This window comes from Chryseolinea soli (assembly GCF_003589925.1).
Classification (GTDB): Bacteria; Bacteroidota; Bacteroidia; order Cytophagales; family Cyclobacteriaceae; genus Chryseolinea; species Chryseolinea soli.
In genome coordinates, this window is record NZ_CP032382.1 from 7,954,758 (window position 1) to 8,012,428 (window position 57,671).

Genomic DNA, 57,671 nt, shown 5'->3' on the forward strand with positions numbered 1-57,671 from the left:
TGGCCCACCAGGGTGGGAGTATATCAAAAGACACCGATGCTTCATTGGATGAATACACGCCTGTAAAATCACGCGCTTTTACTTTGAACGTATAGTGCCCTGGTGGGAGGTTATTATATCGCACATGGTTCGTGTGGTCACCGGCAATCCAGTTTTTATGCATTCCGTCCAAAGCATATTCATACACCGTTCCGGAAGGGTTACCATACGCAAGCGCAGCAAAACGAAATTCGACGTCATTGCTCGTATGTGCCAGCTGCAACCCGCCGGTGGCAAAATTTCTTTTTACCGCCGTGTCGTTTATGCTGATCGAGGTGATCGCCACCGGGAAAGGCGGCGATTGGTAACGGACCCTATCGGGATGAAAGCGTATGAACCCGTTGCCCGCGCCCGTCAGGATCTCGCCATCGCTGGTCATGGTAAACGGGCTGTAAAAATTGATCAACCCCAATCCTTTTGAACGATCAAAATTTTCAATCGCTCCGTCCGGGCTTATTCTCGAAATCCCATGATAACTCGTGGTCCATATCGCGCCCGACCGATCTGCCAGCAATGAAAAGACATTGTTTTCCGGCAATCCTTCGCTAGCCGTAATTTGAGTGAATTTAGTTCGATCCGTATTGGTGGAAGCACAGCGGGCAATGCCTCCGGCATAGGTAGCAATCCAGATCGTGTTCGCTTTATCTTTTACAACATCCGTGATAAGTGCCGAAGGCATAAAGCCTTGAACTTTCTTTGAAACCGGGAAGCGGGTGAAACGCTCATCTTTCAGATCGCAAACGAAGAGACCATGGTCGAACGTACCGATCCAGAGCTTATTTAAATCCTTGTCGAAATAAAGACAGGTGGGAAGCGAAGAATTGAACTGGGCGTTGGCCAGCTTCTTTTGCGAGCGGTCGTGCTCATTGTATCGATACAGCCCATCGTTGAGACAGGCAAACCAGTAGTTGCCCTGTCCATCTTCCGCCATGTCGGTAAAGAGTATATTGCTGGATTGTGATTGAAATGAGGATAGGGCAAATTGTTGTGTGCGGCGATCAAGTATAAAAGCATGCGGCAGTGCCAAGATCCACAACCGGCCTTTGCTGTCTTCAAAAATGACGGAACATTTCTTCAACGGCTTGCCCAGGATCTCCGTGAGCACCTTCGACTTGCCGGTTGCCCGGTCTTTGATGATCAAACGGTTTGTCGCGGGGGAACTGATATAGTATTTGTCGTCTGTCTGGCTGTAAAAAACAGTATGCACCGGGTGATTCAGTCGGTACAGATCATTTTCAGTTACGTCGCCCGGTGGCGATGGAGAAATAACTTCGGTAAACAAGAAAGGCGTCCGGGCAGGATTGAACCGGCTCAGCCCTCCACTGGTGCCAACCCAAACCAGCCCCTCGTCGTCCTGGTACACGGTGCGGACGTTGCCGGGCAACAGCGAATACGGATTGTCCGTGATGTGCTGTATCCTGATCGCTTCCTGCGTGGTCGTATTAATTTCCAAAATATCATTTCCTGCCGGTAACCATTTCAGGTCTCCGACCTGGCGGGCATCGCCGGGCAAATACTTTGTGAGCGGAATCTCATCCCAGGCCAGATCCTTCCGGGCATTGTCGGCGACAGAAAGTATCTCCAGTTTGGGGTAAGGATTTTGGACAAAGTAAACCGTTTTCCCATCCGGTGATGATTCCAATTGGATAAAGTGATCCACATTTTTACTGCTGTAATACCGGAACGTTCCGGTGCTCATAGAAAAACTAAAGAGCCCGACGCTGGTGCCCAGCCACAATTCATCGTCCGATTTCTTATAGATCTTTCGTATGGTGAGGTAGGAATGTTGCAGTTGGGGAAATAACGCGACGGCAAACTGCTTCCATGGAAAATAGGTGAACTTCTTTGTCTGGACATCGTAATAACACAGATCCTTCACATCGGCCGCGAGCCAGACCTTGTTCGTTTTATCGATCCAGACATCCCAGATCAGATCGCTGGGCAACCTCTCTTCTTTCTTCGACGCATCGGCAGAAAAAATAAAGATACTGTCCGACACGGTGTTGATAACATTCAGGCCGCTTTGTGTGGCCACCCAAAGCGAACCGTCGGCATCCTGTTCAACGTCGTTGATATAGGGATTGGAAATATCTCTTTTGCCGATGCCGGTATTATACCAGAGGAACGAATGTCCATCGTAGCGGTTCAGCCCGTTTTCCGTACCCACCCACACGAACCCGGTCGCGTCCTTCGTGATGCAGGTAATACGATTATCCGACAAGCCATCGGCTGTGGTCAGGTTTTCAAACTGGTACCGCTGTTGCGCCTGCGCCACGAGCGGCACTCCCGTTCCCATGAGCACGATCAGAAAATACAGCAACGGGTATGACCGGGTATCCACACGTAAAAATTACAAACAAAAACAGAGGTAAAAAAAACCAGGCAAGCGTTTTACCGCTTTCTCAGGAAAAACCACCGTTCCCTCATTCGGGCGAAAGGATAACAACCATTGTATAATTCATGTCGACCACTCTCTTTTTTAAGAGTGACCGCTGTCGTTTTCTGCCGTAATTTTCATTCGCCATGCCTATCTATCCTGCTTACCGGGATGCATGCCGCGTGTAGTTTCTTCGTCGACGGCAGTATTATCCATGCCGGCTCAAAGGATTGATGTTAACTAAAGAAAGACATTCCACTATGAGAATTTTATCGATCATGTTCATTGCCGGCCTTGCCGCCTTTTCTTTTTCGCAATGCAAAAAGGACGACGACGACCATAAATTAGAAAACCCTTTTGGCCTCCTGCTCCTGGGCTCCGATACCAGCCTGGCCGACGGGCGCTACGTCATACGCACGCCCCATGGTTGCGCCGGCTATGCCCACATGTTGACCTGCGACAATGAAGACGAAGTGTTGCGTATAAGCGCGACACTTTATCCCACCGATCACTTGTTCGACATGGACACCCTGGCTGTTTGGTATGTGAAAAAAGTGCGCTACGTTTCTCCGGACCCCGACTATGCGCTGGCCTTCGGATACCGTATTTACCAATACAGGCCCAACGGAACCGGCTACCGTTTTCTTTCCTTCTCTGCCAAGGCTTCTCCCGATGCGAATACGAACGATGAAGTAGGCGACGGCGGTGGTCCAAGCGCGACGGTCAGGGTATTGCAACGGGAAAACTATCCCCGCGACCCGAATGTACCGACATCCTTCGCCACCAGCACCTCACCGGAGGAAGCGGATACGCGGTACATCTTTCAGTTTTATGAGTCAAAAGACACGCCCGGCCAGTGGCAATTGAAGGCGGGAGGAAGAAAAGAGACTTCCGGCAGCCAGCCAGAAGACCGATGGAAATTTTGCACGGGCTATTGGGATGAATCCACGTGCGACGCCACATTGCCTCCCCATTTCAGAAGCGAGTATGCAGATTGCGAGTGGGTCGATGACGACACCGACGAAGACCAGCGGTGCTACATCGATGAATTCGTTTTTCAAAAAGTGTATTAAAATTTACGGACGTGGGTGCTGACGTCATTCAAAAAAACTATTAACACCCTCATACAAAATCCGCACGCTTCATGACAATGGCTTGTGAGCAAGATTCTTTTTAGTGAGATGCTGACGAACATTGTTCATCAGTTCATCCTTGAATCGCTGTGCTGCTGCCTCTACCCTATTCTTATCCGGTACAAACAGCCGTATTTCTTTTTCGAACGCTTCGCTCTGCTGCTTGATGATTTCCATTAATTCAGTTTGCACATCAGGATCCGTGATCACCGGCGCTTCGGCTGTCGCAATTTTATTTCTTATTTCATTGAGCTTATCCGGATTGGCGGGCTGTTCCGGTGGAGCTACGGGAGGGGCTTCGGGTGGTGGATTTTTGTAGGCATCGCCATAAGTATGGGGAGCCTTTTCCACTACAGGCTCACGAAGCCCGGCGCGGATCGATTCATCGATTTGCTCCATAGACTCCTCCATGTATTTTATATGCAATTCGAGGATCAGATTTTTATTTTTACGAAGCATCCGCGTGGAGTTATGGCAAGTCTTAAGATCACGGCTGATCCGAATCCATAATGTTCGTCAATAAGAACGTCGCCACCGTCCCAGAGACCATTCCCTCCGTCCAGACCGCAAAGGTGGCCATGTACACCGTCAGGTAGGTACGTAAGGGTTCGTCTCTGATAATAGACTCGAAGAGTGGTTTATCGATTTGAAAAAGGATAAACAGGAACATGGCGAATAGAGTCGTTCCTATGGTTGACGTGATGAAACCAATGGCCATCGCGCGGAAATAGTTTATGGAACCGGCATGCAGCTGTCTGAATTGTTTGCAAGCCAGGTAGATCCCTGCCGTTTGGATGACCACGTTAAATAATCTGAATTCCGGGATATTGATGAATCCGAGGATCTTGGCCAGCCAAAAGTAGGCGATAAGACCCAAGGCGATGAGGGCACCGTAGATCTGTGTCAGTCGATCGGGATAATCTGATACTTTAAATTTCATTGTCATAAAAAAAATCGTTGCATCGACATGCGGTGATACCTGAAAATCAGACGCACGTCGCCTAAAAAAGATAAAAGAGGTCGCCCTGCTCGTATTCGAACAAAACAACCTCTTTCATGGATTAACCTCTTTTCTTTCGCCGGCATGACCCGGTTCAAGTACAAAGGATCTGTTCCCGGGTTTGGATCAAATGAATGTTCTCCTAAGCTACTTTACCCATTTGCGCAAACCACTCCTAAGAGATTAACACATCGTCAAGTAAAAATATCATGCCAATCCAAAAAAGGTTGCCGCAAAGTACGTTAATGAAAGCGCGACACCGCCCGTTGTGGAATCTTTACAGATACTGTAGGTATTCCTCCTCAGCAATGCAATGTCGCACTTTCCATACTGCGTGTTATTTAAGGATCACAATCGATCTCAACTGGCTCCCTCGTTCACGCTCCAACCGGAGCCAATACATTCCATTGGTCACGTCGTCCACATCCAGTGTCAGCGTGTTGATGCCTTCCTGAAGTCCCGAAAAAATCTGTGACTTCACCACCTTGCCGGTTGTGTTCATCAGGCTTAATTTTGCCACTGCGCTATTTCCGTTCACTTCGACAAAGACCTGTCGTGTCGCCGGGTTGGGATACAGGGAGAGACTGCTCTCTGCGTCATCCGTTGTCGTAGACGCTAAGGTCATGGCGACAGCACCGGAGACACCTTGTATGGTGAGGTTATCAACATTCGGACCGCTGCTGCCGATTGCCGTCGTGCGGATCGTGTTCGTGCCCGCATTCAGATTTGCCGTCGTTGAAACCGTCGACCACGTCGTCCAGCTTCCGGTTTGTGGGAAACCAAGCGACGCGTTTATGATCGCGCCGTTCACACTCACCGACAGCGGGCGTGCGCCGCTGACCAGCGCATAGCGGAAGGTGAGCGTATAGCTGCCTGCAGCAGGCACTGAGGCCGACCATTGAATGTAATCGCCAGACGCATTCTGATAATCGGCAAAACCGGTACCCACAAAGCCGGCGTGATCGTTCATCACCGTTGGCCCCACCAACGTGGCATTCTCGGCTTCCAGGGTTTGTGTGCCACTCACAGTTGCTGCGCGATAGAATGCACTCGCCGGAATGAGTTGTTTCGCGATGCCCGGTCCCGAATAGCTCGTCGTCAGCGCGGCGCCTCCCAGGTGTTCAAAGAACATGATCGTGATGGCGTGTTTGCCGGTCCGGAGACCAATCGCCCCGCTGGCTTCCTGGGTCGAATGCAGGCCATCGTTGTTCACCACGGTAGTCGTGCCGATTTGCAACCGGCTGCCATCGTCGGAACTCGTGTAGAATGTGTAGGTGCCGTCGGCCGGCACATTGATATAGCCGGTAAACCGGAACGCATAGTCATCCTCGCGGCGGCGCGGCGTCAGGTCAACGTTGGCAACATTTCCCGACGCGACAGGTGTGAGTGCCGTAAAATTGGGCAACGCCGTAAATGTGCCCTCATAGTAAGCATAGTTCAACCCGTTCACGGTACTCGCCGGGTTGTCCGGATTCCGGAGGGTTGACAGGCGATACACGGCGGTGTAGGTAACATCGTTCACCGGCGTGGAGATCGTTTGGGTTGCCGCTCCGCCGTGCAGCCAGTGATCGAACTCATACGTCTGTCCACCGGCGGTCTGGGGAGAAACCACACCGATCGTGCGCTGAATACCTTCCACGCTCAGGTCAGACAACGGTGTGGCCATTGGCTGTCCATCCAAGGTCACCTGGAGACCTGCCGGTTGTGTTGCCAGACTGATCGTCGACTTCTGGGGAAGGATGTCGCGGTACACGGTGTCGCGTAATCCGGCGGCGTCTGTCACGATGAGGATGAGCCGGTACCAAACATTGTCCGACACTTCACCGCTGGTGGGAATAACAAAGGATCCCGACTTCACGCCGTCGGCAACCGGCGGGCCGTCATGACGATGTGTGTCGTGATGGAAGTCTACCAGCCACGTGAAGGCGCTGGCCGGCAAGGTGCCGTCTTCCTGGTCCGTGGCATCGCCTGAAAAATTGATGGTGTCGCCCCCGCGATACAGTGTGCCCGCGGCGGGTGTCAGGATCTGTGCAACCGGCGGCGCATTGAACGCATTGACCACCAACGTCGCTGCCGCGCTGGTAACGCTTCCCGCCGCATTCGACACGATGACACGATACGCACCGGCATCCGAAGATTGTGTGCTGGCAATGGTGTAGGATGAGCCCGTAGCGCCGGCGATCGATACGTTGTTCTTTTGCCATTGATACGAGAGCGGCGTGGTTCCCGTGGCCGTGACGGAGAAGGTTACCGGTTGACCTGCCGTCACCGTCCGGCTTGTCGGCTGGGTCACGATGGCGGGCGCCGTATTGGTCGTGTAGATGATCTTGAACAAGGCGCCGGTGCTGCGTTCGAGATAATATAAATTTCCATCATTCCCCACGTCGATGCTCAGGGCATCGCCACCCAATCCTGTAGCAAATGGAAGACGGGTGGTTGTGCTGGTCAGATCCAGCATGTTGATCCACCGGTTACAGAGATCCTGAAAGAAATATCTTCCCCTGTATGCCGCCGGGTAATTCGTTGTTGCCGGGTTAAAAAATACACCGCCGGTGATCGCGCAGCCGGCACCATCGCCGGAGCCATGCGGATACTGGAACACCGGATTGGTAAACGCTGTGTTGGTGCTGGTGCCTTCGGCCGTGGGCCAGCCAAAGTTCAGTCCTCCCGTGGTAGCGTCATTGATCTCCTCCCATGTATTTTGGCCGACGTCGTTAATAAAGATCCGTCCGGTCCCGGGTTGAATGCTAAAGGTGTACGGGTTCCGCAAGCCATAGGCCCAAACACGACGACGCTGCTCAGTCCCTGTGGTAAAAGGATTCCCGGCGGGAACCGAGCCATCGGGATTGATCCTTAGGATCTTGCCGAGGTAGGTATCGAGGTTTTGAGCATTGGCACCATTGGCATTCTCGCCAACGGCAACATACAGCAGTCCGTTCTTGAAATGCATCGCCCCGCCATTGTGGTTGGTCGCACTGCTCAGTGGATCAAGATTCAACAGCACCACCTCGCTGCCCGGCACGGCCACATCGCCATTGCCCGTGAAGCGGCTGATGCGATTTCGCGAGCCATCGGGCAATGTGTAGTAGAGGTAAATAAATTGATTGGTCGCAAAGTTGGGGTCCAGGACGATGCCGATAAGGCCGCGTTCACCGCTGGAGTTTACGTTGAGCTGGATGAACGGCGTGGTCAGCAACGCTCCATTTTTAATCACCCGCAAAGCTCCGTTTTGCTGTGCCACAAAAATTCTTCCATCCGGAGCAAATGCCATGACGGTGGGATTACTGATGCCGCTGGCGACCTGAACCCGGCTAAAGCCGGTGGGAAATACTTGTGCAAAAGCCTGGACGCTGAAAAGCCAGGCAAGACCTAGCACCACACAACTGTTGCGTCGTGCTGATAGCATTGCGTTGAAACCTGTCATTGAAATTGGGGGTAAAATTGTTCAACATGTTTTGGTTGTTTTTGAAAAAAAGATGCACCAGGAAATTGCGTTGAATCCGCCCCGTTGAAAAGAACAGATTGTTCTGGCGAATGTTTAGCGGTTGAAAAAAATTCACAGTAGGATAATGTTTATCCGATTGAACTGCCGAGGTGAGCACCCCGGCATAGGGTCGTCGTTTAAGTTTCTTTCGCTTTTAGAGTTGGATGTTTAGGGTCGAGTTGTTTGCCATTGTGTTTGGGGTTCGCGTTGGGGACTGAACGGTTTGTGAGATAGGATATTTTTTGCGGGGCATGTTCTGTGGCTTTTCATAGCCCCGCTCAGGGGCCGCGGGGGCCCCGCATGTTTCACCAGGGCTTAACCCTATCCGCACATGCCCATGCCAGGCCGAAGATAGGCTTAGGCCCTGGTGAAACATGCTGGAGGAGGTGTGGGGTTGGGGTGTGGGTGTGAAGGTGAGTGTGAGTGTGGGTTTGGGTTTGAGCGTGGGATTGGGTTTGGGGTTTGGGTGTGAGGGTTGGGGAGTTGGGTTGGGGGGAGTGGTGGTTCAGTGGGGGGTTGCTTTGTAGTTCATTAGGGTTACGCCTGATGGGTAGCCTTTTGCTTCGATCAGGGTCAGGTTGTGTTGGGTTTCGATGTTCGTGAAAAGGGGTTTGCCTTTTCCGAGGATGACGGGGTGGACGGCTAGGCGGTATTCGTCGATGAGGTTTAGGTTGAGGAATGTGGTGATGAGGTTGGCGCCGCCGTAAAGCCAAATGTTTTTTCCGGGTTGTGCTTTTATTTCCGCTACCCGCTCTTTGATGTTTGCGTTGATGAAAATTGCGCTGGTGGGGTCATCTTTTTTTGTTTTGGAGAAAACATACTTTTGTTTGCGCTGTAACAATTTGTATGCATCTCTTATTTTTTGAGTTGCCTTTTCGTCGGGTTGATAGTTCCCCCACTTGTCATAGCTTATCCGGCCATAAAAGATGATGTCTTTGTCGCTCAGGATGTCCTGGAGGATATCGCCAAAATCTACTTTCTCATCTCTGACAAGCCAATCCAGTTCTCCGTTGGGGCCTTCAATATAGCCGTCGAGGGTTATGGCCAGGTTTAAGATTATTTTTCGCATGTGCGGTTTGTTTAGATTATCGCATTCACGACACGGAGGATGTTCACTATCGGTCACGTGTCCTTTTTATAAAACTCAATTTGGCAAATTCGGTTTTAAGAATTGTCGATGGGGCTGTCGGTTTTGTTCTATTGGTCCTTTTTTCGATGAAGTACTTTTGTCAAAAAATGACCGGCTAAACAATTTTTAACATGGCCTTGTCGCGGATAACCATTATCTTCCTCTGAAAATGGAAAACAACGCAACCCCCTACCAGGTTATACCTCACGCCGGCAATCTTGAACTTGAACGGATCGAGAGCAAGTCCCGTTGGTTTGATATATACAAGCTCAACGCCATGACCTATGCGCTTGCAGAGTCGAATCATTTTGAAGAAGTTATTTCGTACCTGATTCTCGGCGAGACTAAGGCCATACTCTTTGACACCGGAATGGGGATCGGCGACATTCGTGCCGAAGTGACGTCCCTCACCCCGCTGCCCATCGTGGTCATCAACAGTCATTCTCATTATGATCACATCGGGGGAAATCGTCAATTCGATGAGATCTGGAGTTTTAAGAATACATTCGAAAATGATCGCATTCAAAGCGGCTATTCGCACAGCGAATGCATGACCTACATGACGGATGGATGTTATGTGAATCTTCCGGCAGCCTTTGAGCTCTCCACTTTTTCCGTGCCTGGCGTCCGCATCACCAAATACCTTCACCACAAAGAAACGATCGATATCGGCGGCAGAATTCTGACGGTGCACAGCACACCCGGCGAAACCCCTGGAGCCATCTCGTTATCCGACGATTTGTACAATACCCTATTCGTGGGCGATCTGCTGTATCCCGGTCCCCTGTGGTTGCATCTGGATGAATCGGACTGGCCGGGATTTGCGCGTTCCATAGAGTATCTGAGCGGACTACCAGGCATTCAGTACATCTGCCCCGCGCATAATGAGGCCCGGATAAATCCGGACTTTGTTCGCCAGGTGAAGCAGGGAATAGCTTCCATAAACCAGAAGGCCATCAAAGGCGTTAAGAAAGATGAAGCCTTGCAGTTTAGTTTTGACGGATTTTCAATTTTGACAAAAAACATGAGCACTCCTTAAGATGTCCAGGCTTTGCATTTGAAGAAATGTATCTCCGGGAGCATTTTCTAAAAATTCAAATAGTTAATTTCCAAAACAATGACCCCTCAACTATTCACTCCGCCGGAAATATTAAAGCCCGTCATAAAATACTTTTGGGCATTAGACAATCCGATCGACAGTCCGCCAACGACGTTGAGTGCATTCCCCGATGGCTGCCCGGGGATCATTATGGTCCAATCGAATGGAGGAGCGATCTGTGACAACCTCAATAAAAAATTGCCCGGGATCTATTTACATGGTCAAACCATTGCGCCCTCCAAGATCTCCTGCCAGGGTAAATTCTCGGCGGTGGGCGTTAGTTTTCAGCCGCATGCCTTACGGTCCATTTTTGGCATCGATGCCAATGCATTTACGCACACGGGCTTCGACTTCAATGTTGTTCAGAACCGAAATCACATCAACCTCTCCGAGCAAATTGCCCACGAGCAAAGCATCGAGGGAAAAATCAGCCTGCTGTCAAACTATTTGTTGTATCAGCATCAAAACAACGCCCGGCAGACGGAGGAGATCATCAAATATGCCGTCGCGCAAGTCATCCAATCCAAAGGGAATCTATCGTTAAAGGAATTGCAGAAAAAATTGCAAATGTCGGAGCGAAGCCTGGAGCGGAAGTTCAATCAAGCCATTGGAATTTCTCCAAAACTGTTCTCCCGGATCTGTCGCTTTCAGGAATCCTTAAATCAATTGCAAACGAGCAGCTATGATAAGCTCTCCGACATTGCCTACGAGAATCAATACGCAGATCAATCGCACCTGATCCGGGCCTTCAAAGAATTCACGGGGCTTTCCCCGCTGGAATTTAAAAGGCAATCCCGCGACGTGATTGAGAATGTGCAGCCGGCAAAGCAATAAACCGGGCATTGTCTTGTAAAATTTTTTGATTGATCATGCTTTAAATTCCGCCGTGTCGGTTTTGTTCAATTTTTCGGTTTAGGGTGCGCTTAGTTTTGATAAAAAAAACAAAACTATGAGCAACACAAAATCAAACACCGAAAAGAAAATCCTGGTATTGGGTTCCACCGGAAAAACGGGACGCCGGGTCATGCAACGGCTTGTTAAACTTGACCAGTCCGTACTGGGTGTCACGCACTCCTCCACTCCGAAATTTGACTGGAACGACAGCGCCTCCTGGGAAAAGGTGCTCGACAACATCAAATCCGTTTACATTTCTTTTTATCCCGATCTGGCTATACCCGGCGCCGTGAAAGCGATGGAGGCCTTCAGCAAAGTGGCGGTGAAGAAAGGCGTTCAGCAACTTGTATTGCTATCGGGACGCGGAGAAGAAGAAGCCCAGCAATGCGAAAAAATAGTCATGAAGGCCGGGGTCGATTGGACCATCGTGCGCGCCAGTTGGTTCTTTCAAAATTTTAGTGAGGGCAGTTTTTTGGAGCCTGTTTTGTCGGGGCACATCGCGCTTCCCGCCGGCGATGTTGGTGAACCGTTCGTTGATGCCGACGACATTGCCGATGTGGCCGTTGCCGCCCTCACCCAGGAAGGACACAACGGAAAAGTGTATGAAGTGACCGGCCCACGTCTTTTGACTTTCAAACAAGCTGTGGAGGAAATTGCAAACGCCACAGGCAAGCCCATTCAATTTGAAAAAGTACCCATGAAGGATTACGAGTCGGTGCTGAAAGAATATGGACTACCCAAGGACATGATCTGGCTGATCACCTACTTGTTTACCGAAGTGCTGGACGGCAGAAATGAAAACCTCACGGATGGCGTATACCAAGCCTTGGGCAGAAAGCCAACCGACTTTAGCGAATTTGCAAAGAAGACTGCCGCCGCCGGGGTATGGAACAAATAAAAGAACTATTTTGACCACCTGGATTTTGACACTTAAGAATTGACATGCCTATGGAAACAAAATTTGAAGGGGGATTGAATATTGCCATCAAAATACCGAAAAGCAAATACAGTCAAACCGTTGCTTTTTATCGGGACATTTTAAAACTGGAAGTTGTAGAAAAAGCAATCGACAACCCCACCGTCTCAAAAACGCATCGGGTAAAATTTGGAAATAATGTAGTCTGGTTGGATTGCGTCGACAACTATACGCACTCAGAAACCTGGCTTGAATTGAATACTCCGGACGTTGACAAGGCAACAAACTACTTAAAATCAAACGGCGTCGACACCTGTGACGAACTCGAGCAGCTACCCGAAAATATGCATTGGATCACGGATCCTGCAGGCACGGTGCTGATTGTCAAAAAAAGGGACGAATAGTGGTCGCCCTGGCTCACCGGGCCGGTTCAAATAGTTCTATGAGATTTCCCGATGGATCTTGAAGTAAAATTTGCCTGCCGCCTTGTCCTTGCACAATGTCGTTTCGAAACCTGGCATTCTCCTGCTTGAGTTTTGCAACGAGGCCTTCCAGATTATCCACTTCAAGTTGAATCCGGTTCCAACCACCCGGCGACGGCACGGCGCCGTCGGGCATGGTCTGGCCGGCACCACCGGCCCCCGGCTGATTGAGATATAATTTCAGGTCACCCTTTGAAAGGGCAGCAAACCCGGGCGCCGGGTGCATGTCTACGTTAAACCCCAGGGTTCGACTGTAGAAGGCGATGGCATCATCCACATTGGTCACGATGTATCGAATATTTGCGCTCATGCTCGAATACATTAGATGTTTTCTTGTACACGTGTTAAGTTTTTAATTTCCCACCGGCATTTTTTAACAGTGCCAGCGAGCAGAGGATATCCCGATCTTACAACACCCCAGGGCTGATCTTGTTCATAGGCGGATGGGTGGTCTTATAAAAAATCCCGTTAACAAAATCTATTCGCTGTGTGTTAACACGCCAGCTATGAAGCATGATGAGCCCATAAAACAAAATGAGCGCAGGTACAAATACATTCAAAGAGCAAGAAATGTAAACCGGGGCGCACTGGTGGTGCTGTTATGCTTATGCCTGGGAACTCGATTCCTGGGCAGCGCCCCAACAAAAAGAGAGCAAGGTATGGCAACGGTAAAAATAAAGGAAGACGAGGCAGCCATCCGGGCACTCGAAGGCAAGTTTGCAGCAGCCTTCAACGCCGGCGATATCGACGCCATGATGAAAAACTATATAGCCGACAAAAGCCTCGTCGTTTTCGATGTCGTGCCTCCGAGACAACATCTTGGCGCCGACGCCTACCGCAAAGCCTGGGTTGGCTTTTTCTCGCACTTTAAAGGCACACCAAAAATCGCCATCACCGATCTGAACATCACCGCCGAAGGCGACATCGGATTCAGTCACAGCATCCAACACGTCACGGGCACCGACACACAAGGTCATTCGATCGATCGGACCGTGCGCGTTACCGATGGCTATCGAAAGATCGGTGGCCGCTGGCTGATCGTGCTTGAACATGTCTCTGTCCCGGTGGATGTGGCGACCGGCAGGGCAGACCTTACTTCAAAGCCATAGTTTGCCAAGCGCTCCATTTTTTTTATCTCTTAAATAGAGAAAATTTAGTCAAGCACATACTCCCTGTCCACAATTCGTTCGACAATGGGTCCGTCTTGGGGATACCGTGCGTATCCTCCTTCGTGTCCAAGCAGAGCGTTGTGTCGGTGCAATAGTTCTTCCACTCCATTCTCAAAACGTGTTATATCCACGTATTGCTTCTCCTGAAAGTTAAGTCCCTGCCGTCCATTCGTGAAGAACAGCATGAGATTGGTACGGTCTAAAAAGTTGTGCTCACGATAAAAGAACACGTTAAGGTTCATCGATTGGGATAATGCAGCTAAATCTGCAATAAAATTTGCTTTATGCTGAATACTCAAATGACAATCCATTCGCAAGGCCGATGTCTCGGCATTGCATTTTCGCAAGGGAGAACCAACAACTTGCAAAAAACCTCTCTTGGGATAAATGATAGCTTTGTTGTTGCCAACCGATAATCTGATGAATTGAGCATCTTCAATTTCCAGGTCTTTGTGAAAGGTTACTTTTTCATTCTTTAAAAAATTCTCGACCTCTTTGATGAGCAGAAAGTCATAGTCATACAGGTTATGCCCACCCGTTCCTATCCGCAGCTTATGGTTGTCTTTATAAACAAAGAGCTCGCCCTCGGGGTGTTGATCCATGAATGATCGAAGATGCTGTATTACTTTATCGGGTTCGTTGGTTGTCACATTTGCCATTAACATGGCAGGGTTATCGGCATGTCCACCATAACCTTTTTTAAATTCAAAATGATCAAAACTGTAAAGTCCTTCCGGAAATCCAAAATACCAGTATACTCCTAAAATCATACGGCTACGGTGCGTTTTTGAATGTTTGCAAAGTTGTTGTATTGGAGCGATTAACCTACAAAAATGGCGCGAAAATCCCGCAACATCCTGTCAAAGTGAATGCCGCCCGAGGGACAAGCCTATCACCCAAAAGGGTTATTTCAAAACCTTGATAAATGCGCTATCCTTATACCATAAACTTCGCTAAGGACCGAAATACATGTCGATGAAATAAATTCCAATCCCACGCTTATGAAAAGGACCAACTTCTTACAAATCTGCCTGGCAGCCGGCGCGGTCGTGATGGCGCCGTTAAATGTCATGGCGAAATCGATCAAAAAATTTTTGCTGGACAAAGGATTCATGGTCAATGCCGGAAAGGACCGGAATGACAAAAGCCTTTCCTTGTTGGAGGGCGACACCTTCGATTGTAAAGTCTCCACAAAAGACACCAACGGCGACATCTATGTTTTCGAATCCAAACGGATAAAGGAAGGCGGTCCTGCGCATCATTATCATTTTACCCAGGACGAATGGTGGTATGTTCTGCAGGGAGAGTTTTTGATCAAAGTGGGGGAAACCGTCTACCAGGCCAAAGCAGGCGACAGCGTTTTCGGGCCGCGAATGATCCCGCACAGCTTTGCAAAGATCGGGGAAGGAGAAGCCAAACTCCTGATGTTCTTTCAGCCGGCAGGGAAGATGGAAGAATTTTTTAACAAGATGAGTCAAGGCGTGGCGCGCAACATGACGCCGGAGGAACAAGATAAATTCAGGGAAGAACATGGCTTCAAACGCGTGGGGCCGCCCATAAAGCAGCTTAAGTGGTAGCGTGATGAATTTCATTGCCCGTTGGAAAAAGGTGACTTACCTTTCGGCAAGCCACCTTTTGCATCACTTTCAATCAAAATACATTATAAGCTAACGACACATAATACATCCCGCCGATCATCGGGTTTGCAATACCCGTTGAGTAATACCGGTTTGTTAAATTGGTTGCACCAAGTTTAACCGTCGAACGCGCACTCAGAATTTTGTATCCAACTTGTGCATCGATCACGGTCGACGACGGCACCGTTCCATTTCCCAAACCGCCGGCCACCTGGTAGAAATATCCCGGCTTGTATCGCAACGTGGTGTTGAACGACCAGGTCTTTTTCTTTCCAAAACCGGTGTTACCAAATTCCAGGTTGACGTGATAGTGGGGTGTGTTGAAGTTGTTGATTTGGCTTTCGTTTTTGTTTTTGAGATGATCGGAGTAGTAGTTCACCTTGGCAATGAAATTCTTACTCAGATCCACACTCACGCTGGCCGCGTAACCATAGGTGTTCACGGTCTGGGCACCATTATACGCGATGTTGTATACCGTATACGTGTTGCGATCCAGGAAAGCCGTGGGGTCGTTTGTACCGGGGGTGTTGGCCACGTTGGTGTAGCCGATAAAATCCTTCCAGGTGGCAAAATATCCCAACACATCGATCATCACTTTTTTAGCCACGACCGCCGCGTAGCCCAGCTCGAATGAATTGGCGGTCTGCGGCTTGATGTCGTTCACCACAAACTTTTTCAAGTCGTTGGGATCGCTGGTCTGCTGATACTTCTCCACGCTCTCCAGGGTGTAGGGCGCGTAGACGTTAAAGTGATACGTGTCGTTTAGCAAATAGGAAGCGCCACCGGAAGAATACGAGCGGTAGCCATTCAACGTATTTTGCAGCGACTGAATATTGGACGGGAAGCTATAGGCGTTCTGGAACGAGAAGCGCACATAATGCTGATCAAACAATTCAAACACCGACGAGACCCGCGTGGTCGGCTTCGCCTCGGCGAACAACGAGTTCTTATCCCAGCGAACAGAGCCCGTCAGCGCCAACCGGTCGTGAATCAGTCGTTTGATGATCTGGGCATAGGCGCTGTATTCATTTACTTTAATGGGTTTGTGTTCATCGGGAAACAGCGTTCCCTTCGAATTCAGGTCGTACATGCGGTAGTTCACGCCCGCGATGATCTCGGCCCACTTCACGACGTCTGAAAAATTATATTGAAAAGCGACGTTGTACAGCTTGCTGCGATCCAGAAACAATGTGCCGCCCTCGGTGATGGGGCGTTGTGAGACGCTGTCCTTCAAATGGTTGAACTGGGTTGATCCCAGTCCCGGTCTGCCGATGTCGGCATACGAACGGGCCGCGAGGTGTGCGTTGTTCAGATCGGCGCCTGTCGCCAGGGCCTGAAGGAGCGCTCCGGTGTATTGGGGATACCAGCCATCTCCTGTGTTTGGATCATAGCTGGGTTTCCACGCTTCGTTTATGTATTGCGCCGTAGGCCCGGCCAAGAGTGTTTTGCCTGAATTCTCTTGCGTGGTGTAAGCGCGCAAAAACCAGTTTTTTGAAAGCAGTTCTGCGCGGTATTGCCCCACTTTGAAATCCCTGATCTGGTAGCGCGTATCGTTGGTATACACGACACTACCCGTTCCATAGGTGCCGGAGAAAATGGCTTGCACACCGGGTGTCAGCTTATAGCGCAATTCAACATTGGATTTCATCAGCCTTACGTTGTTGTTCAGGTAGCCATACTCCGGATACCCTGTGCGGGCAACATAGTTTTGTTTTGACAATAACGGATCGATGATCGGCGCCAGGGAAGGATCCTGGGCGAGGGCGTACTGCAGAAAGGGATTGATGTCGACCGAGGTTGCACCACCATAGAGGTTCACGCCGTTGTAGTTCGGGTCGGTGTAACGTGTTCCAGGTCCGCTTTTGTTGGTGGTGTCGCTGGCCACCCAGTCGTTTGCCTTCGTGTATTGAAAGTTCACTTTGAACGCCAGCTTATCGCCGACCCGCTTGGCATACCGCAACGTGATGTCTGTATACGGAGAAGGGCCCACCGGGTCGTTCGATGTTTTGCTCTTCACATGGTTTACGCCCTGGTTCAACAAGACACTCAGCCCCTGGTATTGAAACGGGTCTTTGCCGGTCATCACCATGGCCCCGTTCAAGCCCCGCGAACCGTAGAGGGCCGACGAGGCGCCCGAAAGTATTTCCACATTGTCTACATCCAGTTGCGTCAGGCCAATGACGTTGCCCAACGGAAAATTCAAACCGGGGGCCTGATTGTCCATGCCATCCACCAATTGCAGAAAATTGGTATTGCCGCTGGTGTTGAAACCGCGCGTGGTCACCGAGGTGAACCCGATGCTCGACACGGTGACATCGACACCCTTGATGCCTTGCACCATGTCATAGTAGTTCACCTGAGGTGAATTGATGATGTCCTTGGTTCCGATGCGCTCGATGGTTACGGGTGATTCAATCTTCCGTTGCTTCGTGCGGCTGGCAGCCACCACCACTTCGTTCATGAGCGTCGACTCCGGCATGAGCGTTATGGAAAGATCCTGTGCCGCGGTTACTTCCACTTCCTGCGTGGCAAATCCGATAAAGGAAAACACGAGCGTGATGGGATATTGCCTCACGTTGATGGAGAACTTTCCATCGGCGCTGGCAAAATCGCCTTCGGTCTTGCCTTTCACGGCAACGTTCACGCCGGGCAACGGCTCCTGGGTGTCGTTGTCGACCACCGTTCCGGTCACGGTGGTTTGTGCCTGCACCGTGCCTCCAAACAGCAGCAGGCAAAGGAATATCAGGTGGTAAAATTTCTTCATAGGTTTAGGTTTTTCGGTTGGTTTAGTTTGGTCTGCTACATAGGGCTGGGATCGGATTTTGAAACGTATTTACTTTGTAATGGTCAGCATATAGTCCGCGACGGCTTTCCGCGTCTCCTCCGTCAGGTAGTTTTGCGGGGGCATCTCCGGGTAGTCGTCGCGTTTGTGGATCGGGTGGGCGATGAAATCGACAATGCCTTGCGCGTTATTTTTATACAGTGCCTGGATCGTATTCACCGGCGGTCCCACAAGCCGCGTGCTGTAAGCATGGCACCCTGAGCACACACCATAATAGGTCATCTTTCCTTTTTCGACCGACGCCGTGATGCGTGGCCTAACGGGCTTGTCCAACAAGTAGCTTTTCACACTGCGCGTGTCGCTCACCCGGCAGTTTGCATACGCATCGAGACCAAAGGTCCTGTAGCGGCCTGGATTGATCACACAGCTCCCCACACCGCCGCCCACGGCAATGATGTCGGGACCGAGTTTCGAAAGCTTTGTCAGCATGATGGCTTTTACATCCGCCACAGGATCTGCTCCGTTGTTGCTCATGAAATTGTCGAGCAGGGTGATGCGGTCCGAGTTGGGTTCCGACTCCGGGTCGCTCGCATGATCCACGCCGGCATAGCCATAGTCCGTGATGGTGATCCCCGCGTTGTCGTTTCCCGTTATAATGTTGTTTTCGATCGTGATGTCGTCGGCGGCCATCACGAGCATGCCCGTGCCTTTTGGAATGTGCGACACCGTGGAGCCTTCGGCACCAAAGTTTTTGGTGTTGTTGTGGTAGACATAGTTATTCCGGATGATGACGTCGTAGCACGTCTTTATCGGCAAACCGGGGGTGAGAAATGCGAGTATCCCTCCCGTGTTGTCGTGCGCATAGTTATATTCCACCAGCGCATGCCGGGAGTTTTCAATTTCAATGCCGGCCACGTTGCCATACACTTCGTTGAAGCGGACGTCCACGTTGTCGCACATGCCAATGTAGATGGCCGCGTCTTCAATGCCGGTCAGGATGTTTCGCTCCACCAGTCCGTTTTTGCCAAACTGCGGGAAGATGCCATACACGCCGGTGTCGACAATCCAGTTGTTGCGGATCACATAGTTGTTGCCGGCCTGTCCCATGATGCCATTGCCTTTGTAGTTGGTGATCTTCAGGTTCTCCACCAACACGCCATTGCCGGAATAGAGTATGGCATCGTTTTGCTTTTTCTCTCCGTCGAGCGTCGGCCACTCGCCATTGACAATCACACCCTGCAGGGAAATGTTGTCTTTATCGATGTAGACCGTCTCATGATAGACGCCGGGATAAATTCGAATCAAGTCGCCCGGGTTTGCTTCACCGACGGCTTCCTGGATGGAGTTCCCGTTTTTTACCTCGATGATCTTCCCGGTGACGGTGCCCGCCCCGATGCCGACAGAATCGCCGGGTTGTGCGGACTGGCTAAAATAAGCGGGCACAGGCGCCGGAATATCCGAGCCGCGGCCAAAAAACAGTTTCCCGCAGTAGATGCCGATCGCGAAGATGGCCACCACAAGAAGAACGCGCTTTGCTGTTTTCATTTGAGCATTCAGGTTAGGTTGATGGTGTTAGGTTAATGCGTATGCAGAGTTTGAGACAATTGTGCTTTTTGATTTATGTTTTTGTCGATCGCCAGGCCCGACGGAAGTATCTCCGGAGCGCGGGGCATAAAACTTTCGTCGGTCAGGGTCTTTACAAAATCGACGAGCCGGTCCATTTCATCGTCCGTGAGCTTGGGTTCCCAAATGTGCCAGTGGATGTGCAGCTTTTCATTCCGGGGAACTTCATGCCCGCGGCCCGCCGAATAGAAAGCGATCATCTCCCGAAGGGAATTGAACCGGCCGGCATGCGTGTAGGGCGCCGTGCGATCGATGTTCCGGAGACTGGGTACTTTAAAAGCACCGCGCAGCGACGCGTCGTGAAAAGTTTCCTGGGCGCCGGGATCGAACGTGCTGCCCTCGGGCGCCGCCAGCCCGATCACGGCCACCTGTTGGTTGGTGAACAACGGTGGTGTATGACACTCGGCACATCGCGCCACAAACGACCTGAAAATATTCAGCCCCTCGATCTCTGCTTTGTTCAAGGCTTCGTGGTAGCCATGGGCGTATTGATCATAGCGACTGTTGAGCGAGATGAGCGAGGATTCAAATGCGGTGATGGCCGTATAGATCTCACCGAGCCGGATCGCGCCGGTTGCACGCGAGGGAAAAGCCTCTTGAAACATATCGCGATAGGCCGCAATACCGTTCAGCGTTTCTAACAGGTGTTCACGCGTTGTTCCCATTTCGTCAGGTGAATAGAGCGGACCTGTCATTTGTTCTTCCAGTGATGTGGCGCGGGCGTCCCAAAAGAATTTTTTATAAAACGCAACGTTCCACAAGCTCGGCGCAGCGCGTTTGAGCTTTGTGTTGTGAAGGCCCACACTGGTCTTCAATCCATCGCTAAATCCTTTGGCGGGTTGATGGCACGTGGCGCATGACACGGTGCCGTCGCCCGACAGCACCGGATCGAAGAAAAGATATCGCCCCAGATCAATTTGCTGTGGGGTGAAGCCGTCGCGCACCGCGGGCAATGCCGTCTTCAATCCACCCACGCCGGGTTCGTTGCCAAGACCGGATTCGTATTGCTGATAGGGGCTCCTGAATTTGCAAAGGTTGTTGTCTGTCAATTCAAAACCGGGCGGGCATGTATTGCACAATGCCGGGGCACGCGTGGCGGGCGTTGACCTGAGTGTCATTTCCACCGCCACGGTTGCGCTCACCACGATAAAGAAAATCAGAACACGCATCATTCCTTCGGTTGTGTGGTTGATCGGATGTAGGCAATCACATCGTTCACGGCGTGCTCGTCGGCAAGCAAGGCCGCCATGGGCACCATTTGCGCGCCGAACCTATCGGCAGGATGTGCGCCACGAATGGCGTTTTTGAATTTGGCGATCTGGTTTTTCAGATACCAATCGTCGAGACCATTGAGGCGGGGCGCGTTCATTTTTTCGTTGCCGCGGGCGCCGGGTCCGTGACATGAGCCACAAATGCTTTGATAGGTTCGCTCCCCCTTTTTGACGTCGCCTTTAATGACAGGGGGTAATACAAATTGGGGCAACGTTTTAATGTAGGCCACCACGTGTGTCACGGCGACCGAGTCTTTCAATGTCCTGGCCATCGCCGCCATTTGAAAGCCCAAGGTATCGGCCGGCAGGGCGCCGCGAACGCCGTCGTGAAAATTCATCAACTGGCGATAGAGGTACCAGTCGTCGGTGTTCACCAGCGCGGGCGCCTTCAATTTTTTGTTGCCCTGTGCACCCTCGCCATGGCAGGTTTTGCAGGTTGCATAGAGCGCCTTCCCGACTTGCGGATCTCCTTCCAAGGGTTGTGCAACAGCCAATTGCGGGATGTCTTTTCGGCTTTCTTTTGAAGCACAGCTCCAAAAGGCCACCACCCAAACGAGATAAAAAAAACAATACCTTCCTGCCATAGCTATCCGGACGCGCGATTAAATGAATGGCTAAATCTCGGCCGCTTCTGCGGCTTGTCGGGTACGAATAATTGCTTTTGGGGTAAAATCGACTCCTGTGGGGTGAACCAGGAACCGTGTCAGGCGCCGGGCTGAACCACGCGGTCTTCGAATGCCCGCTGGTAGGTGGCCGACACGACAAGGACCTGGTCGGGCGAGGCGCCCATCTTCACCCGGTAGCCTTGTGATGTTCTCAGGATCGAAACCAAATTTTGGGTATTGATCATATACGAACGATGAATCCGGATAAAATTCGGGAGATTCAAGTCCTGCTCCAGCTTTTTGAGGGTGTTGCGGATCAATTCCTTTTTCACCTCGTGATCGCTTTTGTAGTACAAAAAAATATAGTTGTCTTCCGATTTAAAATAAAGGATGTTCCCCACCGGCATGCGCACCACAATTTTTCCATTTTCATCGTTGATCGTAACGCTTTCGGACGATTGTGACTGGTTCACTTTGAAGGTCAGCTCCTCGACCGTAGCGAGTTGTTTCTGCACAAACAGCAACAGGATGGCCAGAAAGTAGGGCAAGACCAGCACCATTAAGGTATACTTCAGGGTCTCCAGGTATTCAGGAAGATTGATGAAGGATAAATGGAGCAAGATGATGTTGACGGTGTGCATGGCCATGGAAATAAAAAAGAACTCCACCAGGAGCCACGCAAAAAAACCGATGCGGGTGGTCAGCTTCACCCGGAACAACGAACGGATCACAAACTGCGACAACGCCAGCGCCGCCATGCCCGCGGCAGAGAAAAACGTAAAAATGACAAACAACGGAGTCTCCGCGGTATTGAACCACTGGTTCATATTAAACGGGTGGAAAACGTTGAGAAAAACACATCCAAACACACCGCAAAAAATCACCAGCTGCCAGCGCGCGCGATGCGAGTCCAGCAGCCTAAAGGGTTGACGAAACCAGGAAATAATACCGACCATCCCCATTCATTAAAATGTTTGCGCAAAAGGACACAACCTGCTCGGAATCCACAAAGAGACAAGATACACATTGTGTTAAAAATTTGCACATCCGGCTGAACCGGCGGCCACTTCGAAAAAGCCGGGAATGATCGTGGGGGTGATGAAATTTAACCGCAGAGGCGCGGAGACGCAAAGTCAACGCAAGGGATCTCCATCCGCTTTCCCTTGGCGTCTCCGCATCTTTGCGGATCATACTCACCGCATCCCAACCCAATGCGGGTACGCCGGTTTCTGAACGCTCACCGCATCGATGCGTGCCACTTGTTCCGTGGTGAGATTCCATCCTACGGCTCCCAGATTTTCCAAAAGCTGTGCTTCATTGCGCGCACCGACGACGATGTTGCAAACCGTTTTCTTTTGGAGCAGCCAGTTGAGCGCCAATTGTGGAATGCTCTTTCCGGTTTCGGCCGCCAGCGCTTCGAGTACGTCGATGGTGTCATAGAGTAGTGCATCGTCCACGCCAGGGCCACCCGCCGTTCCGCCGGATTTTATCCGTCCCTCGGGCAAAGGCTGTCCGCGGCGTATTTTTCCCGTGAGCCGGCCCCAGCCAAGCCCGCTCCATACCATCAATCCGATTCCCTGGTCTTCGGCAAGCGGCTGCAGCTCCCCTTCATAGTCGCGCCCCACGATCGAGTAATACCCCTGGTAAACGCTATACGAATTAAGGTGATGTTTTTCCGAAACCGCCAATGCTTTCATCAACTGCCACGCCGCAAAATTGGAACAGCCGATATAACGCACTTTACCGGAACGCACCAGGTCGTCCAGCGCGCGGAGGGTTTCTTCCATGGGCGTCATGGGATCGAAACCATGAATAAAATAAAGATCGATAAAGTCTGTTCCGAGCCGCTTCAGGCTCGCGTCGACTTCACGGAGAATGTGGTACCGCGATGCACCGGCATCATTGGGACCGTCTCCCATGGAAAACGTCGCCTTCGTGGAAATGATCGCCCGCTGACGTCTCCCTTTCAAAGCCGCCCCGAGGATCTCCTCCGAAGCACCCTGCGAATACACATTTGCCGTGTCAAAGAAATTGAGCCCATGCTCGAGGCTAAGATCGATCAGCCGCGATGCTTCACGCACATCCGTCTGTCCCCAGCGCTTAAAAAATTCTGTCGTGCCTCCAAACGTCGCCGTACCTAAGCTGAGCACCGGCACGCGGAGTCCTGATCTTCCTAACAATCGATATTCCATCTGTTTATAAATTTTGTATCCGGCACAAAATTGGAACAGACCCGATCGCTAAACGCAGGACAGACTACGGATATTCAGGCATTTTTCACTACCTCCGAGGGCGCTTTCCCCGTCTGGCTTTTATAGAACCGCGCGAAGTAGGAAGGATCTTCATAGCCCAGCAGGTAAGCGATCTCACTCACGGTTTTACTCGAATGCATCAGACACATCGTGGCTTGTTTGACGAGCCGGATCCGCACGAGTTGCCCCGCCGAATGCCCGGTCAACGCACGGACCGTATCGTTCAAATGATTTTGCGATACACCGAGCGCCTCGGCATAGTCCGATACTTTCCGTACGCGGATGATCTTCCCCTGCTGGATCGGTTCGAAGTCGCGGCTGTACAGTTCTGTGAACGCTTGCAACAACCGGAGGCCGGAACGGTCGCCTGGGGCTTGCGTGGAGCGTTGGGGTGGATATTCTGAATGGGCTTTGTACACCAATGCATGGAGGCAACTGCGCAGGACTTCGTCGCTATACGCACCGCGTTGCGCATATTCATTCTCCATGAATTGAAACAGCGTGGCATATTGGCTGGTCTGTTCGTCGGAAAGCTCGAGCACGGCGTGGCCATCGATCTGGAAGAAGGGAAGCTGCGACAGGAATTGTTTGTCGTTCCGGCCCGTGTTAAAGAAGTCATCGGAAAAAGAACAGAAGTAGCCGCGGTGGTCGTTGCCCGTCCAGTCCCACGAACTGATCACGTTGGGCCCGACAAAGCAAAGCATATTTTTGTGGAGATCGTGCTCATGAAGTCCCATGCGGTGTGTGCCCTCCCCGGCGATGACCAGGAACACCAGGTAAAAATCAAGACGATGGGCAGCGGCCGTATTTTTCCAGATGCACCGGTTGTGGATCTCAAAATGCTGCAGCGACGCTGCCGGGCTCGCCAAAGGTTCCAGTACGGGAGGGTGCTTGAAATATACGCTGCGATAGCCATCGCTTTTCAGCAGGGGAATGCGCGTGGAGGTTCTTTTTCCGGCCATAGAAAATGATGGATGCGATTGAACTCTGAAAACGGGCAACGAATTCGTTTAGTTCCGTTAGATTTATCTGGAATTTAGATTATTAACAAAACTATTTTCCATCTCCACACATCCTTTGGGTGATCGTTAACATTATCAAATGCAGGATAACATCCAACCATGAGAGTAATTGTAGTAACCGCTGTATTGATCTTCATAAACTCCTCTACCACACCTGTACACGCACAACCCTATCCGGCAGGTTTTAAAACCATTAGCGCCTACGATTCAAGCAGGACGTACAAACCAAATTCCCCGCTATCGGACAAACTGCATTTCAGGCCCGTGGACATTGACCTGTGGTACCCAGCCGACGTTGCCTCCTCCGATACCACCGCGACCTTTCACGACCTAGTGCATTTATTCGAGAAAAGAAGCAATTTCTATGACGACACAAAGCGTTACGACGGATTGACGAACGAACTGCTTCAATACATTTGTGCCGGCTTAGATTGCAAGGATTACAATATCCTGAAAAAAGCGCGGACCCATAGTTATGTGAATGCAAAACCAGTTACACAGTCATTCCCGTTAATTCTTTACTTAGCCGGGTTTAACGGCATGAGCTATGAGAACTATCTGCTATTCGAGTCTTTGGCAAAGAATGGCTTCGTTGTCGCATCGGTCAGTTCGATTGGTGCCTACCCAGGTAATATGACCATCGATTCTCTGGGCGTTTACGAACAAGTAAACGATGCGAACTTTGTCATAGATCATCTGACAAAAACCCATGTCCTCTCCAACAACATTGGTTTGATCGGGTATAGCTGGGGCGGCCTGGCTTCCGCCATTCTGGCTATGACCGAACCCAATAAGATCAAGGCGATTGTTTCTCTTGACGGGTCTGAACAATTTGTGTCTGGCAACCCTGAAGAAGATGAAAAGCTGAATCGCATCCGTGAAGGGAGCTTCTTTAAACCGGAAGCCATCCGTGCATCCTTCCTTTATCTGGATAGCGATATTGTCGAAGTGGATGATTCCCCTGATTCGAGCTACAACATAGCTGATCACATTTTAGGTGATAAATGCTATCTGAAGATAAAGCACTCAAAACACGAAGATTTTTCAAGCTTAAGCGTCATGACCTCGGAAGATCGGATCCACTCACCCTACGATGTCATTCAAGGCTTGACCGTTAATTATCTGCTTGACAAACTTAAAGGAAGTGATTCTTTTTATAAAAAAATCCCAACCGAAGAAGTGACGGAACATTTCTCACAACCACTTTTAGCCAAAGGTGGGAAGTCCACAGAGAAAATGTTACTGAATGGGATTGTGCAGGATCAAACTACCCATTTGCCATTGCCCTATGTGAACATCGGAATTCTCAACAAGGATAAAGGCACAACGTCCAATCTTAAGGGTGAATTTCAACTTCATTTGCTTGACTCCAACCTCCACGATACCCTTAGAATATCGATGATAGGGTATGAACCCCGGGAAATTTATCTAAAAGACGTTTTTCAAACGCAAAAAAAATTAAACATTCATCTACGAGAAGAAACAGTTGAATTAAAAGAGATCGGGATCATCGATAAAAAACTCATCACGAAGGTATTGGGCAACAAAACCGAATCTAAATTCTTCGGTGGCAAATTTGCGTCCAGCGATCTGGGGAGTGAGCTTGCCATACGAATAAAGATCAAAAACATTCCGACGTATCTCGAAAATTTTAGCTTTAATATATCGTACAATACCGCTGACACAGCCACGTTCAGGGTCAATATTTATGACATACGAAATGGGCTTCCTTGCAAAAACATTCTAACACGTGACATTATTGCAAGGGTAAACAATCGAACGGATAGGATCGATATTAATTTGTCAGACTATAACATCGTGGTGAATGACGATTTTTTTATCGGATTGCAATGGCTGGAGGGACGCCATAGTTCAGCCGTCGTATTTTCATCAGGGTTTGCCAATAAGGGGACCTACTACCGCAAAGCAAGCCAAGCCCGGTGGAAGAAGTACCCGATGGGTGTTGGGTTCAATGTTACCGCGAAATATTAAATTGAGCATTTCAGCACATCCCCTCCTCATCTCCATGGCTAGTTTTGTGTTGTGACCAAATCACAAAACACGATTTCATGAAAACTACCATCATACCCGGACTGATTTTCGGGCTTGGACTCCTTTGCGCCTGCCAGAAAAACAAACCCACCGACGACCCCGAAAAATTAACAAGCGTTCTGCTCGCTTATTTCGACGGCATCACCCATAAGGACTATAAAAAAATGACCGAGTCTACGACCGATGACTTCGTTCTTTATGAAATGGGAAGGGTCTGGAACAACGACAGCGTGTTCCGGGAAATGAAAAAATTTCCTTATACCGTAGCGTACAAGTTCGACAACTTCAAAATAAATATCGATCGCATGTCGGGCCACATGACATATTACAATCATGCCGATTTTGCATTCGACAGCACAAAACAGCGTTTCGATTGGATCGAGAGTGCGGCGTTCAGAAAAACGGAAGATGGATGAAGAATGTATTTTTTACATATTACGGAAAGGTATCAGCCACAACCCCCGCAGAAATGAAAAGTCAGCGGATTACCGGTAGCATTATGACACCGGAAAGATCCCTTCAGTTCAAAACCGTACTTCCCTTTAGTATCCTTGCCCTGTGCTTTTTGCCCCAATCCTGAATGTGACGAAGCACAGGTTCAAGCGTTGTACCATATTTAGTCATTTCATACTCAACGGTCACCGGCACGGTGGCAATCGCCGTTCGGGTCACTAAACCGTTAATCTCCAAGTCCTTTAATTCCAGGCTCAACATTTTAGGCGTGATCTTTCCAATGTCTTCCAGCAGATCCTTAAACCGCTTTTTACCGCTGCACAGACTATATAAGATCGGGAATTTCCACTTTCCCCCGATCACCTCCAGCGCGTCCATGACGGGCTGAATTTCAAGCTTATTGTTCTTCATATTTCGTTTTTACCAAGACTATACAAAAGGATACTAATATACTATTTATAAACTTATTTCAAAAGTATAGTAACTATTCTATGTTTACAACATCAAATTAAAAAGACACAAAAAAATGAGCACCACAAGATTCACGGCAGAAAACACCGCACTGCTCCTCATTGACCACCAGGTGGGTACAATGAAACTGATCAAAAACATGCCTTTGGAAGAAGTGCAAAAGAAAACATTGGCTTTGGCAAAAATGGCAAAGATCCTGCAGATACCGGTCATCCTCACCAGCAGCCAGGAGTACGCGGCGCAAGGTCCGTTGCTGCCCGAGTTGGCCGAAGTTTTGCCCGATGCCTTTGAGAAAAGGATTAAAAGAGAAGGCATCGTCAATTGCTGGGAACACAAAGCGTTTCGCGATGCCGTGCTCGCCACGGGAAAGAAAAACTTGATTATGGCGGGTGTCACCACGGATGTGTGCCTGGTTTTTCCCGCGATCAGTGCCGTCGAAGAAGGTTTTCATGTACAAGCGGTGATGGACGCTTCGGGTTCGCCATTTAACCTTAGTGAAGACCTGAGTCAAAAAAGGATGGCTGATGCAGGTGTAGTGTTAACGGCTACCAACACGTTGATGGCTGAACTTGCACAAGATTGGTCAAGGCCTGAAGGCGGAGCATTATTGGGCATTTTGTTTACAGAAGTTTTACCCTCCATGGCCTAAACCGAATGCTTCAAGTCTGCAAAAGGCTTGAAGCATCCTAATCTTACTATTATGTTGATCATTAACAAAGCCTCTGAAAGACAAACGGCGGGGCACGGAAACTTTAGCATCAAAATCATTATTCCGGGTGCAAATGCAGATCATAGCGATCTGGGTTTTTATAATTTAGGCCGATTTGACGATGCCCATCTAAAGCCCGGCGCTTTCATTGCGATGCACCCTCACAAAAATGATGAAATACTGACGTTGATGCGTAGCGGTACCATGCTGCACAAAGACAGCACCGGCAAGGAAGTTGCCGTAACGCCACAAAACATCATGATGATGAATGCCGGAAGTGGGATCTATCATGAAGAAAGTATTCCCACCGAAAAATATAAAGAAGATGTACGGTTGCTCCAGATCTTTATCCGCCCTGAAATTGAGAACAACCCGCCGCAAGTGCAGTTTGCCAATGCGGGTGAACTGGTTCTTAATCATTGGCGGTTAGTGGCGGGTTTAAAAAGCAGCCATGCGCCACTTGAAATCAAAAGCAATATATTGGTGTATGATCTCGATCTTGAAAATGCCAAGATAAGTTTACCCGAACCCTATTTCAAAAACACTGTCTATTTTGTTTATGTATTTGAAGGTGAAATAAATTTTTCAAAGACAGTATTGGGAAAGGGAGACAGCATCATACTCGATGGCGAAGCCCTCGACTTGCAGGCAAGCACCAAAAGTACGGCTGTTTGTTTTATGATAGACAAGAATGCCCGTTTTACAAAAAACGGCATGTATAGCGGGATGAAAAGAAATTAGTTAGAGCATTAACCAGGAAAACAGCATGAGATTGGAAACAGACTGCTCTGTTTTGAATTAGTGTTTGAAAAAAACGAAACCCATGAAGGAGAAAGTAATTCGTAGAGACGAAGGACATCCGTTAAACTGCCTGGGAGATCACCAGTTAATAAAACTAACCGGTAAGGACACCAACGGACAGTTCACTACAATTTACCTTGACAATCCACCCAATACACTGGTTCCCTTTCACGTCCACGAAAACGAGGACGAGGTCTATAAAGTCATAGAAGGCGAAGTAGAATTTTCGGTCGGCGACAAAACGAGTTTATTAAAAAGCGGTGATGTGATTTTTTTACCGCGAAATATTCCTCACACCTGGAAGGTAGTTGGAACAAGCAATGCCAAAGTCCATTTGGACATTTTTCCAGCGGGACTTGAAAACATGTTTGAAGAATTGGGAAAGCTTCCCGTAGGGCCTCCAAACCTTCTACAAGTCGCTGCTATTTGCGGGCGCTATAACGTCAAATTTGTGTAGACCAAGAAAACTGCGCCGTGCGAAAAAAAAGTCAACTCCTTTCGGCGACGTGTTTTTTTACTTTTATAATCACCTGTTTAGAGGTGGGTGTATTGCTCTTATCGGCCACGCTATTGATTGGAACCAACACATTGGTTTCGGGGAAATAAGTAGCCGTGCATCCCTCCGGTATCGGGTATTTCACTACGACAAATTTATGGGCTACACGCTCGATACCTTCAAAATGGTTTACCAGATCCACCAGGTCGCCATCCTGCAGGTGGCGTTGGTGCATGTCCTTCTCATTCATCAATACCACCCGGCGCTCATTGTAGATCCCGCGGTAGCGATCGTTCAAACCATAGACGGTCGTATTGAACTGATCGTGGCTGCGGATGGTCATCATCATCAGGTCATCGTCCTCCATCGGGAGCGTTGAAAGCGGGGCCACGTTAAAGTGCGCTTTGGCTGACGCCGTTTGAAAAACTCCCTCGCGGTTGCCATTGGGTAAGTAAAATCCTCCCGGCATTCGCACGCGCTCATTATAATTTGTAAATCCCGGTATGGTGCGCTCGATGTCTTCGCGGATCGCGTCGTAATGTTCGTAACGATCCCAGTTAATTTTACTACGCGCTCCCAGGGTTGCCTTGGCCAGCCGGCACACAATGACCGGCTCACTCAGCAGGTGATCGGAGATGGGTTTTAAAACTCCTTTGGACGATTGAACAACCCCCATGGAGTTTTCGCACGACACAAACTGGACTTCGCCCTTCACCACGTCTTCATCGCTTCGTCCCAGGCACGGCAGGATGATCGCTTCTTCACCGTGCACGAGATGACTGCGGTTTAGCTTGGTGGATACCTGCACCGTTAGGCTGCATTTGCGAAGCGCTTCGGCTGTTAATGTGGTATCGGGAGTGGCGGACAGAAAATTTCCACCCATGGCAAAAAAGACTTTGCCCTTGCCCGCATGCATGGCTTTGATACACTCCACCACGTCATAGCCGTGTTTTGCAGGGGGTGTGAAATGGAAGTTCTCTTCCAACTTCTTTAAGAGCGCAGGCGACGGTGTTTCAACAATGCCCATGGTGCGATCGCCCTGCACGTTGCTGTGTCCTCTCACCGGGCAGGTGCCTGCCCCGGGTTTACCAATGCTGCCTTTCAGCAAAAGTAAATTGACCACTTCCTTAATGGTGTCAACCGCATTTTTATGTTGCGTGAGCCCCATCGCCCAGCAGATAATAATTTTTGTTTTATGTTTTAAGAGGGCTACCGCTTCCCGGATCTGTGTCAAGCTAAGACCCGATGCCCTGCACAACGCTTCCTGGTTTTGTTCTTTTAAATGGTTTTCAAAGTCGTTAAAACCAGCCGTGCTCTTTGCAATAAAGTCACGATCGATCACCTTGCCCGGCTCCCGTTGTTCTTCCTGGAGCAACAGCAATTGCACCGCTTTTAGAAAAGCCATGTCGCCGTTGATCTTTATGGGCAGAAAAAGATCGGTCAGTGCTGTGTCGATGCCCAGAATGCCTTTCACGGTTTGAGGATTGCTGAAACCCATGAGGCCGGCCTCAGGCAACGGATTAACCGAAATAATTTTCGCACCGTTTGCCTTTCCTTTTTGCAAGGCCGTGAGCATGCGGGGATGGTTGGTGCCAGGATTCTGCCCGAGGATCATGACTACCTCGGTCTCATAAAAATCGCCGAGTGTGACCGAGCCTTTACCTATTCCCAGTGATTCACTCAAAGCAACGCCGCTGCTTTCGTGGCACATGTTGCTGCAATCGGGCAGGTTGTTCGTGCCATACGCTCGTACAAAAAGCTGGTACAAAAATGCGGCCTCGTTGCTGGTGCGGCCCGAGGTATAAAAAATAGCCTCGTCGGGTGACGCCAGCTGGTTCAGCGTCTGTGCTATTTTTTGGAAGGCACCTTCCCAGGAGATGGGTTGATAGTGCGTTGCGCCTTTGGGCAGGAACATCGGTTCGGCAAGGCGTCCTTTGCTGCCGATCTCATGATCGGATAGTGCCGCCAGATCTTGAACGGAATTTTCGGCAAAAAAAGATGCCGTCAGTTTTTTCGCGGTGGCTTCTTCGGCTACGGCGCGCGCACCATTTTCACAATATTCGGCCACGCCCGAGCGTTCGTCGTCCGGGTCGGGCCAGGCACAGCTGGGGCAATCGAAGCCTCCTTTTTTATTGAGCTGCCAAAGCCCTTTCATACCGCGGGCAAAGCCGGCTTCGCCGATCACTTTTTCCATGCTCGACACCACGGCCGGGATACCCGCGGCGACGGTTTTGATTTTGCCACGCTTCAATCCGGTGAGCTCTTCCGGGTTCTCGGCTTGGGGAACAGGTGTTGCTTCGTCGCTCATGGCTAGCAGATTTTTTTCGGGTTTTCGAAGTTGTCCGATTGGTCTTCCACCGTGTTGTCCAGGCACTTAAAATCTTTTTCGAGCAAAAGATACAACGTCTCTGTTTCGCTCACGGCCTGGTGCGCATCAAAACCAACTATCGCATTTTCCTGCCAACCGGTTATCAGCATCTCCGGAACCAACAGCGTAATCCTATTCTGATCATACTTGGCCGAAAGTGCTTTTAATCCGGCTTTTCTTTCCACCGCATAGCTGAAGTACGTTGCGCCAAACGAGGTCCTGTCTTCCAAAACTCCCTTCGTCGTCAGCTTCTCCACTTCCGACTTCGACAACCGTATGCGAATGGAGTTTGCACTGATTCTTATTTTCATTTTACTCGTTTTATGGTACTATTCAAAAACAACCCGATGGCTGGCGGAATAAATATTAAACTTTTCATTCCCCAAAAATCCGATGAGCGTCATTCCAAATTCTTCCGCCTGTTGCAGGGCCAGACTGGAAGGGGCTCCTATCGAAGCGATTATTTTTATTCCTGCCATGCTTGCCTTTTGGATCAATTCAAAACTTGCCCTTCCGCTCAGCAGGAGGATGGTGCGCTGCAGGGGCAAATGGTTTTCTAAGAAGCAAGCACCAATCAATTTATCCAATGCATTGTGACGGCCCACATCTTCCCGCAGCAAGAGCAAGTTCCCATCCGCGTCGAACAACGACGAGGCATGCAGTCCGCCGGTGGTGGCAAACCATTCCTGTTGCTTTTTTAAAGCGATGGGCAAGCGATATAAGACCGCAGCGTTCACTTTCATGGTATCGTTTTGTTGTGCGTAGATAGAAATCGTTTTAATGGCATCAATGCCCGCCTTTCCACAGACCCCGCAACTGGAGGTGGTATAAAAATTCCGTTCGGCGGTTTGAAGATGGGGTGTGGCCGATTCAGAAAGCATTACCGTCACTTTGTTTCCAGTTCCTCCATCCAACTGAAGGTTGGCAACCTCTTCCCTGGAGGTGATGATCCCCTCTGTAAACAAAAAGCCTGCGGCCAGTTCCTCATCATTTCCAGGGGTCCGCATGGTCACGGAAATGACTTTGGTGATCCTGTCTCCGGCTGCGCCATACACCACTTGTATTTCCAGCGGTTCTTCCACGGCCAGTTGGTCATCGGTTTCCAGCATGCCCATTTGCGTTACCCGGGTCATTTTGATATGTTTCACGGCACTGGCTTGCATGTATTTTTATAAAATGATTCGTTCACAAATCTATTTAAAATAATCAGCTCGCGGATAGCATTCGTTGCGTCTGCGCAGGCAATTATCGGGTGGCAAGCGCGAATAGCGAGCTCTGCGTTGATTTTTTTTAAACACCGGCCTGCCATAGGGTGTTGTTCGCGAGGACGGGGACAAACCTGGCCATCCTAAACCAACCGTTCCCAGGGAGACGAAATGATTCCGGGCCTTGCACTTTGGTATGCGGCTATAGGGTTATTGTTCTTTGAAACAAAATACACATCAATTGAAACAAATCTGATAGTCGTACCGGTTTGGAGAAACGATCTTCAGGGGCGTTTACCTTGGATCGATACCTATCACCACAACCCCAGGGAAAACTACCCTTATGAAAAACCCTCGCCTCACTGCATGGATCATTCTTCTCCTGGCCCTTTGCGTTTCCACGCACGCCGCCGGGCAGTTTAGCTATGTCACACTTCCTTCAGGCCTTCAGCCGACGGAATCCGAAATGGTCGTTTTCCAGGATAATATGTACCTCGTCCTGCAGGATTGGATGCATACCAGTTTTTCCCTTCACAAGTTTAATGGTGGCGGGGCCACCCCCATCCCGGTCCCTTCCCCCTACCGCCTCTACCCCGACACACAGTTCGAGGAAATGAACGGCGCGCTTTACTTTATGCCCGATCACGACCCGGCCGACCCGACTGCCGCCGAGCTGATGCGCTACGATGGCACCACATTGACACCCATTGACATTCCGGATGCTCTTATTCCGGCCGACTCCATGGTACTTTATGGGCACCGCCCGTTCGTGTTCGAAAATGCGCTTTACATCGAAGCGGTAAGAACCACCGCGAATCCTCCCCTGTGGGACTACTATACCATTACCTATTGGATCAAATACGATGGCACGAGCTTTTCGCGGATAAACGTTTCCCGCAGCGCCTTAACTTGTGAGTGGCCTTTTGAACATTCTGTGCCCAGCGACAAGTTGATCTATCAAGACAAACTTGTTGCGCGCTACCAGGATTACCATTCCGGTGCACGCAGTCTGCTGAGCTACGATGGAATCACAATCGATCGGAACGAAGCCATATTTCACTCTGGCGCACTGGCCAATCCCGGCGGGTGCGAAATGGAAATTTACCAGGGCAATCTTTACCTACCCACCTTTGATTTGCATGCGCCTGGAAGCCCGTTCGGTGGAAAGCTTTCCCGCTACGACGGCATAACCGAAACGGAAGTGGCCATGCCGGCCGGCCTCCGGTATGCGGAAACAACCCTTGAAGTATACGCGGACAAATTATGGGGCGCGATGTATGACGGCACCGGCGCGGCGCGGTGGTACGCCTACGACGGTACAACCTTCACCAACGTACCCCTGCCCCCTGGCACCAGCATTAACAGCAGGGCCGATCAACGTTTCTTTCGATGCCAGCTATACATCGTGTTGCAAATCGGCACAGCAGACGACACCATCCCGAAATATGCTTTATATGGGTATTCGGAGCTCCGTGGTTGCGGAAGCTCCGTGCTACCGCCAGCCTTCGACCGGTTCGACCGGATCGACATCCGGAACTACGGCCACGAGCGCGAGTGGTGCTGGACTGGGATAGACGTTGACTGGACTATTTTTCCTCCCTGCAAGTTTCCCGACTGCATCGATCCGGTCTTCGCCGTTTCCCTGCTCGACAAACCCGGCGCCGTCGTGTGGACCAAGTCCTATCAACAACCTTTTCAAGCCATCTTTCCCGTCGACGACAAACAGCCCTACATCACGACCGTGGCGATGGAAAATGATAAGAAGCTTCAGGACGTGGTCGTCTTCGACAAAGAGCTTGTGCCCGGCGGCATCGAAAGCATAAAAATGGAAATGAAGCCCCGGCAAAAAGAATTCTACCTCACGGTGGAGACCGAGAAAAACAAGAAGGTGCCGTTCATCATGGCCTTGCTCGATGCTGCCGGAAAGACGCTTTGGCAACAAGAATTCACGGCGCCTTTGAGCACGTCCATCGATGCCGTAACGAAACAGCGCGGCACAACCCTGCGCTTCCTGCCGGCGCAGGGCACCAATGGCATCACTGCGGTATCTGTTTTTCCGAACCCATCCGAAAGCAGTCCCGCCATAGACATCCGCACCCAGGGCAACACGCTGCCGGCAAAACTTACCATCACCAACTTCTATGGCAAAACCGTTTACCAAAAAGATATTACGGCGCCCACCGTTCATTACCCCAACCTTTCTCAAGCTACGCCGGGGCTTTACATCGTCACGGTTACCAGTGCGGGCGGGTATGAACATAAAGAAGTCCTGGTGATCAAGTAAACTCAAGACGGGCAGAACAGAGGAGTGATCAACGATCGTTTCGTGCCACGCTATCCCGAAGGGGGTGCGTGGCACGAATGCTAAAGTGACCCGGTATAACACTGCGCGGGGCTGGAAATTATTCCCTAAATTGGATTTCCAACGCTTGTTATCCCTCTTCGCCCCTCTTTATGAAACGACTGCTCACCTTCGTTCTGATCGTTCTGGTATTCAGACTAAACGCACAAGTACTGATTGACTCCCTCCAACAACGACTCCCGCTGGCAAAATCTGTCGAGGAAAAGATTGATATCTTGAACAACTTGTCGCACGCCTACACACAGTATTCCCTCAGCCGGTCGGAAGAGTTGGCCCGGGAGGCGCTGGCCCTGGCGCAGAACAATGGCTATAAAAAGGGGACGGCAGCGAGTTTCAATAACCTGGGCATCAGCGCGTCCATCCAAGGCCGGCACACGGAGGGAATGGACTACTTCATCAAAGCGGTGAAGATCCGCGAGGAGCTGAACGATACCAAGGGCGTCGCGCATGTCTATAACAATATGTCCAGGGTGCTGATCTATCAGGAAGATTATGATCGCGCCATCGACTATTCGAAAAAATCATTAGCCTTATTGAAAAAGATCGATGACCCGAAAGCGGTTGCCAATACCTACGCCTCGCTGGGTGAGATCTACATGAATAAACAGGACTATGACCAGGCCCTGCAGATGTTTACCAAGGCCCGGGACACCAGTATCGGCGCTGGATTGAGAGACTATAAATTGTGGATGGAGGCAAAACGGATCACGGCCCTGAACGCGCAAGGAAAATACAATCAGGCGTTGGAGATCGGTTTGGTCATTGAGCGGTCGTTACCAAAATATCGCGACTTCTTCTCTTCCATCGAGCTCTTTCAAACGATCGGCGTGATCTACTCGAATCTGGGTGATTTGGAACATGCCACGTCCTATCTGCACAAAGCCCAGCATATGGCCGATTCCCTGAACGATGCAAACGCCGGCATCAACGCCCGGAAAAAACTGAGCGACACGTTTCGCAAGTTTGAGGAATATGACTCGGCATGGTACTATAACGACCAATACAGCACGCTGCGTGGTGAAGTTTTTAATGCGGAGAAATCCAAACAAATCGCTGCGCTGGAGCATCTCTATCAATCGGAAAAAAAAGATCAGTTGCTGGCCATGCGCGAGCAAAAGATAAAGGCATTGACCTTTGCGATAACGATCGGCAGCATACTGCTGGTGGCGATCACGGTGTTGGTCATCATTGTTTTCAGACTCTACCGCGACAAGAAAAAATCGCTGGTGGAAATGAAACGCCTGAACGATGAGATCTACGAAAAGCACGAAGAGATCTTAGCACAGACCGAAGAACTCACCCAGGCCGCTGCAGAGGTGAGCCGGATGAACGAATCGCTTGAAATGGAGGTCTCCGCGCGCGTGGCCGAAATAAAACTACAAAACGAAAAGCTCATTGAGTACGCCTACTTCAACGCCCACAACGTACGCGGTCCGCTGGCGCGCATCCTTGGACTCTGCACGCTCATGTCCGGAGAGACCTCGCCGGCGGAGATCCAGACGTATAATGGCCACCTGCTGGATTGCGCCCACGAGTTGGATGGCGTGGTCCGGGAAATTAACCGGAAGCTTTCTGACTAATTTATATCTGCCATCCGGGACATGAGAGCCTTATCCCGGGGGTACGTTGTCCGATTTCGAAGGGGTCTATTTCATTTCCGATCAACGCCACGGACCAAGAAGTGTCAATTTTACAACAAATGCCGAGATTCGCTGTGGTATAGTTGTTGTCTACTGACTGAGCACTCCACCGCTCTAACCACCCGGAACCATGCTAAAGAACTACCTGCTTGTGGCCGTCCGAAGCCTTCTCAAAAACAAAAGTTACGTGATCATCAACGCCCTGGGTCTGGGTGTGTCGCTGGCCTGTTGTCTGGCGGCCTACCTGTTTGTGGCCTTCAATGTCGAGTTCGACAATTTTCACGACGACGCCAAGGTCTCGCACATTTTCAAGATACACACGCATATGTTGGAAAAGGATGGCAGCACGCCCATCGATTTTCAGGCGCCCATCATGCTGGCGCCGGTGGCGTCGGGTGAGATCGCAGGCATTGAGCGCTACACGCGTTTCATTCACGGTAACGGTTCCATGCGCTATGGCGACAAGGCGTTCAACGAAAGCCTCTCGTTTGCCGACAGCACCTTCTTCGATCTCTTCGATTTTCCGCTCATCGCGGGCAACACCAAGTCGTTCAAAGAAAAGAACAGCATCTTCCTCACCGAAGAGCTTGCCAAGAAATACTTTGGCGATGAAGATCCCGTGGGAAAAACCGTCACGCTCAACTTTGTGAACAATTATGAAATGGACGCGATCGTGGGCGGTGTACTAAAGAAGATCCCCGAAAACAACACGCTCGGTTTCGCGATGCTCATGCGCTTCGAAGTCTATATCGACTACAACAAGCTCAACCTCGACGACTGGAGCGATTGGCGCAACCCTGCCACGTTCCTCGAGCTGTCCGCCCCTGAAAATGCAACCCGCATTGCTGCCCAATTCAAGAAATATATTCCCCATCGCAACGAAGTGCGCACCGACGTGGTGGTGACATCCTACACGCTGGAGCCTTTCAAGAAGAAGTTTACGGGAGATGAAGTCCGCTACGGTTGGGCCAGGTTACCCATCCCGCGGGCGCCGCTCATTATTTTCTCGAGCATGGCATTGCTCATCCTGCTCATTGCCTGTTTCAACCTCACCAACACCTCCATTGCCATGACCGCCAGGCGGCTCAAGGAAGTGGGTGTGCGCAAAACCATCGGCGCGGCGCGAAAGCAGATCATCTTCCAATTCTTGTTAGAGACATTGCTCACCATTCTTCTCTCCCTGGCCGTGGGTCTCATGATGGCCCAACTGATCTTGCCTGCTTTTACCGCCATGTGGCAAATACCCTATGGCCTTGGCGACCTCGGCGGCACAAACCTGTTCATCATGTTGCTCGTGCTCGTGTTTGCCACTGCCACGGTGGCGGGCATCTATCCGGCATTGCTCAGCAGCAATTTCAAGCCCACGACGCTGCTGAAGGGCACCGCGAAAATCAAAGGCACCAATGCGCTCACGCGCTCGCTGGTGGCCGCGCAGTTCGCGCTATCGGTCGTCGTGCTCATCGCCGGCGTCATCTTCATCCAGAACACAAAGTACCAGGAGAGCATCCGCTTTGGTTATGACAAAGACCAGATCATTGCCGTGAGCTTGCAGGGTGAACGCGATTTTGAAGCCATGGAAAAAGCGCTGGTATCAAATCCTAAAGTACTCAGCGTGGGGGTTGCTGACGGCACGATCGGGCGTAACCCTTACGCCACACCCATTCGCATCGACACCGCACAATATGATGTGCAAGCCATGGGCGTCGGCAAAAACTATTTTGAAACCATGGGCCTTAACATTGTACAAGGCCGCAACCTGAACCTTGAAAACGCCAGCGACGTGAAGGAAGGTGTGATCGTGAATCGCGCCTTTGTAGAGCGCACCGGCATGAAAGATCCCATCGACCAGGTCATCTTCCTGCACAATGGCAAATGCTTCATTGTCGGCGTCATCGAAAACCACATCGACAATCTCTATCGTGCCAAAACGGCCGAACCCTTTGTATTCTATGCAGCGGGCAAAGAGCAATACATCACCATGGTGGTGAAGACGGAACACGCCGATTTGTTGGCTACGCAAAAATCCCTGGAAGCAACGTGGAAAGAACTCTTCCCGACCCGTCCATTCGAAAGTCAGTTGCAGGAAGACGTGGTGCTGGGGAACAGTCGCGACTTGAATAAGAACCTGGAGAAGATCTTTATTTTTCTGACCATACTGGGTGGCCTGCTCTCGGCATCAGGCATCTTCGCGTTGGCGTCGTTAAACGTAGCCAAACGCACCAAGGAGATCGGCATCCGCAAATCGCTTGGCGCATCGGTGAGCAACGTGGTCGGATTATTGAATCGCGAGTTTGTCGTTGTGCTCTCGGTTGCCGTGGTGCTGGGTTCGGTGGGTGGCTACTACGCCACCAACGCCTTGTTGGGCACCCTTTATGCGTATCATGTTCCCGTGGGCCTCGTTCCGATTGCCGGTTGTGCCGTGTTCATCTTCTTGGTGGGCTTCTTCACCACCAGTTCAACGATCATGAAAGCAGCCAAAACCAACCCGGTGGAGACGTTGAGAAGCGAATGAGTTTTGTACCTCCACCCTATGCAGCGGGTTTTACGTCACGGGTAATTTAAAAGACAGCTGTAGAATTAATTCTACAGTATTGATACAGTTGCGTCCGTCTCGAAAACACATCACGTTGCCGCCGAAAGGTTACTAAGCACCATTCCGAACAATGCGTCATGGTGCGATGACTTCGGCCCGCTTTGCTTATCTCCAAAGGGCTTGTCTCTTCCAGGAGCCCTAACATCATTTTCTTGGTATGATTTTGAGGATAGCCTGGGTTGTTCAATGATCCGGGCCTTTCCGTATAGGTCCATATTGAAAATTCCCGGATCGAATCCCCGCTATGAGTACGGAAATAAGAGCCTATACCGATTTGCATGCCGGCGAAACCGACGCCTTGCAAAATCTCATGGATTCTATTCCGGCATTGATTGCCCGCGTTGACTGTAACCTGCTGCTGGAATACGCTAACAAACCCTTTGGCCAGTGGTTCTCGCGGCCGGATAAAACTTCCGGCGCCTTCTTCAATACCACCGTTGGAAAAGAAGTCTTTGATCAAGTTCAAAAGCATTTAGGCAAAGTGCTCTTCGGAAGGGACGCCAGTTTTAACATCTCGTTTTTTCACGCGGGCGCCCATCGGTATCTCGATGTGATGTTGACACCTGAGTTCGACTCACGCCACCACGTGAAGGGATTTATTTTTCACGGGACCGACGTCACCGAAAAGATGAATGTCCAACGCGATCTCCATGACTACTTCGAAAATGCAAATATCGGTTTGCATTGGGTGAACGCCGACGGCATCATTATCCGGGCCAACCCCGCTGAGCTGAAGATGCTGGGCTACGAAGAGCATGAATATGTGGGGCAGCATGTTTCAAAGTTTCATAAAAATCAAGAGGCGATCCAGGAGATCATCCGGCGCCTGAACAACCGGGAAGTACTTTCGCACTTTGAGGCAGAACTGATATGCAAAGATGGCTCGACGCGGTATGTGGCCATCAACTCAAGCGTGCTCTGGGAAGGGTCACGGTTTGTTCATACCCGCTGCTTCACCATCGACATCACGGCACAAAAGCTCGCCGCACTCGCCACCCAGGAAAGCGAAGTTCGCTTTAAGACGATGGCGAACCTGGTGCCGTTGATCATCTGGACCACCAATGAACATGGCCTCTGCACCTTCCTGAATACCAAATGGAAAGAATTGACGGGAGAAAACGTCGAGGATGGTTTGGGCAATTTGTGGTTGGATGTCATCCATCCTGAGGACCGCCAGAATATCGAAATTGCGTGGGCGAAGTCCATCTCAGAGAGGAAGGTCTTTGAGGCTAAATTCCGCGTGCGAAACGACAAAGGCGGCTATGTTGTGGGGTATGCCAATTCCCTTCCCCGGTTCGACGCGAACCACACCTTCATTGGATACACCGGGATCATTCAAGATGTCACCACGCAGGAGCAAATAAAAACTTCCCTGGAGCGAATGGTCCTGGATCGTACGGCCGATCTGCGAAAGAAAAATCTTGAACTGGAAAACGCCGAGCAAAAGCTTAAAACCAAGAATCTCGAACTGGAAAAAATAAACGGCGAATTGTCATCCTTCGCCCACGTGGCCAGCCACGATTTGCAGGAGCCGCTGCGTAAAATTCAAACGTTCACCAACCGGTTCGTTCAGTCCGAAGCCGAGAAAATTTCCCAGCAAGGAATGGATTTTATACGCCGGGTTCAAGCCTCGGCAAACCGGATGCGCGATCTGATCCAGGACATTCTCTCCTATTCAAAAACCAACCAGGCCGATCATAAAGTTGAAATGACGGATCTCAACGAAATTCTCAAAGAGGGCATCCGCGAGTTTGAAGTAAAAATTGAAGAAACGCGAGCGGTCATCGAGAACAAGGGACTCCCAACCCTCCCGGTTGTTCCGTTCCAGTTTCACCAATTGTTCTTAAATCTCATCAGCAATGCGTTGAAGTTCTCAAAACCCGACTGCCCTCCGTCTATTCTCTTTCAATATGAACTGACAACTGCCAACTTTGTTCCAGGGATGCAAGGTGTTCAAAATTTCCACCACATCGCTGTGTCGGATAACGGGATCGGGTTCGAGCCGCAGTACGCCGAAAAGATCTTCGAAATATTTAACCGGCTCCACGGCCAGCGCGATGTCGAAGGCACAGGGATCGGTCTCGCCATCTGCAAAAAAGTTGTCGAGCGTCATGGTGGAAAAATGACCGCCCAGGGCGAATTGGGCAACGGCGCAACATTTCACATTTATCTACCCGCTTAAATACCATCGCGTTCACCTAATAAACAATAACTAACCCCTATGAAAACACTCAAGACTCACAACGATTGGACAAAATCACCTGGCAATGTGTTCTGGGCAGAAATTGCTCCGTATGATCATGTCGTGCAAATTTATGACAATGACGAAACGTTTTTAAATACACTTTTTGCTTTTGTCACCGATGGCATAAAATCCAAGGACTGTGTCATCGTCATTGCGACAAAACCGCATTTGGAATCTTTGAATGAAAAATTGTATCAATCCGGCTTCAGTCTCGACGACCTCAGTGCCCGGAACTTGTATCTATCGTTAGACGCAGAAGCGGCGCTGTCGAAGTTTATGGTGAATGACTGGCCCGATGCAACACTTTTCCTGGATCTGGTCTCCAGCCTGATCGCCAAGGCGAAGAAAGATAATCGCCGGGTCAGGGCGTTCGGAGAAATGGTGGCCGTACTTTGGGCCCGCGAACAGGTTGGCGCCACCGTTAGGCTCGAACAATTGTGGAACCAATTCTGTGAATCCCAAGCGTTCTGTTTATTCTGCGCCTATCCTCAAAGTGGATTCACCCAGGATGCCGTTGATTCCGTGTTGCACATTTGCAGCGCCCACTCAAAAATGATCTCGACGGGAAACGATAGAGGCATAAGCGATATTTATTACAAGTCTGTGGGGATCGCCTGAAGAAGAACTTGCCCCATTCCGGAACGTGCTACTGACAGGTATAGGAAAAAGTCTGATTGAAAGTATACTCCCCATTTTTATTCTTGTTGGTATTGATGCGCGCCAAAGGGAAGCCCTGCTCATTGTAGGTGTAGGTCATGGTCCGGGTAAATAAGTTATCGCCCGTACCAAAGGAGTAGTCGAGCGGATTATTGCTGCTCAATGCCGTCAGCACAGGCTCGGGGTCGTAATTATCCCAGGCATAATTACTCATCAAAAATTTCCACGTGGCCATCGACGCGTATGGGGTTGGCTTGTCGTCATAGGCCGTAGCGGTGATGCGCGTGGCTCCGGTTATCGGACCCGTAACCCATTCATACAGCAATTCCGTGACATTATTTTTGTCGTTGTAAGAAATCGTTAAATCCCATTCACCATCACCTGCAAAAACTGTTTTCTCACTTATTTTCGTTAGCCGGGATTTATCGTCATAAAAGAAAAAATACTGTTTGTAGTTAGCCTGCACCATGCCGTCCGGGGTTGTGATAGAAATGTGTGCCACCGTGGGGAGCTTTTTCGAAGAAAGATCGACATCATAGCGCGTAACCATTTTTGCGGCACCCATGGCATTAACAACACTATCATGATACACGGTGATGCCGGATACTTCTATGTCGTTTGATCCATATTTTGTGATCTTCAAGGGCATGCCTTGGCCATCGTATGCATATTTCCAGGAAGCCGCATTACCGGATAACCCCGTGGTTTCATTTTGAATGACACACTGCGTATTCACTCCAACGGGCGACGGCGCCGTGCTTTTATCGCATCCCAACAAAAGCATGAGACTGAAAATCGCGAAAAGCGATGTCAATGTTTTTGGCCATTCTTTTTTCATGTGTCTCTTTGCTTTGGTTCTCTACAAAGGAGACAACGATATGGCTACTAATCAATAACCCTTTTGGGTCATACCTTAAGATGGGGATACGGTGGTTTGGAGTAAGGACATTATCTGACGGATTTACCATAGCCACCACTCCGTTTTCACACCGAAATAGTGTCCCCACCGTTTGCTGCCGGCTTGTGCCAGATAGGGCGAGTACAGATGATCGGTCGCAAATTGATTGTAACGCGCCAGGCTGTAAACAAGTCTGAAATGAGGGCGGCTCCAGACATCGCGTTTACCATTCGGAACGAGCGTAGGCGCGATACTAAATTTGACCATCTGCGCCGGATCCTGTGTCCCATCCTTTCTGGAGGAGAAGTCCAGTTCGTGTAGTAAGTGGAACCAGTCTTTCACGTACCAGGTACCGCGGGCCCCTATAGCGAAATCAGTTTTTCGATTAAACACGGGTCTCCCGCGGTAATCCGATGTTGTATTAAGGCTATCGCTGGCGCCTTTACTCTTTGTGAAAATACAATAGGCATTTACAGAATACCGGGTGCTGACGTTCCACAAAATACTTTGGGTGATGGCGATCGACCATGCTTTTTTAAAACGCTGTGTCTCCAGGTTAGGTCCACCGTAGGTAAGGAAAGTTTTACTTCCTCCGCCGTCGCCACCATTGGCTATGCCGGTGCCGAAACGGATACTTACATCATAAAAGGAACCCGGCAAACGCGTCGATAGATTTTGTTTGTATTTACCCCCTAACACATATCCGTGATCAGCGGGATAGTTAAAGTTCGTAGCGGTGTCCGATGCAGTGCCCGCAGCCAGCCGGTGATACTCTGCTAAAAACTTGAGATAACCGTTTTTCACGGGAAGGATCTGTTCCAAAATATACACCGATCGATTGCGCAGTCCCAGCACGGGTGTGCCGTTGACGATGTTCAGATAAAAGTAAGGAGGCAATGTCGAGGTGGTATCCACGGCGCCCGGGAACATAATAGAAAACTGTGTATGCTTATACTGCACCCCAAACCCTTGCGAACTATGATCATCAAAATAAAAATGATCGATGATATGAATGTCGTCGCCACGAAAAAAACGCGCCCCTATCCAAACACTCCAGGGACTTCCCCGAATGTTTTTGGCTTCGGCAAAAAGTTCGGGCAGAGCCGTCGTGATGCCGCCGTAGGATTTGCTCGTAACGTTGCCGATGATTTGGCCTTGTGTCGTGTAAAAAGCAAAGCGCGCTTGTATGGTGATGTTGGTCGTATCGGAAGTTCCGCTTACGGGGGCAAACCGAAGTGCCGTGGCTAATTCAAAGTAATCTATTTCCTCCATACGCCCGCCAATAGACCCCATCCCATTCAGATTGAGTGGCCGCGGATACTGAATTTGATCCCCTCGGGCGATACCTACTCTACCATAACTTCCAATGGCAAAGTGTTTGTTCGTCGTTACGGGGACTTGTGCCGGGAGGGAAAAGATCATGGCTGATAAAATAATGCCCAGGAAATAAGTCCGCTTCCTGATAAGACTTACTGGTTTGCCGGATGCACTGACGTTCATCATGATCACTTACTGCTTAATAAGGAGAATCAGCAAACGCACTTTGTTAGCGTTCCGATAAAATCACTCAAAGGAGCGCCGTAAAATTTTTGAATAAATTAAATGTATAGAATTATCATGCCTTAATTTTCGTCAGTCATTGATTTAACCGTAAAACACATGGAAATGTAACCGTTAAACGACACCGCGGTTTAGAGCCACCTTAAAAAAAAATATACATTTATCGGTCGTTACACAGACTCCCATTTTCCGGCTTCCCACAAAACCCGCATTAAGGCAGAAGCCCACTGAAAAGTTATTTATCGAATTCGATTTAAGTTGAATGTCGCATCGAGCGAACTCACACTGTGAGGAATAGTATGGTGAATGTTTTGACAGGTTAGTCGAATGCAATACGAAGACTATACATCATTGTCTCCAGTCTTTTTGATAAAAATGCAATGCAAAAAAAATCAGCACTTCAAAAAAAACTTATGAGTTCATTTAGACGGAACCTTCTGACAGTCATTTTAATGGTGGCTGGCTACTGTGGCTACATTGCCGGGTGTACCCACGACGACGAGGTGTTATCCAGCCAGGGCCCCAACATCGAACGCGGCGAAGAAAAAGTTTCGCTTGAAAGTACCAATACCTCATTCGACAAGGCACATTCCAATGTGCAGTGGGCATCTTCCTATCTCGGCGCCACTTCGTTGTTGACAGGTCGTTTCGACAATTTTGGTTTCTACATTTTTAATTTTGACGAATCCAATGCAGCGGGAATCAATTTTTCAGCCTGGGTATGGTTGAACTCAGTGAACACCAGTGAGCCCGGGCGTGATGAGGGATGTTTGTTGGACACCTACGGAACAGACGGCACCCTGACCACCGAAGATGAAAACCTCGCGATCATCACCAGCAAGAAAGTGGAGTTGAGCACCACCGACAAAGGCTACAACGTCACGGCAGATCTAGTTTTCCACGGTGTTACAAAAGAAGTGACCTGCAAAATGAATTTTGATGGCAAAACACTGTCGGGTGCGAATAATGTATATGGATTCAGTCTTCAATTTCAATTCCTGGCCAAAACGGATTTCCTGATCGTTTCCAGCAATGTTGGCGACAACGCCGATGTGAAATGTAACGCCGTATTCAGGGTTACTAACTGAACCGTTCACTCGAATTTATTCACCCATCAAATACCATCAAGAATAGTACTTTAAAAAACACAAGATGCGTCGAACAATATTTACCAGCCTGATGATCATCGCCTTCGTAGGGGTGTGTTCCGTCGGGTGTTACAACGATGTCATCAGTCCCGGATCAGACCCCAACGGCCCTCCCCAATTTGTAAGTTTCAGCGGCGATCTTATCCCCTTGTTTAACGCACATTGCAATAGCTCGGGTTGCCACGACGCAGGACCCGCGCATGCGCCTTCGCTCGTCCCGGAGAAAGCCTATAACGCGATCGTCTCCGGTGGCTATATCAATACGGCCGTGCCAAACTCCAGCACGCTTTATATCGTGGTTCAGACCGGCTCCATGCCTCCCACCGGTGCGTTGCCCGCCAACAATGCGCAGTTGATCCTGGATTGGGTCAGAAATGGAGCACCCAATAACTAAACCCGAAGCTTGAACAGCCAAATGCAACGTATGAATGCCTCGATCAAAAATCAAGAAATGAAAATCCTGGCTTCGCTATCGCTGGCGCTGATCATGTTGTTGGGTAGGCCTGTTTATAGTCAGGACTCCGTCGCCACCGCCCCAGCCAAAGCAAAGCCGGTTAAAAATACATTCGCGGGCATATGGCTCATCGACAATCAAAGCGTGATGGTTCCCATTAAAGGAACTTTTGAATTTGACATCCTGCACCGGTTTGGAGTTGTTAAAAACGGCTATGAAGATCTTTTTGGTCTGTTCGCGTCTTCAAACATCCGTCTCGGCTTCAACTATAGTCCGATCGACCGTTTATACGTTGGCTTTGGTTTGACGAAATATAAAATGTTATGGGATGTCAATGCCAAATACGCAATCTTTCAACAAATGAGCGAGGGCTGGCCAGTGAGTATTACCTACTACGGAAACGCTGCCATCGATACCCGCTCTGAAGAGTTTTTCATCCATTTTTCGGATCGACTATCTTATTTCAATCAACTGATCATTGCCCGGAAGTTCAGCCCGAAATTTTCAGCCCAAATTGCTCCCAGCCTCTCCCACACCAACGTAGTGAACGGCTATTATAGCGCGCCGGGCGAAGTAAGTCCCGAGAGAAAGCACAATCACTTTGCCGTGGCCATCTCCGGAAGGTATAAACTGACCGAAACCCTCTCGCTATTGGCAAATTATGATCAGCCGATCACGAAACACAAGTCCGGGAACCCTCATCCCAACCTTTCATTCGGCTTGGACGTGACCACGAGCTCGCACTCCTTCCAAATCTTTTTTGGAAACTATTACTTCCTGTCGCCCCAACAAAACAACATGTATAACACCAACGACTATAAAAATGGAGAATATCTTATTGGATTCAACATTACAAGACTTTGGAATTTCTGATCACCTGCGGGGCTGTCATGCAGCAGGTCAAGAATCGGTTGAATTGAAGTTTTTAAACGACACTAAAAATCTACCACTATGAAATTAAGACTTCCCAATCTATGTTACCTGCTCCCCAGCGTGGTTTTAGTTTTTGGATTTACCACGCCCATTGTTCAAGAACCATGGGTAGCGCCCGACAAAGTTGCCAAAATGGCTAACCCGGTGAAAGCCGATGCCGAATCGCTGGACACGGGCAAATCGCTGTGGGTGACCCACTGCCAGTCGTGCCACGGCAAAAAAGGAAAAGGTGATGGAAATAAAGCTGCGCAGTTGAAAACTCCGGTCGGTGATTTTACTACGGCAGATTTCCAAAAGCAATCAGACGGCTCTATCTTCTACAAGACCAGTGAGGGAAGATCGGATATGCCCAGTTTCAAAAAGAAGATTCCGGATGCGGACGAGCTCTGGAGCCTGGTCAACTACATACGGACATTGAAATAGTCGACCGCACGGGAAACCATTCAATTATTGTAGGATATCGCTTTCATTTTTAGATGCCATGAAATTCGCAAAGGGTAACACTGGAAACAACCGGAGAAGATGGTTGTATTGGGTGGCAGGAATACTGCCAGCGCTTGTTCTCTGGCGCTTTATCAAAAAAGTGGAAAAGAAAAATGAGCCCGTCAAAATGTTAACCGAAGACGGCCAATTGGTAGAAGTAGATCCTCGCTATCTCAGCAAGGGCCAAAAGATTAGACCAGAAGAAATCCACACCTGGGTCAAGCGCAAAAAATAATTCACAGAAACAAAAAACACGAACCGTGGACGACACCGTGACCAGTAGAAGAAACTTTATCGCCACCGGCCTGGCCGCCGCCGCTGGATGCGCAAATTGTTCCTGTGGGAAAAATCACACGCATGAAGCGCAGGACATTCAACCGACCGGAGAGAAAGTAAAATTACTCTCCGTAGATGGCGAAGTGATCGAGGTGGACCGGGCCTTTCTGAAACCTGTCCCGGATCTTCCAAAAGTCAGCAACGACGTCGAACGCCAGGGCATTGCGGGAAAGAAATTTGTGATGGTCATCGATTTGTCCAGGTGCAAGAACGTTGGTGCGTGCAAAGAAGCCTGTAATCATGCGCACAGTCTTCATCCGGATCACAACTGGATCAAGATCGACGCCATGCAGGATGCGGAAGAAAGTGCCCCCTACTGGCAACCCACCACCTGTATGCACTGCGACAACCCGCCGTGCGTAAAAGTTTGCCCGGTAGATGCCACCTTTAAACGACAGGACGGAATTGTATTGATCGATAGCGACCGCTGTATCGGCTGTCGTTTTTGTATGGCCGCGTGCCCTTATTCAACACGTGTTTTCAATTGGGGGGATCCCCAGGTTCCTGAACCCCTGGCCAGTCAGCCGTATTCCTGTGAGTCGAGCACACCCCAAAAAATTGGAACGGTTGGAAAATGTGACTTCTGTCCCGATATGGCGAGAAAGGGCGAACTACCACATTGCGTGTCCGCTTGTCCCAACGGTGTCTTTTTCTTTGGCGACATGAATGAAGACAGCGTCACCAACGGAGCGGAAACATTTCGGTTTAGCGAGTTGGTGCGAGACAAGGCTGGCTATCGGCTCATGGAGGACCTGGGGACCAAACCCAGTGTATACTATCTGCCTCCTGTGAACCGGAATTTCCCCTTTGAACCGGCCAACGAAAATAAAGCACAACCAGGGCTGACTTGAATACCCGACCACCATGACGCCATTATTCCCCTCTACTTCTGACAAAATCATTGCCGATCTTTACCCTACGAAATTCGGAAATGCCGGTCGGGTCTGGACATTCGTATTACTGGTCATCTGCGCGATCGGGGTTTATGGATATTACCGGCAACTTCGTTATGGCCTGGAAGTAACGGCCATGAGAGACTACGTATCCTGGGGCATTTACATTTCCAACTTTGTATTTTTTGTTGCCATCAGTCTTGTCGGATCGCTGATCACCGCAGTCCTGAGGCTCTCAAATGCCAAGTGGAGCACACCCCTAACGAGGATTGCAGAAATTATAGCGGTTTCAGCCATTGTGTTTGCTTCCATCATCATTATCGTGGATATGGGGCGACCAGAAAGGTTCATGAATATCTTCTTACACATGCGCATCCAGTCTCCTATTATTTGGGACGTCGTGGTGATCTCAACTTATTTTGTCGTCAGCCTGCTTTTATTGTACCTGCCGCTCCTCCCAGACCTGCAGATCCTCAACAGCCATCAGAAAAAAAATTCAGGTTTCCAGAACTGGCTCTACCGGTTTTTGGGATCGTTCTGGAAAGGAACCCAGGAGCAGCTCAACATCTGCAACCGCTCGATCTATATTCTTTGTGTTACCATCATCCCCGTGGCGTTCACGATCCATACCGTTACTTCCTGGCTTTTTGCCACTACGTTCCGGCCGGGGTGGGACAGCACAAACTTCGGGGCATACTTCATATCGGGCGCATTCCTGGTGGGCGGTGGGGCTGTGTTGGTGGCGATGTATCTTTTCCGGAGATACTATCGACTCGAGCAGTATATCACTGCGGATCTCTTTGACAAAATGGGAAAGATCGTGGTCATGCTGGCCTTCCTTTATTTGTATTTTAATGTCAACGAATATCTCGTGCCGGCATTTAAAATGAAGAAGCCGGAGGAAACTCACCTCCATGAGTTGTTCGCGGGAAAGTATGCGCTGCTTTTTTGGTTTGCGATCCTGGTGGGAATGATTTTTCCGCTGATCATCCTGCTGTTCCGAAAAGGCAGGCAACCTTTCGCCGCTTTTTTGGCCGGAACAATGGTCGTTGTCGGAGCCTGGTTCAAGCGCTACCTTATCGTAACGCCAACCCTCCTTCATCCCTTTCTTCCCATTACGGATGTTCCTGACTCGTATCGCCATTACTTTCCCTCCTGGGAAGAATGGGCCATAACGATGGGATCGCTTGCCGGCACCCTGTTGATCATCACTTTTTTTGCAAGACTGTTCCCGATCATCCCCATTCACGAAACGGTAACCGAAAGAAGCGAGAACCATGAAAGCCCTTAGACAGTTTCGAAATTTGTGCATATTGATTTGCTGTCACGGCCCTCTCCTGATAGCCCAGGAGAATCCCGAAAAAAAAGAAACGCGCGAGTCGTTGATCTATCTCCGATTCTATGTGATCAACAACCAAGTGCCCTACCTTGAGGTGCAAACAAAAAATAAAGTAGGCAGAGCCTTCCTGTCCCAGGCCAACGTACCCGTGACGATTTACCTGAACAACGACTCCGATGCTGAATCGCTCATGGGCAAGGTGGTTACCAATGAAAAGGGAATAGCTTCCCTTGGGCTACCCGCTACATTAGCAGCCCGATGGAAGGAGAAATCAAATCCAACATTTTTTGCGCATACCGATTCGTCCGCGAATTTCAATGCCGCGCATGAGGAACTTTCAATGAATAAGTCCCGGCTGGAACTCGATACAGCAAATGAAGACGGCACCAGGATTGTAAAGGCCCGTCTTTTCAAATACGAAAAAGACTTGCGGGTGCCTATCGCCGGCGTGGATGTCCGGCTTGCAGTGAAAAGATTAGGAGGCTACCTCAAGATAGGCGAAGAAGAATCCTACACCACCGACTCAACGGGGACCGCTCAAGGCGAATTTAACAGAGCGGATCTTCCGGGTGATGCCCTTGGAAACCTTGAAGTGGCGGCTTTGGTAGATGACCATGATGAAGTAGGCACGCTGGAAACCCGGATGGAAGTGCCCTGGGGAGTACCTCCCAAGGTTGCAAACAACTTTCAAGAGCGATCGCTATATGCGACCGGAAACAAGGCACCGATTTGGCTCATGGTAATGGCCTACGGATGTATTGCAGGGGTTTGGATGGTCATTATTTATCTTATCGCCAAGATCGTCCAAATGAAACGCGTGGCAAGAAACATTTCATAGGGGAAACCTGTGAGCGTTTTGCCCGTCAAAAAATTTACATAAGAAATTCATTATTGTACTGACTATGAGAAAATACATTTTGTCGTGCCTGGTAGCAACCCTAAGTTCATTCGGCCTACCCGCCTTTGCTCAAACCGAAAAAGACTCGACCCTATTAGGCCTGCCCGGTGACAACCTGGATCTTTATGCTGTCCTGGATCTTTTTCAAAAGTCGAAGACGATTGAAGATTTTGAGAAATCTTTAAACCTTGAAAAAACAGGAATCAATAACCTGGACCTGGATCTTGACAACAAAGTTGATTTCATAAAGGTCGTGACCAAAAAAGACGGCGATGATTTCACCTTCGTTCTTCAGGTTTCGGTAAGTAAAGAGGAAACACAAGATGTCGCCGTGATCCTGGTATCGAAAGACAAGAACAAGAAAGTAACCCTGCAGATTGTCGGCGATGAGGACCTCTATGGCAAAAACTATATTGTCGACCTGAAAGAATCCAAGACACCCGCCGTCACCGCCAATCCGGGCTACACGGGCCCAGACACGGTTGTTGTGAGCGCCCCTGCAAAATCTACCGTGGTCGTGGTAGAATCTGCGCCGATCGTGCAGTATGTTTATTCTCCTGCTTATGTTCCGTACTATCCACCCTATCACTACGGATACTATCCGCCTTATTTCGCGGCATTTACCGTGATGGCCATGGGCATCTATATCGGCAATCACTCTTATTACCACGGAGGGTATGGCTATCATGGCAACACCACCGTCATTCACAACACCAACAATTTCAACAACTACAATAACAATTCAAGGAACCGGTCGAATACCGTCAACCACAACAAGGCGAACGGCAACTATAACAACCGTAACACGGCATCAACACGTCCTGCTGCCGGTGCTTCAACACGTCCATCAAACCGGGCATCGACGCGGCCATCCCCTGCGGTCCAACCGTCAAACAGGTCGTCCGTTTCAGGTCGTCAGTCGGGTGGAGCGTCTCCATCGACACGCGAGTCCCCCAACGTTTCTTCTCAACCCTCGCGGTCCAGCTCAAACGGAGCATCTCGCTATAGCGGTGGTTCCAGGGGAGGCGGGGGTTTTAGTGGTGGTGGTTCCAGAGGCGGTGGCTTCGGTGGTGGTGGTTCCCGAGGAGGCGGGGGTAGAAGGCGCTAACGAATCGGTTTTATTTGAACAGCGATTTGACGGGCTGTCAATAGGGGAAATGTTTTTGAGCCGGATTCAAAAAAAGCAGATCTTAATCAAGTGGCATATCCGAAGCGCTCATGTCTCTTACGACGACGTATTCTCCCTTTCTTTTTTCAAATAAGACCATATAGTTTCCCGTGTTGATAGCAACACTCGTGGAGTCCGTCAATTTGTAATAACCAATTTCAACAACCTGATTCCCATCTGCAGAGACAAAAACTTCATTGGTAACAAATGAAATCTTATTGCCCCTGGAAGAAGCGTCTATGCCCGCTTTCAAAAATTCTACAATGGCCGTCTTGCCCACTAAAGGGGGTTTGTTTTGTGAAAAGGATGTTGCATCGTCCGCATAGTAACCAATGTTCCGCACTTCCCCGGCATTATACAATTCCGCAAATTGATTTTCCTTGGCTTGGATCTCCTTTTTTATTTGCTCCTTATCAAGGGCAGGTTCCGCCGCGGGTTCTTCCTTCTTGGGCTGGCAGGCTATCAGTAAAGCTATCAAACAGGATAAAAGGATCGAATCGATTATCTTTTGTTTCATAATTATTACCTGTTAATTCTTTGCCGTTGAATCCATGGAGAAGTTATACAATTAAAATTGAATACCCCACGAAACCCGCCCATAGCCGCTCGTTTAACGGTTAAATAACGCAATGTAACTTACTTGGCTTGACAAACCCCGTTACATTTAACCACTGACAAAGTTGAAGCACGCGATCACGCCATTGGCCCAACATCAAAACGACCAAAATCCACCCGGCAATGGACACAAAAAAAATTGAAACCCTCGATGTCGCCCTGATGCGGGCGTCAAAAAAGATAAAGGTGCTTCAGGCCTTGCAGTGGCCGCTGGGCGCTGAAGAGAAATTCCTGGAGACCTGGCACAGGGGCAATCCCACGTTACCGGAGATAACATTGGAGCGACATGATTACGATGACAGCATTTCAACCCTGGAAGACATTGAAAGCCGCTGTGATCTGGATGATCCCGTGGAAAAATTCCTGGCCGAAACAGCACAAAGTTATGGCTACGCCGCGCGCATGCTCAGCGCCGTCGGCACACCCGATTTCACCACCTACGCCACCAAGATCTATGGCCGCCCCGACACCGTCTACAAACTCCAAGGCATGAGTGCGGTAGACGGCGCCAATTTTTTTCTGGAAGTGACCGACGCCCTTCTCGGCAATGTCAATCTCCCGCCAACACCCACCGACATCTCAGCCGACGATTTTGCCGGCTGGTTGAAAGCCGAAGTGGACGAGTTCTTTGACAAGGACACGGTAGAGGTTGTCGTAGACAAACGCCTGTCGTCAAAAGCGCTTGCCGGTGCCAGCCGGATACGCGTTCGGGGCAGCGCGCTATTCTCGCAACTGGACAAAGACCAGCTTCTTTTTCATGAGGCCTATGTTCACACCGCCACCGTGCTCAACGGCCAGAAGCAAGCCAACCTCAAATCCCTGAGCCTCGGCGCCCCGCGCACGACCCGCACACAGGAAGGTCTCGCCGTGATGGCCGAGCTCATGACCAATGCCATGGACATCAACCGCCTCCGCCGCATAGCCCTTCGCGTACTGGCCGTGAAGCAGGCGTTGGATGGAGCGAACTTTATAGAGGTCTTTAAATTCTTTTTGGATGCCGGTCAATCCGAAGAAGAGTCGGTGCGATCGGCACAACGGATATTCCGCGGCGGAGACATGAAAGGTGGCATTGTTTTTACAAAAGACGCCGTCTACTTACAGGGGCTGATCGAAGTCCACACGTTCATGCGCGTAGCCATTCGCGACAACCGTCCGGACCTTATCCGGAATCTGTTCGCGGGAAGACTCACCATGGGCGATGCCTTGCGCCTGGCACCCCACTTTGAAAGTGGGTGGCTTTACCCTCCCACCTATCTGCCCGTCTGGGCATCCGACCTCCGGAGACTGGCGGCTACCATGGCATACTCCGCATTCGTATCGCACATCAAGCTGGAGAGAGTCTATCTGGAGCGCGCCATCGAGTTTGAAGAAGAACTGAAAGCAACACAGCCCGCGCCGAGCCGATAAAAAAATATGAAACAAATCATCATCACCATCCTATGCCTGATCGCGGTTGGCCGTGTTGACGCCCAAAACCCTTCGCCCCAGCGGAAAAATACCATTAAGATAGACCTCACGTCGCGCTTCCTCTACAGAAATGCCTTCATCCTCAGCTATGAGCGGATCACAAAACCAAACCAATCACTGGTGCTCTCCGCCGGCTACCAGGAGTTTCCAAAAGTGACAACCTTCGCACAGAATGTTGGCGTAAAAGATGACCTAAAAAAGAACGGTTTTAAGTTCGGCATGGACTACCGTTTTTATTTAAAAAAAGAAAACAAATATGATGCGCCGCACGGCGTATACATCGGGCCCTATTTTACCTATCACCATTTTGGCAACGAACGGATCATTGAAGTCGACAACGATGGAACAATCGAACAAGCCGACCTGGACACAAAGTTTTCCATCCTGAACGTCGGCATACAATTGGGTTATCAATTCGTCATTCATAACCGGTGGACAATCGATCTCGCCTTTGTGGGTCCGTCGGTCTCTCATTATAAATACACGCTCAACATTGGTGGCGACTACACCTTTAACAAGGACGACATCGAGAACGAAATCATCCTCGACCTGCTGGATCGCTTTCCATTTCTCGACGACGCCATTTCCAACAAGGAAGCCACATCCTCGGGCAAATTAGACACCTGGTCGTTTGGCTATCGCTATCAATTTACCGTTGGCTATCATTTCGGAAGAAAGAAATAGGTACATCATTATTCATGGGCTGAAAAATAATGCTATCCCTCAAATCATTTGCCATGAACACCCCTTACTTTATTTCGCTCTTGCCCCTTGTCCTTGCGCTCTCTTCTTGCGGAAAAATCGAACCTAATACCGTGGCAACGGCGCCTCCCTTTCTTCCCAATGCCCCTGCCAAAACAGAGGAAGCCATAAGGAAGGATTTTCCAGGCGCCATTCCCGGTCATGAATTCTCAGACTCCCTCATCCACTATCTTCAAAAAAAATATAAAATCGAACCCGACAAGATTCTGCTTGGCGCGTCCACCTGCGTGGATGACATCATCTACACAAAAAATTTTCACTTCCACCCCGAAATAAAAGGACCCTTTCATCTCGGCGGGCTCGCAGGCTTGCCCTTCACGGGCATCTCCGGCCTCGACGCCTTCGCCCATCACATCCCCGACAGCGGCACGTTGGTGCTGCTGGTTGAGCCGCACATCGGCTATTCCGAAAAGAAAGGCTGGGGTTTTGTGCTAAGGCACGAACAGCCCGAAGCCAGTTCATGCTGTGGCGCGCTGATGGGAACGCTGGGCAAACTACAGGCCGGAACACTCAAAGCCGACCTCTCGGAAGATGACTACCAGGGCGGCAAAATTGCAGAACTGGCACTCCGCTATAAGAGCGAGATTCTCGATGCCGAGATTCCGATCATCGAACTGACCCGCATAACGTCGCTTTCTGCAGAGAAGCAAATCAGCGCGCATGTGCTGGATGTCAGCCTGGAGCATGCGAAGTACATTGTTATCATCACCGGTGTCATCATCAACACCGACTTTTCATTCACAGACTATCAGTACATGGATCACATTCAGATCTATGACGTTCGCAAGAAAAGCTTTGTCGAGGATCTAAGAAATCCGCAGGGCCTTACGAGTGCCCATTAATTTTTTATACGTCAACAAAAAAATTACAGGAACATCTTCTCGCCATCATAGTTTTCCACATCAACTTAAAACAATGAAAACAAACAACTTTCTACTCACAGCCCTGCTTCTGATAGTTTCATGCTTTGCGCTGGCACAGCAAAAGAAACCTAACATCCTGATTATTTGGGGCGACGACATTGGACTTTGGAATGTCAGTGCCTACAATCAAGGCATGATGGGTTACAAGACCCCTAATATCGATCGCATCGCCAAGGAAGGTGCACTTTTCACCGATTGGTATGGTCAACAAAGTTGCACCGCCGGCCGGGCATGTTTCATCACGGGACAAGTAGGTTTTAGAACGGGCATGCTCAAGGTGGGACTTCCAGGCGCGAAGGAAGGACTAAAAGCAAGAGATGTTACGATAGCCGAACTGTTGAAAGGGCAAGGCTATAAAACCGGTCAGTTCGGCAAAAACCATTTGGGTGATCTCGACGAGCACTTGCCGACCGCCCACGGATTTGATGAATTCTTTGGTTCGCTCTATCACCTCAACGCAGAAGAAGAACCCGAGAATCCAGACTACTATAAAGACCCCGCCCTGATCAAGGAATTTGGCACGCGCGGTGTACTTCACACGTGGGCCAACGCGGACGGCACACAAAAGATCGAGAAGACCGGGCCGCTCACCAAAAAGAGAATGGAGACCATAGACGACGAGGTAACAAAAGAGGCCCTTCGATTTATGGAGGAATCGAAGAAGGCCGACAAGCCCTTTTTTCTTTGGTTCAACTCCACCCGCATGCACGTGTTCACACACCTCAAGAAAGAAAGTGACGGCAAGACCGGCTTAGGCACTTATCCGGACGGCATGGTCGAACATGATGCTCACGTGGGAGAGCTGCTGGCAATGCTCAAGCAACTTGG

General features: G+C 49.8%; 51 protein-coding genes (2 of these 51 cut by a window edge). 30 read left to right on the plus strand and 21 right to left on the minus strand.

Annotated features, from left to right (window positions below):
• Nucleotides 1-2,380: the 5' portion of a ligand-binding sensor domain-containing protein gene (locus D4L85_RS33015; RefSeq protein WP_160144163.1), read on the minus strand. The gene continues 764 nt to the left of window position 1, outside the view; 2,380 of the gene's 3,144 nt are visible here — the first part of the coding sequence; its start codon is at nt 2,378-2,380; its stop codon lies off the left edge, out of view.
• A gap of 296 nt (nt 2,381-2,676) precedes the next feature.
• On the opposite strand from D4L85_RS33015, the gene D4L85_RS33020 reads away from it, so the two are divergent.
• On the plus strand, nt 2,677-3,489 hold the full coding sequence (locus tag D4L85_RS33020) for a hypothetical protein (RefSeq protein WP_160144164.1): 813 nt from the start codon (nt 2,677-2,679) through the stop codon (nt 3,487-3,489).
• Between the two features lie 69 nt (nt 3,490-3,558).
• Here the strand turns inward: D4L85_RS33020 and D4L85_RS33025 are convergent, their stop codons facing one another.
• The 4 genes from D4L85_RS33025 to D4L85_RS33040 all read right to left on the minus strand — a co-directional run bounded on the left by D4L85_RS33025 (nt 3,559) and on the right by D4L85_RS33040 (nt 9,102).
• Nucleotides 3,559-4,008 carry a hypothetical protein gene (locus D4L85_RS33025; protein WP_119758363.1) on the minus strand — a complete coding sequence of 150 codons (450 nt, stop codon included), beginning with the start codon at nt 4,006-4,008 and terminating at the stop codon, nt 3,559-3,561.
• Between the two features lie 28 nt (nt 4,009-4,036).
• Nucleotides 4,037-4,495 carry a DUF4199 domain-containing protein gene (locus D4L85_RS33030; protein WP_119758364.1) on the minus strand — a complete coding sequence of 153 codons (459 nt, stop codon included), beginning with the start codon at nt 4,493-4,495 and terminating at the stop codon, nt 4,037-4,039.
• A 391-nt stretch (nt 4,496-4,886) separates the two neighbouring features.
• Nucleotides 4,887-7,955 carry a PQQ-dependent sugar dehydrogenase gene (locus D4L85_RS33035; RefSeq protein WP_228450711.1) on the minus strand — a complete coding sequence of 1,023 codons (3,069 nt, stop codon included), beginning with the start codon at nt 7,953-7,955 and terminating at the stop codon, nt 4,887-4,889.
• Nucleotides 7,956-8,538: 583 nt separating this feature from the next.
• Nucleotides 8,539-9,102, minus strand: coding sequence for a dihydrofolate reductase family protein (locus D4L85_RS33040; protein ID WP_119758366.1), 564 nt, complete (start codon nt 9,100-9,102; stop codon nt 8,539-8,541).
• 229 nt (nt 9,103-9,331) lie between these two features.
• Here D4L85_RS33040 and D4L85_RS33045 point away from each other — a divergent pair, with 229 nt between their 5' ends.
• From D4L85_RS33045 to D4L85_RS33060, 4 genes are all read left to right on the plus strand, one after another.
• Nucleotides 9,332-10,201 carry an MBL fold metallo-hydrolase gene (locus D4L85_RS33045; protein ID WP_119758367.1) on the plus strand — a complete coding sequence of 290 codons (870 nt, stop codon included), beginning with the start codon at nt 9,332-9,334 and terminating at the stop codon, nt 10,199-10,201.
• A gap of 78 nt (nt 10,202-10,279) precedes the next feature.
• Nucleotides 10,280-11,095: a helix-turn-helix domain-containing protein gene (locus tag D4L85_RS33050; protein ID WP_119758368.1), complete on the plus strand. Its 816-nt coding sequence runs from the start codon at nt 10,280-10,282 to the stop codon at nt 11,093-11,095.
• Between the two features lie 115 nt (nt 11,096-11,210).
• Nucleotides 11,211-12,053: an NmrA family NAD(P)-binding protein gene (locus D4L85_RS33055; RefSeq protein ID WP_119758369.1), complete on the plus strand. Its 843-nt coding sequence runs from the start codon at nt 11,211-11,213 to the stop codon at nt 12,051-12,053.
• 74 nt (nt 12,054-12,127) lie between these two features.
• Nucleotides 12,128-12,475, plus strand: a complete 348-nt coding sequence (locus tag D4L85_RS33060; protein WP_228450712.1) for a VOC family protein — start codon at nt 12,128-12,130, stop codon at nt 12,473-12,475.
• A 13-nt stretch (nt 12,476-12,488) separates the two neighbouring features.
• Here D4L85_RS33060 and D4L85_RS33065 read toward each other — a convergent pair whose 3' ends face one another.
• Entirely contained in the window at nt 12,489-12,863 is a 375-nt protein-coding gene (locus tag D4L85_RS33065) for a VOC family protein (RefSeq protein WP_119759043.1), read from the minus strand.
• 349 nt (nt 12,864-13,212) lie between these two features.
• Between D4L85_RS33065 and D4L85_RS33070 the strand changes: the two genes are divergently transcribed.
• On the plus strand, nt 13,213-13,662 hold the full coding sequence (locus tag D4L85_RS33070; protein WP_160144165.1) for a YybH family protein: 450 nt from the start codon (nt 13,213-13,215) through the stop codon (nt 13,660-13,662).
• A 44-nt stretch (nt 13,663-13,706) separates the two neighbouring features.
• On the opposite strand, the gene D4L85_RS33075 is transcribed toward D4L85_RS33070, so the two are convergent.
• Nucleotides 13,707-14,492 carry a hypothetical protein gene (locus D4L85_RS33075; RefSeq protein ID WP_119758372.1) on the minus strand — a complete coding sequence of 262 codons (786 nt, stop codon included), beginning with the start codon at nt 14,490-14,492 and terminating at the stop codon, nt 13,707-13,709.
• Between the two features lie 231 nt (nt 14,493-14,723).
• Here D4L85_RS33075 and D4L85_RS33080 point away from each other — a divergent pair, with 231 nt between their 5' ends.
• The gene (locus D4L85_RS33080) at nt 14,724-15,299 is read left to right on the plus strand and encodes a cupin domain-containing protein (RefSeq protein ID WP_119758373.1); all 576 of its coding nucleotides are present in this window, start codon (nt 14,724-14,726) and stop codon (nt 15,297-15,299) included.
• 73 nt (nt 15,300-15,372) lie between these two features.
• Here the strand turns inward: D4L85_RS33080 and D4L85_RS33085 are convergent, their stop codons facing one another.
• The 7 genes from D4L85_RS33085 to D4L85_RS33115 form a co-directional block, all read right to left on the minus strand.
• A complete protein-coding gene (locus D4L85_RS33085) occupies nt 15,373-18,123 on the minus strand; it encodes a TonB-dependent receptor (protein ID WP_119758374.1) in 2,751 nt (916 codons plus the stop codon).
• Between the two features lie 69 nt (nt 18,124-18,192).
• Nucleotides 18,193-19,686, minus strand: a complete 1,494-nt coding sequence (locus tag D4L85_RS33090) for a parallel beta-helix domain-containing protein (RefSeq protein ID WP_119758375.1) — start codon at nt 19,684-19,686, stop codon at nt 18,193-18,195.
• Between the two features lie 32 nt (nt 19,687-19,718).
• The gene (locus D4L85_RS33095) at nt 19,719-20,936 is read right to left on the minus strand and encodes a cytochrome-c peroxidase (RefSeq protein ID WP_228450713.1); all 1,218 of its coding nucleotides are present in this window, start codon (nt 20,934-20,936) and stop codon (nt 19,719-19,721) included.
• Nucleotides 20,933-21,619, minus strand: a complete 687-nt coding sequence (locus D4L85_RS33100; protein ID WP_119758376.1) for a c-type cytochrome — start codon at nt 21,617-21,619, stop codon at nt 20,933-20,935. The genes D4L85_RS33095 and D4L85_RS33100 overlap by 4 nt, the downstream gene beginning before the upstream one ends.
• Nucleotides 21,620-21,738: 119 nt before the next feature.
• Complete coding sequence (locus tag D4L85_RS33105) at nt 21,739-22,467, minus strand: LytR/AlgR family response regulator transcription factor (RefSeq protein ID WP_160144166.1); 729 nt, start codon at nt 22,465-22,467, stop codon at nt 21,739-21,741.
• Between the two features lie 366 nt (nt 22,468-22,833).
• Entirely contained in the window at nt 22,834-23,832 is a 999-nt protein-coding gene (locus tag D4L85_RS33110) for an aldo/keto reductase (RefSeq protein WP_119758378.1), read from the minus strand.
• 74 nt (nt 23,833-23,906) lie between these two features.
• On the minus strand, nt 23,907-24,854 hold the full coding sequence (locus D4L85_RS33115) for a helix-turn-helix domain-containing protein (protein ID WP_119758379.1): 948 nt from the start codon (nt 24,852-24,854) through the stop codon (nt 23,907-23,909).
• A gap of 159 nt (nt 24,855-25,013) precedes the next feature.
• Between D4L85_RS33115 and D4L85_RS33120 the strand changes: the two genes are divergently transcribed.
• Entirely contained in the window at nt 25,014-26,906 is a 1,893-nt protein-coding gene (locus D4L85_RS33120) for an alpha/beta fold hydrolase (RefSeq protein WP_119758380.1), read from the plus strand.
• Nucleotides 26,907-26,983: 77 nt separating this feature from the next.
• A complete protein-coding gene (locus tag D4L85_RS33125) occupies nt 26,984-27,382 on the plus strand; it encodes a nuclear transport factor 2 family protein (protein ID WP_119758381.1) in 399 nt (132 codons plus the stop codon).
• 103 nt (nt 27,383-27,485) lie between these two features.
• Here D4L85_RS33125 and D4L85_RS33130 read toward each other — a convergent pair whose 3' ends face one another.
• Nucleotides 27,486-27,830, minus strand: coding sequence for a winged helix-turn-helix transcriptional regulator (locus tag D4L85_RS33130; RefSeq protein ID WP_119758382.1), 345 nt, complete (start codon nt 27,828-27,830; stop codon nt 27,486-27,488).
• A 115-nt stretch (nt 27,831-27,945) separates the two neighbouring features.
• Here D4L85_RS33130 and D4L85_RS33135 point away from each other — a divergent pair, with 115 nt between their 5' ends.
• The 3 genes from D4L85_RS33135 to D4L85_RS33145 all read left to right on the plus strand — a co-directional run bounded on the left by D4L85_RS33135 (nt 27,946) and on the right by D4L85_RS33145 (nt 29,857).
• A complete protein-coding gene (locus tag D4L85_RS33135) occupies nt 27,946-28,539 on the plus strand; it encodes an isochorismatase family protein (RefSeq protein WP_119758383.1) in 594 nt (197 codons plus the stop codon).
• A 51-nt stretch (nt 28,540-28,590) separates the two neighbouring features.
• Entirely contained in the window at nt 28,591-29,340 is a 750-nt protein-coding gene (locus tag D4L85_RS33140) for a pirin family protein (RefSeq protein ID WP_119758384.1), read from the plus strand.
• An 82-nt stretch (nt 29,341-29,422) separates the two neighbouring features.
• Nucleotides 29,423-29,857: a cupin domain-containing protein gene (locus D4L85_RS33145; protein ID WP_119758385.1), complete on the plus strand. Its 435-nt coding sequence runs from the start codon at nt 29,423-29,425 to the stop codon at nt 29,855-29,857.
• Nucleotides 29,858-29,888: 31 nt separating this feature from the next.
• Here D4L85_RS33145 and D4L85_RS33150 read toward each other — a convergent pair whose 3' ends face one another.
• Genes D4L85_RS33150 through fdhD form a run of 3 tightly spaced genes read right to left on the minus strand, consistent with a single transcriptional unit; the run spans nt 29,889 to nt 33,427 of the window.
• Entirely contained in the window at nt 29,889-32,204 is a 2,316-nt protein-coding gene (locus D4L85_RS33150; protein ID WP_119758386.1) for an FdhF/YdeP family oxidoreductase, read from the minus strand.
• 2 nt (nt 32,205-32,206) lie between these two features.
• A complete protein-coding gene (locus D4L85_RS33155; protein WP_119758387.1) occupies nt 32,207-32,575 on the minus strand; it encodes a DUF7009 family protein in 369 nt (122 codons plus the stop codon).
• 18 nt (nt 32,576-32,593) lie between these two features.
• Nucleotides 32,594-33,427: a formate dehydrogenase accessory sulfurtransferase FdhD gene (gene fdhD, locus D4L85_RS33160; RefSeq protein ID WP_119758388.1), complete on the minus strand. Its 834-nt coding sequence runs from the start codon at nt 33,425-33,427 to the stop codon at nt 32,594-32,596.
• Nucleotides 33,428-33,812: 385 nt separating this feature from the next.
• On the opposite strand from fdhD, the gene D4L85_RS33165 reads away from it, so the two are divergent.
• The 5 genes from D4L85_RS33165 to D4L85_RS33190 all read left to right on the plus strand — a co-directional run bounded on the left by D4L85_RS33165 (nt 33,813) and on the right by D4L85_RS33190 (nt 42,927).
• Nucleotides 33,813-35,753 (plus strand): T9SS type A sorting domain-containing protein, encoded by a 1,941-nt coding sequence (locus D4L85_RS33165; protein WP_119758389.1) that lies wholly within the window; start codon nt 33,813-33,815, stop codon nt 35,751-35,753.
• 170 nt (nt 35,754-35,923) lie between these two features.
• The gene (locus D4L85_RS33170) at nt 35,924-37,411 is read left to right on the plus strand and encodes a tetratricopeptide repeat protein (RefSeq protein WP_119758390.1); all 1,488 of its coding nucleotides are present in this window, start codon (nt 35,924-35,926) and stop codon (nt 37,409-37,411) included.
• A gap of 190 nt (nt 37,412-37,601) precedes the next feature.
• A complete protein-coding gene (locus D4L85_RS33175) occupies nt 37,602-39,983 on the plus strand; it encodes an ABC transporter permease (protein WP_119758391.1) in 2,382 nt (793 codons plus the stop codon).
• A 325-nt stretch (nt 39,984-40,308) separates the two neighbouring features.
• The gene (locus D4L85_RS33185) at nt 40,309-42,246 is read left to right on the plus strand and encodes a PAS domain S-box protein (RefSeq protein WP_119758393.1); all 1,938 of its coding nucleotides are present in this window, start codon (nt 40,309-40,311) and stop codon (nt 42,244-42,246) included.
• A gap of 39 nt (nt 42,247-42,285) precedes the next feature.
• Nucleotides 42,286-42,927, plus strand: coding sequence for an MEDS domain-containing protein (locus tag D4L85_RS33190; RefSeq protein ID WP_119758394.1), 642 nt, complete (start codon nt 42,286-42,288; stop codon nt 42,925-42,927).
• A gap of 28 nt (nt 42,928-42,955) precedes the next feature.
• On the opposite strand, the gene D4L85_RS33195 is transcribed toward D4L85_RS33190, so the two are convergent.
• Nucleotides 42,956-43,804 carry a hypothetical protein gene (locus tag D4L85_RS33195; RefSeq protein ID WP_119758395.1) on the minus strand — a complete coding sequence of 283 codons (849 nt, stop codon included), beginning with the start codon at nt 43,802-43,804 and terminating at the stop codon, nt 42,956-42,958.
• A gap of 123 nt (nt 43,805-43,927) precedes the next feature.
• Nucleotides 43,928-45,367, minus strand: a complete 1,440-nt coding sequence (locus tag D4L85_RS33200) for a carbohydrate porin (protein ID WP_228450714.1) — start codon at nt 45,365-45,367, stop codon at nt 43,928-43,930.
• A gap of 470 nt (nt 45,368-45,837) precedes the next feature.
• Here D4L85_RS33200 and D4L85_RS33205 point away from each other — a divergent pair, with 470 nt between their 5' ends.
• From D4L85_RS33205 to D4L85_RS33245, 9 genes are all read left to right on the plus strand, one after another.
• Nucleotides 45,838-46,512: a YceI family protein gene (locus tag D4L85_RS33205; RefSeq protein ID WP_160144167.1), complete on the plus strand. Its 675-nt coding sequence runs from the start codon at nt 45,838-45,840 to the stop codon at nt 46,510-46,512.
• A 64-nt stretch (nt 46,513-46,576) separates the two neighbouring features.
• Nucleotides 46,577-46,966 carry a hypothetical protein gene (locus D4L85_RS33210; protein ID WP_160144168.1) on the plus strand — a complete coding sequence of 130 codons (390 nt, stop codon included), beginning with the start codon at nt 46,577-46,579 and terminating at the stop codon, nt 46,964-46,966.
• A 57-nt stretch (nt 46,967-47,023) separates the two neighbouring features.
• Complete coding sequence (locus D4L85_RS33215) at nt 47,024-47,899, plus strand: DUF5777 family beta-barrel protein (protein WP_160144169.1); 876 nt, start codon at nt 47,024-47,026, stop codon at nt 47,897-47,899.
• 78 nt (nt 47,900-47,977) lie between these two features.
• Nucleotides 47,978-48,382, plus strand: coding sequence for a c-type cytochrome (locus tag D4L85_RS33220; RefSeq protein WP_119758400.1), 405 nt, complete (start codon nt 47,978-47,980; stop codon nt 48,380-48,382).
• A gap of 58 nt (nt 48,383-48,440) precedes the next feature.
• Nucleotides 48,441-48,677, plus strand: coding sequence for a hypothetical protein (locus D4L85_RS33225; RefSeq protein ID WP_119758401.1), 237 nt, complete (start codon nt 48,441-48,443; stop codon nt 48,675-48,677).
• 25 nt (nt 48,678-48,702) lie between these two features.
• Nucleotides 48,703-49,629: a 4Fe-4S dicluster domain-containing protein gene (locus D4L85_RS33230; RefSeq protein WP_119758402.1), complete on the plus strand. Its 927-nt coding sequence runs from the start codon at nt 48,703-48,705 to the stop codon at nt 49,627-49,629.
• 13 nt (nt 49,630-49,642) lie between these two features.
• Nucleotides 49,643-50,962, plus strand: coding sequence for an NrfD/PsrC family molybdoenzyme membrane anchor subunit (nrfD, locus tag D4L85_RS33235; protein WP_119758403.1), 1,320 nt, complete (start codon nt 49,643-49,645; stop codon nt 50,960-50,962).
• 112 nt (nt 50,963-51,074) lie between these two features.
• Nucleotides 51,075-51,848: a hypothetical protein gene (locus D4L85_RS33240; RefSeq protein ID WP_160144170.1), complete on the plus strand. Its 774-nt coding sequence runs from the start codon at nt 51,075-51,077 to the stop codon at nt 51,846-51,848.
• Nucleotides 51,849-51,912: 64 nt separating this feature from the next.
• Complete coding sequence (locus D4L85_RS33245; protein WP_119758405.1) at nt 51,913-53,016, plus strand: hypothetical protein; 1,104 nt, start codon at nt 51,913-51,915, stop codon at nt 53,014-53,016.
• Between the two features lie 82 nt (nt 53,017-53,098).
• On the opposite strand, the gene D4L85_RS33250 is transcribed toward D4L85_RS33245, so the two are convergent.
• Entirely contained in the window at nt 53,099-53,593 is a 495-nt protein-coding gene (locus D4L85_RS33250; protein ID WP_119758406.1) for a YybH family protein, read from the minus strand.
• A gap of 221 nt (nt 53,594-53,814) precedes the next feature.
• On the opposite strand from D4L85_RS33250, the gene D4L85_RS33255 reads away from it, so the two are divergent.
• The 4 genes from D4L85_RS33255 to D4L85_RS33270 form a co-directional block, all read left to right on the plus strand.
• Nucleotides 53,815-55,098, plus strand: coding sequence for a flavohemoglobin expression-modulating QEGLA motif protein (locus D4L85_RS33255; RefSeq protein WP_119758407.1), 1,284 nt, complete (start codon nt 53,815-53,817; stop codon nt 55,096-55,098).
• Nucleotides 55,099-55,104: 6 nt separating this feature from the next.
• Entirely contained in the window at nt 55,105-55,842 is a 738-nt protein-coding gene (locus D4L85_RS33260) for a DUF3575 domain-containing protein (RefSeq protein ID WP_119758408.1), read from the plus strand.
• 53 nt (nt 55,843-55,895) lie between these two features.
• A complete protein-coding gene (locus D4L85_RS33265; protein ID WP_160144171.1) occupies nt 55,896-56,762 on the plus strand; it encodes a hypothetical protein in 867 nt (288 codons plus the stop codon).
• 73 nt (nt 56,763-56,835) lie between these two features.
• Nucleotides 56,836-57,671 carry the 5' portion of an arylsulfatase gene (locus D4L85_RS33270; protein ID WP_119758410.1) on the plus strand. Its footprint extends 709 nt past the window's final position, so 836 of the gene's 1,545 nt are visible here — the first part of the coding sequence; the start codon lies at nt 56,836-56,838; its stop codon lies beyond the right edge, outside the window.

Bases quoted from the DNA above. Each gene is read 5' to 3' on its own strand.
- D4L85_RS33125 (WP_119758381.1), top strand. From the start codon at position 26,984: ATGAAAACTACCATCATACCCGGACTGATTTTCGGGCTTGGACTCCTT.
- D4L85_RS33150 (WP_119758386.1), bottom strand. From the start codon at position 32,204: ATGAGCGACGAAGCAACACCTGTTCCCCAAGCCGAGAACCCGGAAGAG.
- D4L85_RS33050 (WP_119758368.1), top strand. From the start codon at position 10,280: ATGACCCCTCAACTATTCACTCCGCCGGAAATATTAAAGCCCGTCATA.
- D4L85_RS33245 (WP_119758405.1), top strand. From the start codon at position 51,913: ATGAGAAAATACATTTTGTCGTGCCTGGTAGCAACCCTAAGTTCATTC.
- D4L85_RS33025 (WP_119758363.1), bottom strand. From the start codon at position 4,008: ATGCTTCGTAAAAATAAAAATCTGATCCTCGAATTGCATATAAAATAC.
- D4L85_RS33065 (WP_119759043.1), bottom strand. From the start codon at position 12,863: ATGAGCGCAAATATTCGATACATCGTGACCAATGTGGATGATGCCATC.
- D4L85_RS33095 (WP_228450713.1), bottom strand. From the start codon at position 20,936: ATGATGCGTGTTCTGATTTTCTTTATCGTGGTGAGCGCAACCGTGGCG.
- D4L85_RS33265 (WP_160144171.1), top strand. From the start codon at position 55,896: ATGAACACCCCTTACTTTATTTCGCTCTTGCCCCTTGTCCTTGCGCTC.
- D4L85_RS33205 (WP_160144167.1), top strand. From the start codon at position 45,838: ATGAGTTCATTTAGACGGAACCTTCTGACAGTCATTTTAATGGTGGCT.
- D4L85_RS33225 (WP_119758401.1), top strand. From the start codon at position 48,441: ATGAAATTCGCAAAGGGTAACACTGGAAACAACCGGAGAAGATGGTTG.
- D4L85_RS33200 (WP_228450714.1), bottom strand. From the start codon at position 45,367: ATGATGAACGTCAGTGCATCCGGCAAACCAGTAAGTCTTATCAGGAAG.
- D4L85_RS33170 (WP_119758390.1), top strand. From the start codon at position 35,924: ATGAAACGACTGCTCACCTTCGTTCTGATCGTTCTGGTATTCAGACTA.
- D4L85_RS33020 (WP_160144164.1), top strand. From the start codon at position 2,677: ATGAGAATTTTATCGATCATGTTCATTGCCGGCCTTGCCGCCTTTTCT.
- D4L85_RS33070 (WP_160144165.1), top strand. From the start codon at position 13,213: ATGGCAACGGTAAAAATAAAGGAAGACGAGGCAGCCATCCGGGCACTC.
- D4L85_RS33055 (WP_119758369.1), top strand. From the start codon at position 11,211: ATGAGCAACACAAAATCAAACACCGAAAAGAAAATCCTGGTATTGGGT.
- D4L85_RS33155 (WP_119758387.1), bottom strand. From the start codon at position 32,575: ATGAAAATAAGAATCAGTGCAAACTCCATTCGCATACGGTTGTCGAAG.
- D4L85_RS33035 (WP_228450711.1), bottom strand. From the start codon at position 7,955: ATGCTATCAGCACGACGCAACAGTTGTGTGGTGCTAGGTCTTGCCTGG.
- D4L85_RS33165 (WP_119758389.1), top strand. From the start codon at position 33,813: ATGAAAAACCCTCGCCTCACTGCATGGATCATTCTTCTCCTGGCCCTT.
- D4L85_RS33110 (WP_119758378.1), bottom strand. From the start codon at position 23,832: ATGGAATATCGATTGTTAGGAAGATCAGGACTCCGCGTGCCGGTGCTC.
- D4L85_RS33215 (WP_160144169.1), top strand. From the start codon at position 47,024: ATGAAAATCCTGGCTTCGCTATCGCTGGCGCTGATCATGTTGTTGGGT.
- D4L85_RS33255 (WP_119758407.1), top strand. From the start codon at position 53,815: ATGGACACAAAAAAAATTGAAACCCTCGATGTCGCCCTGATGCGGGCG.
- D4L85_RS33115 (WP_119758379.1), bottom strand. From the start codon at position 24,854: ATGGCCGGAAAAAGAACCTCCACGCGCATTCCCCTGCTGAAAAGCGAT.
- D4L85_RS33045 (WP_119758367.1), top strand. From the start codon at position 9,332: ATGGAAAACAACGCAACCCCCTACCAGGTTATACCTCACGCCGGCAAT.
- D4L85_RS33250 (WP_119758406.1), bottom strand. From the start codon at position 53,593: ATGAAACAAAAGATAATCGATTCGATCCTTTTATCCTGTTTGATAGCT.
- D4L85_RS33030 (WP_119758364.1), bottom strand. From the start codon at position 4,495: ATGACAATGAAATTTAAAGTATCAGATTATCCCGATCGACTGACACAG.
- D4L85_RS33130 (WP_119758382.1), bottom strand. From the start codon at position 27,830: ATGAAGAACAATAAGCTTGAAATTCAGCCCGTCATGGACGCGCTGGAG.
- D4L85_RS33090 (WP_119758375.1), bottom strand. From the start codon at position 19,686: ATGAAAACAGCAAAGCGCGTTCTTCTTGTGGTGGCCATCTTCGCGATC.
- D4L85_RS33135 (WP_119758383.1), top strand. From the start codon at position 27,946: ATGAGCACCACAAGATTCACGGCAGAAAACACCGCACTGCTCCTCATT.
- D4L85_RS33185 (WP_119758393.1), top strand. From the start codon at position 40,309: ATGAGTACGGAAATAAGAGCCTATACCGATTTGCATGCCGGCGAAACC.
- D4L85_RS33085 (WP_119758374.1), bottom strand. From the start codon at position 18,123: ATGAAGAAATTTTACCACCTGATATTCCTTTGCCTGCTGCTGTTTGGA.
- D4L85_RS33140 (WP_119758384.1), top strand. From the start codon at position 28,591: ATGTTGATCATTAACAAAGCCTCTGAAAGACAAACGGCGGGGCACGGA.
- D4L85_RS33175 (WP_119758391.1), top strand. From the start codon at position 37,602: ATGCTAAAGAACTACCTGCTTGTGGCCGTCCGAAGCCTTCTCAAAAAC.
- D4L85_RS33080 (WP_119758373.1), top strand. From the start codon at position 14,724: ATGAAAAGGACCAACTTCTTACAAATCTGCCTGGCAGCCGGCGCGGTC.
- fdhD (WP_119758388.1), bottom strand. From the start codon at position 33,427: ATGCAAGCCAGTGCCGTGAAACATATCAAAATGACCCGGGTAACGCAA.
- D4L85_RS33100 (WP_119758376.1), bottom strand. From the start codon at position 21,619: ATGGCAGGAAGGTATTGTTTTTTTTATCTCGTTTGGGTGGTGGCCTTT.
- D4L85_RS33105 (WP_160144166.1), bottom strand. From the start codon at position 22,467: ATGAACCAGTGGTTCAATACCGCGGAGACTCCGTTGTTTGTCATTTTT.
- D4L85_RS33210 (WP_160144168.1), top strand. From the start codon at position 46,577: ATGCGTCGAACAATATTTACCAGCCTGATGATCATCGCCTTCGTAGGG.
- D4L85_RS33145 (WP_119758385.1), top strand. From the start codon at position 29,423: ATGAAGGAGAAAGTAATTCGTAGAGACGAAGGACATCCGTTAAACTGC.
- D4L85_RS33040 (WP_119758366.1), bottom strand. From the start codon at position 9,102: ATGCGAAAAATAATCTTAAACCTGGCCATAACCCTCGACGGCTATATT.
- D4L85_RS33220 (WP_119758400.1), top strand. From the start codon at position 47,978: ATGAAATTAAGACTTCCCAATCTATGTTACCTGCTCCCCAGCGTGGTT.
- nrfD (WP_119758403.1), top strand. From the start codon at position 49,643: ATGACGCCATTATTCCCCTCTACTTCTGACAAAATCATTGCCGATCTT.
- D4L85_RS33075 (WP_119758372.1), bottom strand. From the start codon at position 14,492: ATGATTTTAGGAGTATACTGGTATTTTGGATTTCCGGAAGGACTTTAC.
- D4L85_RS33120 (WP_119758380.1), top strand. From the start codon at position 25,014: ATGAGAGTAATTGTAGTAACCGCTGTATTGATCTTCATAAACTCCTCT.
- D4L85_RS33260 (WP_119758408.1), top strand. From the start codon at position 55,105: ATGAAACAAATCATCATCACCATCCTATGCCTGATCGCGGTTGGCCGT.
- D4L85_RS33190 (WP_119758394.1), top strand. From the start codon at position 42,286: ATGAAAACACTCAAGACTCACAACGATTGGACAAAATCACCTGGCAAT.
- D4L85_RS33195 (WP_119758395.1), bottom strand. From the start codon at position 43,804: ATGAAAAAAGAATGGCCAAAAACATTGACATCGCTTTTCGCGATTTTC.